Source organism: Microcoleus sp. FACHB-68 (genome assembly GCF_014695715.1).
GTDB lineage: Bacteria > Cyanobacteriota > Cyanobacteriia > Cyanobacteriales > Oscillatoriaceae > FACHB-68.
The window spans coordinates 230,687-288,357 of sequence record NZ_JACJOT010000009.1; the positions used below are offsets into that span (position 1 = coordinate 230,687).

Genomic DNA, 57,671 nt, shown 5'->3' on the forward strand with positions numbered 1-57,671 from the left:
AAGCAACCATCTGACGATAACTGACAACAGACTGCGCTATCATCTGCGTCTATCTGCGGTTAAAAAAATCACCCACTTCGGCAAAAACCACACTACAAGCCTAAAATCACATGACCCACTATCAACAACTCCTAAAAGTTCAAACAACCGGCAAATCCCTGTGTAAAATCACAAGCAAAGTGCAAGCCGTGGTTGCCGAGTCAGGCGTTAAAATTGGACTTTGTACAGTGTTTCTCCGCCATACCTCTGCTAGCCTGGTGATCCAAGAAAATGCCGATCCCGATGTCCTGCGGGATCTGGAAAACTTCTTAGCGACGTTAGTGCCAGAAGACAGCCGGCGGTATTATCATAATGCTGAAGGGCCTGATGATATGCCGGCTCATATCCGCACTGCGTTGACGCAAACATCAGAACAGATTCCGATTTCTCAAGGTAAACTGATGTTAGGCACTTGGCAGGGAATTTACATTTGGGAACACCGGCAGCGCAGTCACGTTCGAGAAGTTGTCGTTCACATTGCCGGTGAGTGAAATTCCTTCATTCTGAAGACAAAAACCTGAACCCTATTAACGGTAATGCTTCCGCATAGCCAAAGACTCAATTACTTATTTTCCAAAAATATTTATATTTTTTTAACTTTTAGCTTGAACCCGCCACATTGAGAAACTTGGCCATTCAAATTGGGCCTTTTCTTACGAGCACCCCAAAAAAATAAAAAAGAAAATCTGTGTGATAGTTTTTTTGATGAGCAGGGAAAAATATAACATCACTGGGATCTTTTGGTTGAAGGATGAGGCGGAAAATTAAGGGGTTGCACAAAGAATAAACTGTAGAGCCATTCACTTACGCTTGGGATTTGGGTTAGGGTTTTTCAAAAATTCTGAGCCAAACGCACTTGCCTAAAAGGTAAAAAACGGCATTTCAGGAAACAAATTTAATGAGTGTCAAATAACTTTTAAAAATGTTGCCAAATCCATTTTACACAAAATAGTTTTGTATAGATGGGCATAAATTGCTCGGAAACATTAAAAATTAGCAGACAAATCCCAATCAAAAGCTGAGGGCAAGCGATGATCGTGAATATTGCCGAAATAAATGGCGTTAGTAGCTACAAATGGGCAGAAGTAGACCAGTTTTTCAATTTTTCCCTGGATTTGCTTTGTGTTGCCGGCACAGATGGCTATTTCAAGCATCTTAACCCCACATGGGAAAAAACCCTTGGCTTCACGCAGCAAGAACTTTTGGCAACGCCATTTATCGAGTTGATTCACCCGGAAGACCGGCAAGCAACCCTTGCGGAAGCGCAAACACTCAGAGCCGGTGTCAACACGATCATCTTTGAAAACCGCTACCTATGCAAAGATGGCTCTTACAAGTGGCTGAAATGGACAGATGCTCAGCACACAGCAGACGGCTTGGTTTATGCCGTTGCTCATGACATCACCGAGTGCAAGCAGATGCAGAAGGCACTGCAAGAGAGCGAACAGCGCCATCAGAGCCTAGCAGAAATTGCGCCGGTGGGGATATTTCACACCGATGCTCAGGGAGATTGTTTGTATGTTAACAAGCGATGGTGTGCGCTCACCGGCTTGATGGTTCAAGAAGCAAAAGGAGCCGGTTGGCTAAAAGCCATCCATCCTGACGATCAAGCTCGCGTCTTTGCAGAATGGTATCACTGTGCAAAAGAGAACTTGCCCTTTAAATCAGAGTATCGTTTCCAACATCCCGACGGCACAACAACCTGGGTATTTGGTAAAGCAGTTGCTCAGAAAACTCTGAGCGGAGAAGTTGCCGGTTATGTTGGTTCAATCTCCGACATCAGCGAACGCAAGCGAACTGAACAAGCGCTACAAGAAAGTGAAGCGCGGCTGCAAGCGATTATTGATAATTCACCAACAGTCATCTTCGTCAAAGACGCTCAGGGCCGGTATATTCTAGTTAACCAACAGTACGAAAACCTCTTCCATATTCATAGAGAACAAATAAAAGGAAAGACAGATTTCGATATTTTCCCGCAGGAAATGGCTGAAGCATTCTCTGCGAATGATCAAACAGTGATCGAAGCGGAAACGTCCTTGCAGTGGGAAGAAATTGTCCCTCAAGACGACGGTTTACACACCTACATCTCCAGCAAATTTCCGATTTACGACGCTGCCGGTGTCCCGTATGCAACCTGTGGCATCGCAACGGACATCACCGAGCGCAAACGAACAGAACAAGAGCAGTTGCGACTCGTTAATCACATCCAATTATTGCTAGACTCAACCGGCGAAGGAATCTACGGAATCGATTTACAAGGAAACTGCACCTTCATCAACAAAACAGCCGCTCAAATGCTGGGATATCAGCCCAATGAATTAATGGGCAAAAATATGCACGAGTTAATTCATCACAGTCGTAGTGATGGCTCATCCTATCCCACTTGCGAGTGTCCCATCTTTTGCGCCTTTCACAAAGGAATGAGTTGTCATATAGACAGCGAAGTTTTTTGGCGGCGGGATAAAACGGCTTTTGCTGTGGAATATTCTTCTTATCCAATTATTGAGGGAGAAGAAATTAAAGGGGCGGTTATCACCTTCGTGGATATTACTGAACGGAAGCAGGCACAGGAAGCACTACAGACAGAGACATTACACGCCACCTCTCTACAAGAACGGTTGCAATATCTGCTCAATGCCGGCCCTGCCGTGATTTATAGTTGCAAGGCTGATGGCGATTTTGGCGTAACCTTCATCAGCGAAAATGTTAAGGCGCAGATGGGCTATGAAGCAAGAGAATTTCTAGAAGATTCAAACTTTTGGGCACGTCACATTCACCCCGAAGATGCTGCCGATGTCTTCGCGAAAAAGTCCCAGCTATTTGAGCGAGGAGATGACTCCCACGAATACCGTTTTCTTCACAAAGATGGCACCTACCGATGGATGCAAGATCGCATCAAGTTGGTTCGAGACAAAGCGGGAAATGTCTTAGAATTCATCGGTTGCTGGCAAGACATTAGCGACCGTAAGCAGACAGAATTAGCCCTACAGAAATCGATTAAACAATTAGCACAGTTCAAATGGGGCTTAGATCAGTCTGCCATTGTTGCCATCGCCGACTGCCAGGGAACGATTACTTATGTTAACAACAAATTTTGTAAGATTTCTCAACATTCCCGTCAAGAATTATTGGAAGAAAACCACAATTTTCTCAATTCCAATTATCAATCTGCGGAATCTTTAAAGCAATTGTGGTCAACTATTTCCGCCGGCAAAGTGTGGCAAGGCGAAATTAAGAATTGCGCTAAAGATGGCTCGCACTACTGGGAAGATACCACAATTGTGCCGCTTTTAAATAATGCCGGCGAACCCGAACAATATTTGTCTATCCGATATGACATTAGCGACCGGAAACGGGCGGAAGAAGCCCTTAAACAAGCCAATGAAACCCTAGAAATCCGGGTAGAAGATCGCACTGCGGAATTAAGGAATGCCATCGAGCGGCTGGAAGACGAAATGGCCGAGCGCCAACAGGCAGAGTTATCGCTCAAACAAGCGAAAGAAGAACTGGAAAAAAGCTATAGCCTCTTGCGAGGTGTGATTGAAGGAACCCCCGATCCCATTTTTGTTAAGGATATTCACGGTCGCTATGTGTTGGTTAACTCCGCGACTGCCCGCGTAATGGGAACAACCTGCGAGGAAATAATTGGCAAAGATGACAACGAGTTTGTTCCGCCTGAACTACTATCTCAAATTAAGGAAACTGACAACAGAATCCTGAGAACGGGCGTTTCTGAGACCTTAGAAGAAATTGTCCAAGCGCCAGACAGGAAGCGAACGTATTTAGCGACAAAAAGCGTCTACCGTGACAAAGAAGGAAATGTCATGGGTCTGATGGGAATTGCACGGGACATCACTGATCGCCAGAACACAGAAGCAGCTTTGCGCGAGAGCGAGTCACGGCTCAACAGCATTCTCAATTCCCTGAAAGATTTGGTGTGGTCGGTTTCAGCCACTACCTTTGATTTGCTTTTCATGAATCCATTGATCGAGAAACTTTACGGTCGCTCACGCTCTGAGTTTTTCGAGAACAGCAACCTCTGGCTTGAGGTGATTCATCCAGAAGATCGTGATCGCGCCCTTGAAAACAACCGCAGGGTGATGCAAGAGGGCAGCAGTGAAATAGAGTACCGAATTATTCGAGCAGATGGCCAAGTGCGCTGGGTTCACAGCCGAGCGTGGATGATTTATGACGAAAGCGGTGCTCCCCTCCGCATGGATGGTTTGAATTCAGATATCACCGAACGCAAACAAGCCGAGAAAACTCAGGCAAGACTAACGGCAATCTTAGAAGCAACGCCAGACTTTGTCGGCACCTCTGATGGCCAAGGCAATGTACTCTACGTCAACGGTGCCGGTCGGAAAATGTTAGGGATTGGTGAAGATGAGGACATCTCAAGCCTCCATATCTCTGAGTTCTGCGCCAAGAGTGCGGCAGAAATTATGCTGGCTGAAGGAGTGCCGGCAGCCATCAAGGACGGGGTGTGGAGCGGCGAAACGGCTTTGCAGTACCGCAACCGCACAGAGATTCCCGTCTCGCAAGTCATGATGGCGCACAAAGGGGAAAACGGAGTGCTGGAATTTATCTCCACCATCGCCCGTGATATCACTCCCGCCAAGCAGGCAGAGGAAGCGATCCGCCAAAGCGAAGCCAGACTTGCAGAAGCTCAAAAAGTCGCCCACGTCGGCAGTTGGGAATTCGATCTAGCAACGGGAGAAATTACTTGGTCGGAGGAAATGTTCCTTGTTTGGGGAATGGAACCGAGTCAACCCGTCCCGAATTATGAAGAGTTGTTGCAAAAAATTCATCCTGATGATCGAGAAGTTTTTGTATCAGCAGTTGGGCTGGCAATTACGGAACGCGTGCCTTATGAATTTGACCACCGATTCTTTCGCCCTGATGGTTCCATCGCATATATGCTCTCCAAAGGGCAGCCGGTTTTAAATTCAGAGGGTCAAGTCATTAAACTATTAGGCGCGGGGCTAGATATCAGTGCTCGCAAACAAACAGAGGAAGCGCTGCGCCAAAGCGAAGAACTGTACCGTGCCCTCGCCCGGAATTTCCCCAATGGTTCGGTGGCTTTATTCAACTCAGACTTGCGCTATATGCTGGCGGACGGAACCGAATTAGCGGCGGTTGGACTTTCTAAGGAATTAATGGAAGGGAAAACCCTTTGGGAGGTTTTTCCACCGGCAACCTGCGAATTTCTCGAGCCAATGTATCGAGCGGCACTCGCCGGCAACACGACGGTTTCGGAAATGCCTTATGGCGATAGAGTCTATTTAACGCAAATTTTGCCGGTTACCAACCAGCAGGGAGAAATCTTCGCCGGCATGACTTTAGTGCAAAACATCACTGAGCGCAAACTGGCAGAGGCAGCGTTGCAACAGCGCGAAGAACAACTGCGCCAGATCGTTGAGAATATGCCGGTGATGATGAATGCCTTGGATGCCAGTGGGATCACCGCCGTTTGGAACCGCGAGTCCGAAAGGGTTACCGGCTACAGTGCCCAAGAGATTGTAGGCAATGCTAAAGCAATGGAGTTGATATATCCAGATCCCGCGTATCGGGCCTCAATGCTGACCAAATGGGGTGAACTTGGCAATAACTACCGCAACTGGGAATGCGAAATCACGGCTAAAGATGGAAGTGCCAAAACAATTGCATGGTCGAATATATCTGAGGAATTCCCGATTCCCGGTTGGGCTAGCTGGGGCATTGGTGTGGACGTTACTGATCGCAAGCGGGCACAAGAAGCTTTAGCAGAGAAAGCCGGCTTAGCTGCATTTCGTGCGGATGTAGACACGGCTCTCACCCAGAGCGAGGGCTTGCCGGTGTTGCTGCAACGCTGTACTGAGGCTGTCGTTCAACATCTTGATGCTGCCTTCGCTCGCATTTGGACGCTCAACAACGAGGAGAACGTGCTGGAATTGCAAGCAAGTGCGGGAATGTATACCCACCTTGATGGCCCTCACAGCCGCGTGCCGGTTGGTCAATTCAAAATCGGTCTGATTGCCCAAGAGTGCCAACCTCACCTAACCAACTCGGTTCAGGACGATCCGCGTGTCGCTGATAAAGATTGGGCAAAAAGAGAGGGCTTGATCGCCTTCGCCGGCTATCCCTTGATCATCGACGGCCAAGTCTTAGGGGTTATGGCCATGTTTGCCCGTAAACGGCTCACCGATTCTACTCTCAAGGCACTGGAATTTGCAGCGGACGAAATTGCATTAGGCGTTAAGCGCAAGCAAGCGGAGGAAGCGTTGCGGCTGTCGGAAGCACGATTTAGACAACTCGCGGGGCGAGAGGCACTGCTCAACCGTTTGTCGAGCGATATCCGGAACTCCCTTGATGTCAATACCATATTGGGAACGGCTGTGGGTGAGATCCACAATTTGTTGCAGATTGACCGATGCCTCTTTACTTGGTATCGACCCTCAGAAGATCAAGCCGCCTGGGAAGTGGTGAAAGAAGCGAAGAACCCCGGCCTGCCCAGCTCCTTGGGCCAACACCCAGCCCCAGCAAATTCTATCACTCAAAAATTCCTTAACTTGGAAATGCTGCGGACTGAGGATCTGGCGGCGGCTATCGATCCACACGAACGAGAACTGTATACCACTGTCGGCTACACCGCGATACTGACGCTGCCGGTTCAGACGCCTTCTGGTGAGATTGGAGTGCTCAGTTGCTGCCATCATAGCGGTTCTCGACCTTGGGCTAACTCAGAAGTGGAACTGTTGCAAGCAGTTATGGATCAACTTGCAATCGCCCTGAGCCAAGCTGAACTCTACACGCAAGCCCAAGATTCTGCCAAGATTGCTCAAGAAAAAGCTCAACAGTTAGAGCAAACTTTGCACGAGTTAAAACGCACTCAAGCCCAACTCATTCAAACTGAAAAAATGTCTTCTCTCGGTCAAATGGTTGCCGGGGTTGCTCACGAAATTAACAATCCGGTTAACTTTATTCACGGCAATCTTTCTCACCTTAATGAGTACACGGCTGATTTAATGAATTTAATTGACCTTTATGGCCGGTGCTATCCTAACCCGATGCCTGAAGTGAAAGATTTACTTTCTGAACTTGACTTGGAATTTATGGCTGAGGATTTGCCGAAGGTTCTCTCATCTATGAAGATGGGAACGGAACGCATCCGCAATATTGTGCTTAGCTTGCGGAATTTCTCTCGCCTTGACGAAGCGGACATGAAAGAAGTCAATATTCATGAAGGGTTGGATAATACGCTGCTGATTTTGCAAAACCGGCTGAAAGCGAAATCTGACCAACCGGAGATTCAAATTGTGAAAGAGTATGGGGAGTTGCCCTTAGTTGATTGCTTTGCCGGCCAACTGAATCAAGTGTTTATGAATCTGCTGGCTAATGCCATTGATGCCTTGGAAACTGTGCCATCGTCGGGCACGATTACGATCCGCACTTATGTGGAGACGGGAAGTCGCGGTTTCGGAAACCGAGCGATCATTTGCATTGCTGATAATGGCAGCGGCATGAGCGAGGAAGTGCGGCAACGGTTATTTGACCCGTTTTTCACGACGAAGCCGATAGGTAAAGGCACGGGATTGGGATTATCTATCAGCTATCAAATTGTGGTAAAAAAACATGGCGGTGCTTTAACTTGCCTTTCTGAACCGGGCAAAGGCTCTGAGTTTTATATTGAGATTCCAGTTCATCAAGCTCAGTGAAAATAATGCAGAGGCGACTCTTTGATTGGGGGAGTTATCCAGAAAGCAGCGGCTTGGATGCTCCCTCAATTGATTCTAAAATTTAAAATCTGCCTATGAAAATAGATTTCTAGCTTAAGAAGAAGCGCGTCATAGTTTTACTAAACTTTAACGATATGAGCATAAGAATTTGCAGCTAAACTTCCCTTTAATTCAATTTTTCCATCAGTCTTATCCGGGAGTGGACAACGGGGCCGGCTCTAGAAAGCTCGTTTTTTGGTAGTTAAGATTAAATCCTAGAAACAATTGCTTTGCCATCTAATTTTATCTAAGATTTTAATAGCCCATTAATTCCAGAATGAGTAAAAATACGGAATTGTCATAAAACCTTGTGATTTTCAAGTTAAGTGCGTTAGGATATGGCAATTAGTTTTAAATCGGAATGTGTCTCATTCTTTTCTGAAAAGTTAAGATATTTTTGTATAGGTAAATATTGATATCGGTGAGTTGTAGGGAGACATTTTCTTGATGCATTACCCACCTTCAAACGACGATTTAAAATCAAAAAATTCCACTGTTTCTACAAAGTGGAATAACAGCTCCTATCAGCCTCCTCAAAATTGGTTAAATCGGCAAATCAGTCGCTTAGAAATTAGACAAAAAATTGGCTGGGGGTTTGCTTTGGCTTTGGGAGCAGCCATTGTGGGAGTAACGACAGGATTTCAGATCAGAAATCACTATGAACAACAGGCTGCGGAAATCGAACACCACACCCAAGAAGAAATCAGCCTGTTGCATCGCTTGCAAACGGCTGTATTGCAGTCACGAGGGCATCAACAGCAATTGGCTGCTTTGATAGATGAACCCGATTCTTTTCAAGAAGAATATAGCCATTTTCTTCAACACGCTGCTGAAGTGAATCGCCTCTGGGCTGAATTCAAATCTTTAGCCGGCACTGTCAGCTATGCCAACGAGATGCACACTGAAGAAATCCCCCACTTGCTGCAAACGTACGAGGGGGCACCAGAAGCTTATTTCGAGCAAATTGAAGCATTGGTTGGGCAAATAAAATTACCTTTATTAAACCCTGAAGACATCGAAGCTGTACAAAAACAGCTCTTAATTTTAAGCAGCAGCCCAACTGCGCTTAAATTTGATGGTATCTCAGACGATCTCACTGAACTGATTCAATCGTCTTATAAAGAACAAAAACAAGCAGAATCTGAGTTAAATGCAGCACGGAGAACCGGCATACAGCTCAGTGCCGGCAGCCTCATGCTATCAGTTGTAATCGCAGTCGCCTTAGCTTTGTATACGAGCCGGTTGATCGCTCGTCCCCTCGAAGCCACTACCAAAGTCGCTCAGCGAGTCACTGAGGAAGCGGATTTTAGCCTGCAAGCGCCAGTCACGACCCAGGATGAAGTGGGAAAGCTAACGCAGTCTCTCAACCTATTGATCCAGCGCGTCGCCACCTATACCCAGGAGCTGCAACAGGCACACGCAGAGCGTGATCGCTTCTTTAATTTATCCTTAGAAATGTTTTGCATCACCGGCTTTGATGGCTATTTTAAACAACTCAATCCTGCATGGGAAAAAATACTCGGCTTTACAAACGAAGAACTTTTAGCCAAACCATTAATTGAGTTTGTTCACCCTGAAGATCGAGAAGCAACCCTAGCCCAAACACAGAAGCTCGCCCAAGGGATAGACACTATCTCATTTGTGAATCGTTATTTGTGTAAAGATGGCTCCTATAAATGGCTGGAGTGGGCGTCGAATCCTTCGGCAGAAGAAAATTTAATTTATACAGTGGCGCGGGACATTACCGAACGCAAGCTCTCAGAAGCAGCCTTGCACGAAAGTGAAAAGCGATTTCGGAATCTGCTTTCCTATAGTCCCATTGTCATTTACAGTTGCAAAGCGTTTGGTGATTTTGGCGCAACCTTCATGAGTGAAAATGTGAAGGCGCACATGGGTTATGAGGCAAGAGAATTTTTGGAAGATACAAGCTTTTGGGCAAATCGAATTCACCCAGAAGACGCCGCCAAAACTTTCGCGGGAATGTCGAATCTGCTGGTAGCCGGCACCCAGTTTCTTGAATACCGTTTTCTTTACAAAGATGGGCTGTATCACTGGGTGCAAGACGAGCTGAAACTGGTACGAGACGAAGCCGGCAATCCATTGGAGATTGTGGGTTGCTGGCGAGATATTACAGAACGAAAACAGATGGAATCAGCGCTAAAGGAGGCGAATGAAACACTCGAAATTCGAGTGGAGGAGCGCACAGCCCAATTAACAGAAACGATTGAGCAGCGCGAACAAGAAATGGCTGAACGTCGCCGAGTAGAGGAAGCTTTATACAAAGAACAAGAATTCTTAAACGCATTGCTCAATAACTTAGCCGATGGCATTGTTGCGTGTGATGCGAATGGAATTTTAACGCTGTTTAATCGAGCAACCCAAGAGTTTCATGGGTTGCCGGCGCAACCGATCCTAGCAGAAGAATGGGCGCAACACTTTGACTTGTACTTGCCAGACGGGAAGACCCCAATGCAACGGGAAGACATTCCTCTGTTTCGCGCGTTGCAAGGAGAGAAGGTTCGTGATGTAGAGATGGTAATCGTCCCAAAGCAAGGAAAAACTCGCATTCTCCGGGCAAATGGTCAACTTATCGTTGATGCAGCCGGCAAAAAATTGGGTGCGGTGGTAGCGATGCAAGACATCACAGATCGCAAGGAAGCTGAGGCCGCTTTAAATAATAGTGAGTCGCGGCTAAATAGTATTCTTAATTCTCTGCAAGATGTGGTGTGGTCAATTGCTTTTGACACCTTCGAGGTGCTTTACATGAACCCAGCAACAGAAACGCTTTACGGACGTCCACGCTCTGAATTCTACAGCAAACCGTCTCTGTGGCAGGAGGCAACTCATCCTGAAGATCGGGATAGAGTTGCCAAGTCTACGACTCTATGGACAGAAGTTAACAGCCAAGAATTAGAATACCGAATTATTCGAGCTGACGGAGAAGTACGGTGGATTAGAAGCAAGAGTTGGCTGATTTATGATGAAGCCGGTGTTGTTGTCCGCATGGATGGTTTAACATCCGATATCACCGAGTATAAAGAAGCTGAGAAAGCTCAAGCAAGACTGACGGCAATTCTTGAGGCAACCACTGACTTTGTTGGCGTTGCAGATGCAAATGGCCGCGCTCTCTATATCAACAAGGCAGGTCGCCAAATATTGGGATTTGATGAGGATGAGGACGTTACATCCATGTTTATTCCGGAGTTCATGGCGGAGTCTGTCCTTGATCTTATTCTTAATGAAGCGTGGCAGACTGTTGTGCGCGATGGGGTGTGGAGTGGTGAGAGCGCTTTGCGACACCGCACCGGCAGGGATATTCCTGTCTCGCAGGTTTGGATGAGCCATAAATCAGAAAATGGAGAGGTGGAGTTTTTCTCGACCGTAATCCGCGATATCAGCGAACGCAAGCAAGCAGAAGAAGCCTTGCAGCAACGGGAAGAACAACTACGCCAAATTGTTCAGAATATGCCGGTGATGATGGATGCTTTTGATGCACAAGGGAGCATTACCGTCTGGAACCGAGAGTGCGAAAGGGTCACGGGTTACAGTGCCGATGAGATCATTGACAATTCCAAAGCAATCGAGTTGATGTATCCAGACCCAACCTATCGAGCCTCGATGATGACCTTATGGGCTACACTTGGCAATGATTACCGCAGCTGGGAATGGAACATTACGGCTAAGGATGGGACTGTTAAAACAATCGCCTGGTCTAATATTTCTGAGCAATTTCCAATTCCCGGATGGGCTAGTTGGGGGATTGGTGTGGATGTGACTGAGCGTAAGCAAGCAGAGGAGGCGTTGCGACAGTCTGAAATCCATTCCAGACAACTTGCCCAACAAGCGCAAGAAAAAGCTCACCAGCTAGAGCAAACTTTGCACGAGTTAAAACGCACTCAAGCCCAACTGATTCAAACTGAAAAGATGTCTTCTCTCGGTCAGATGGTTGCCGGTGTTGCTCACGAAATTAACAATCCTGTCAACTTTATTCACGGCAATCTTTCTCACCTGAATGACTATACGACTGATTTGGTGAATTTAATCAAGCTTTATGGTCAGTGCTATCCTAACCCGATGCCGGCTGTACAAGATTTACTTTCTCAACTTGATTTGGAATTTGTGACTGAGGATCTGCCGAAGGTTTTATCCTCTATGAAAATGGGAACTGAACGCATTCGCGATATTGTTCTGTCCCTGCGGAATTTCTCTCGGCTTGATGAAGCGGACATGAAAGAAGTCAATATTCATGAAGGTTTGGATAATACGCTGCTGATTTTGCAAAACCGGCTGAAAGCGAAATCTGACCAACCTGAGATTCAAATTATTAAAGAATATGGGGAGTTGCCTTTAGTTGATTGCTTTGCCGGCCAATTGAATCAAGTGTTTATGAATCTGCTGGCGAATGCCATTGATGCTTTGGATAATGTGCCATCTCCTCGCATCATTACAATTCGTACCTCACTCAATTCTGGTTTGTCTCGGTTGAGTTTAGACAACAAACAACTCACTCAAAGCTCACTCAAAACTCCCAAAACATTAGTAGGAGAGACTCAAAACTCAAATTCCTCTCAGGACTCAATCGTGATTTGCATTGCTGACAATGGCAGCGGCATGAGTACAGAAATCCAAGAACGGTTATTTGACCCGTTTTTCACAACAAAGCCGATAGGTAAAGGCACAGGATTGGGATTATCTATCAGCTATCAAATTGTGGTAAAAAAACATGGCGGTGCTTTAACTTGCATTTCTGAACCCGGTAAAGGTACTGAATTTTATATTGAGATTCCGGTTCATCAAGTCTAGTGAAAATAAAGTCGGGGGCATTATTAACAAACCGAATGATCGCTCACTTATTCCACGCTTAAATTGAGCCGGCTGAGAAAGCCACGCAAACGCTCACTTTGTGGGTTCGTCAAAACTTCCCGCGCAGAACCTGACTCTTCCACTTTACCCTGATGCAAAAATAACACGCGATGGGCGACTTCCCGCGCAAATAACATTTCATGGGTGACAACAACCATTGTCATTCCCTCTTCGGCAAGTTGTTGCATAACTCGCAGCACTTCTCCCACCAATTCCGGATCAAGGGCGCTAGTGGGTTCATCAAATAGCATGACTTTAGGATTTACACACAAGCTGCGGGCGATGGCAACTCGCTGTTTTTGTCCTCCAGAAAGTTGTTGGGGATAAGCTGTTGCTTTTTCTGAAAGTCCGACTTTTTCTAAATAAAATCTTGCTTGTTGAATACTTTCTTGACGCGATTTGCCTAAAACTTTTTGCGGGGCTAAAATTAGATTTTCTAATACACTTAAATGGGGAAAAAGATTGAATTGCTGAAAAACCATGCCCACCTCAGTTCGTAACTGTCGCAGTCGAGTGCGGCTGAGGTTTGGGGGAGACAAATCGATGCCGCTAACAACCAACTGCCCACCGTCAATTTTTTCGAGCCGGTTGAAACATCGTAGCAGGGTACTTTTGCCGCAGCCAGAGGAACCGATAACGGCAACTACTTCACCTTGATTAACCGTGCCGGTGATTCCTTGCAGCACTTGCAGAGAGCCAAAGTTTTTCTGAAGATTTTCAAACGTGATCGTGGGAGTGGCATTTTCCATAAATCACTCAGCTCTTTGACCTTTTTAAGGTTTACTGATTCGTTAAATGTTTTTAACAAAAAGTGGTTTTATCTAACATTTTAAAAATTGAGCTGATATTAGCATAAAATTACTAAATTATCAATGAGCCGACCGATGGCTAATCCCAACATTAAACATTAAAATGCCAAAAGAGAATTTATCGTTCCGACACCGGCACTTCCCCGGTTTGCCGGCAAAATCGCCGAAGTGGCTGCGCCGGCTCGCATTGGGTTTAACCTGTCTGCTGCTACTCGCCGGCTGCGTGTTAAACGCCAACCTTGCCGGCACCCCCAAAACCCTCAAAGTTGCCACCGGCGCAGATTACCCTCCTTTTGAGTTTCAAGCACAAAATGGCGAATTAACCGGCTTTGATATTGAGTTAATCCAAGCCATCGGCAAAGCCGAAAACTTTAAAATTGAATTTGAAAGTATGCCCTTTGATGGCATTATTCCGGCATTGCAGTCAAGAACTGTAGATGCTGCCATTTGCGCCATGACGATTACGGCTGAACGCAGTAAAACAATTTCTTTTTCCCGACCTTATTTTAAAGCCGGCATCGCCATCGCTATCAAAACGAACAACAAAAATATCACGTCCTTCGATAGCCTCAAAAATAAAACTATTGCTGTGCAAATCGGCACAATCGGCGCTAAAAAAGCCAAAGAAATTCCCGGTGCAAAACTGCGAACTTATGATTCTGCACCCCTAGCATTGCAAGCCTTGGTTAACGGGAATGTGGATGCTGCTATTAGTGATGCCCCCGTCACCCTTTACGCCATCAAACAAAGTAATCTCAAAGGCATCAAAATTATCGACCAATTGATCACAGAAGAATTCTTTGGCATTCCCACACCTAAAAATTCTCCCAACCTTGACACCATCAATAAAGGGTTAACAACGGTTTTGAACAATGGCACCTATGCCCAAATTTATCAAAAATGGTTTAATGTACAACCGCCCGAATTACCGGCAACCTCACCAGTTTTAAACTCTAATAATGTTCGTACCGGCATCTTGGGTTCTGCCGGCATGATCGCCACCGCCTTGCCTAACTTGCTGCGAGGCGCATTAATTACGTTGCAACTAACGGCTTTCTCCCTATTTTTAGGGGCGATTGCAGGTTCTTTGATAGCCCTCGCCCGTCTTTCTTCCACCCGCCCTTTGAGTGTGCTTGCGCGGGTATATATAGACTTTTTCCGGGGAACGCCCTTGTTGGTGCAGATTTTTATGATTTATTATGGCTTGCCGGCGCTGATCCAAGAGTTGGGACTGACCTTTACCCTAGATCGCCTGCCGGCAGCCGTGATGGCGCTGAGTCTCAATAGTGCTGCTTATATTGCAGAGATTGTCCGCGCCGGCATTCAATCGATAGAACCTGGACAAGCCGAGGCTGCACAATCTCTAGGATTAGGGCCGGTGCAAACGCTGCAATATATTATATTTCCTCAAGCGTTGCGGCGGATGATCCCACCTTTAGGCAATGAATTCATCACCTTGCTTAAAGATACCAGCTTAGTTGCTGTGATCGGTTTTGAAGATTTATTCCGTCGCGGACAGTTAATTGTGGCAGAAAATTATCGCACGTTTGAGATATACACGGCTGTCGCCTTAATTTACTTAGCCCTCACGCTTTTATCCTCTCAAGCCTTTAGCTGGTTAGAACGTTGGATGAACCCGGTAAAACGGCAATTTAAATGATATTCACCCTCTGGCTGATCGATTACTACCCTTTTGGATAGATGAACTGTGCTCGCGCAATCAGGCAAAGTGGTTGAGTAATTCTCGCAGAGAATAAGTTTATGGCCAGCAACGGAAATTCAGTGATCAGCAACCTTGAGTACGACTTGCTCACAGTGCTGCAAAACAAGTCCGAAGCTCTCAAAGCCTACGAAGTTTATATCAAAGATGCTCAGGACACCGGATCTGAGCCTTGTGTGCAACTCTTCCAAAAGTTACAGGAGACGGAGATGCAGCAGGCGCAGGAGATCCGCCAGCATCTTCAGGAAGTGATGCAGAAGGGCAAAATGTAGCACTTTGAGCAGGACACTTAAACCCTGTCTTTGCTAATTAGGTTGCTTTGCTTGTGACAGGACGAACCGGCCTATCTTCGCTTAAACAGGCGAGCGAGACGGTGAAATTGCCAGGACATCGGGAACTTCTAAAAGCAGGCATAGGCAAGATTGCTCTTAACAAAATTTGCTGCCAAACACTGAACTTTTCGATGCCACTAACCGCCGTTTTAAGTTGCCGGCTCAGCCTTCAAATAAACGAAGGCAAAACTAAACAGTAAAAAGGCAGAAGTAAAACTTAAACGTGTTTGCTTTTGCCTTTTTACATGACTTTTAATTATTATAATGTTATGCAAATAAAGTGCAGAACAGCTTCTCAAGTAACGGGAGATCGGGTAGTGCAGGCCAATCGGGTGCCGGCACGGATGCAATAAAGACGATCCAACGATAAAATCGTGGGGATCATTAGCCGATCTAACTCCCAAAATGAACGCGGTTGTCGAGACGGGTGCTCTACTCAACAAAATAGTTCCACCATCGAACAAGCTCTTGTATCGCTTATCCCTAGGCAAATGCAATCAAAATTGCTCGCACAATTCTAGTTGCATTGGCTCAGGGGCGGGAGTAGGGTGCATCACGACAAACGCCTTGGGGAAGCCGAAAGCAGAACCTAGGCGGGTTTTTGAAGAGGATTTCGCACCGGCAAATCCTCCCAATCGCAACCCCAATCTAATGGCTCACAAAAAAAGCCAGAGTCGCCTTTGGTTCGCTAACGCGCTAGAAAAAGGGGCCATCTAGAGGTAAGCGATGTACACAGATCGACAATCATTCAGACACTGGAACGTCAGTAGTTCTGACACTGAGTTGATTCAACAGTGGGTGGGGTGCCAATCTCCCCGCCGACGGCGGTCTTCCTGGCGCTTGGCCAAGCAGTTCCAAGCTTTTGCCGGCAAACCCTTCGCCCAAGTCACAAGAGCCGATATCCGGGCGTTTGGAACCGCTAAAGCTTCCGAGGGTGTTGCCCCCCAAAAAGTCGCGCAGATGCTGTTGGGGATCAAGTCCTTGTTCATCTTTGGATACGAACTCGGTGTGCTGCCGGTGAACATCCCCCCAGAACGGTGGCCAAAAATTCGACTCAAAAAGCGTTCTCGTCGTAAGAAACCTGCTCGGAAGTTGGGATTCGGTTTGGGGTTGAGTGTTTGTTGTTTGGCGCTGATAGTGCCAGGATTTCTCAACAAGGTAGAATCTACCCCACCGGCATCCAGTCTCACAGCGAAGGAGTGGGATGAACCCAAAGTATCGGGACAGTTGAGTGATTTATACGCCCAAACAGCAACGCCTCTCAAAAGTCCTAACACGAAAGCTTTTCTGGATTTGATTGCTGTAGCAGAAGGAACGGCGGGATCAGACGGCTACCGCACTCAATTCACCGGCGCTAAATTTGACAGTTTCCACACTCATCCCGATGAAGTGTACTGCGCCTATTCTAACGGGCGGCGCATTTGCTCAAGTGCGGCGGGGAGATATCAATTTTTAAAGCCAACTTTTGACCGGCTTAAACGAAAACTGGGATTGCCAGATTTTGGCCCCCGATCTCAAGATTTAGCAGCGATTGAATTAATTCGAGAACAAGGCGCTTTGGAAGATATTGAAGCCGGCAACATTAAAGCCGCTTTACGAAAAGTCTCAGCCATTTGGGCTCATGTTGAAGGTGCCGGTTACGGGCAACCCGAACACCCCTTAGATAAGCTAGAGGCGATCTACTGGCGGGAACGAAAAAAATATGAATTTCCCTCACAGGCGCAAAAATAGGGAAATGGGCAACCGATAAGCGAGCGTCCTTCTCATTCGTTCTTTTAGGGGATCACCTCAAAATCCCCCATTTCTCTCTACCCCTTAATCCAGCTTAATTGTCTTCCTTCCCTAGAAAAGTGGAAATTGAGAATAGAGGGCAACCCATCAAATTCTTGCCCTTAGCCGGCTTTTTCCGCTGACCAAAGCGCTGCTATTTTTTACTTTTACGTTTATATGGGTCGCCCGGGATTCGAACCCGGAACTATTCGGTTAAAAGCCGAGTACTCTACCGTTGAGTTAGCGACCCAGTAACTGTGTCTTTAAAACACCTTTACTAGAGTAACAGAGGTTTTTCTAAAAGACAAGTTATTTTTCTAAAAAACTTACCGTCATCCGAACGAGTGTCTCGCAACTGGCTCCTGGCTGTAAGCGAATCAAGGGCTTACCGACATTAAGGGCATTGCGGGGAGCGCTCCAAGGTTCAACACAGTAAAAATCTTTACCCTTTACCGTCCAGAAAACCACCGTGGAATAGGTGCTGTTGTAGCTGAGGGTGATCCGCATCTGCCGGCTGGCATCGGTGACACTTGTGGCTAAGCCCGTTAACTGGTTAAACGCCACATCAATTTCATCTTGCTCAAAATCAAAGGTGCCGGTGAACGGGTGTTTCGTTTGCGCTCTTTGATCTTGGTATTGGACAGCAGGAATATTAAAACGCAACTGAGTTTTGTCAAGCGCCAAAAAGTAGGGATGCAAGCCGGTGGAAAAAGGCATCGGCTCAGCCGAGCGATTTGTATAGCGCTGAAAAATTTCCAAGGCATTACCTTTGATCTGGTAAGTAAAAGCCAGTTCAAAGTCAAACGGGTAAACAGCGCGTGTTTGGTCATTGCTGGTCAAAACCAGCGTCATAGCGGCTCGCTCTTCAGTAATTTGCTCTCGCACTTCCCAGGGCAGATCGCGGGCAAACCCATGCTGTTTGAGGGTGTATGGCTGGTCGTTGTGAGTGTAGGTGTTGTCTGGCAAGTTGCCACAGATCGGAAATAAAATCGGAATTCCACCTCGCACACTCAAGTCTGGGTTGGCAAACCGGGCGGTATCTAAGTAAAGGATGTCTTGCCCTTTTACCCGCCAGCCGGTGATGATGCCACCCCGTTCTGGAACGACCTCTAGCCGAGATTCTGCGGCTTGGTCAGTGAGAATGTAGGTTTTATACTGCTGCTTTTTGACGGCGATCGCAAACACAGTGGTTATTTGTTAGTTATCAGTTGTCAGTCGGTACAAGTCAGTTGTCAAATATCAGTAGCGACTAACATTTAACAACTGACTGCGAGGCGATTTATCTCGCCTAGGCGAACACCGGCAGTTGAATTGTCTTGCGACGACGCATTTGCTCGGCTGCTAAGGTGAGAGTTTCCGCTTCTTTCTGCTTCCAATTCGACAGATTAAAAGAAGGCGGTGGAATTGCGGGCAGTTGACTTTGTTGATTTTCGGATGGCGGTGAGGGTAGGTTGGGAATGAACGGTTGTGTGATAAACGGCTGAGTGTTAATAAACTCATCCTTCGCAGCCGGTTCAGTTTCAGGAGAAGCCTCTAGCTGTTCCTCATTTTGAGGCACTTCAAGCTCTTTGGCATAGTTTCGCAGAATGATATCGCCAGGAAACACCGGCACTTTAATTGAAGAATTCGATTTCTGGGCCGGCGCTGGAGAAGGATTGGGTGTTTTTACAAGTGCCGGCGCAGAATTTTCGCCCCCTGTTGTAAATTGGGCATTCTCTAATGCCGGCGCAGAATTTGCACCTTCTGCTGCGGCAATGGATTCGGTTCGCCGAGTATTCAAGATCATCGGTGATGTCATTGGCCGCTCGAAAATATGAGAAATTTCCTCAATATAGTTGAGAATCTCGTCGCCTCGCTCATTCTTAACAACGGTTGGCTGATACTGCCTCACTTCCACCGGCAGAAACTCTACCTTCATTTTTTGCCCTTTCAGCGAGACTTTCAGCACGGCTGTATCGTAATCGCTGCGGGAATTTCCCCCGAAGATAAAATTTCCTAACGAGTAGGCAATGGGCCGGCCCTTATAAATCTCTGCACCCTGCAACACGTGGGGATGATGGCCAACTACCACATCGGCCCCCTGATCGATTGTGAAATGAGCCAATTGCCGCTGCCAATCAGCCGGATAATCGGCGAGTTCTGCACCCCAATGGTAGTTCACGATGATCCAGTCTACCTGGTTCCGGATCGCACTGATATCTTCAGCGATTTGAGCTTCGAGTAAAGGGTTGGTGCCGGCTACTTGCTCGGCGGCAGCATGAGATTCTGGATCGTAGTAACCCAGATAGGCAATCCGCTGACCTTTGACTTCAATAATTTCTGGGCGTCGTGCTTCTTTGATATCTCTGCCGGCACCCACATAGCGAATTCCTGCCCCATCTAATGTTTGCAGGGTTTCCTCTAGTCCGGGTGCCTCATAATCCATCGTGTGGTTATTGGCGAGATTGACAATATCTACACCCCCCTCTGTCAGGACTTGGACGGATTCGGGGTCGGCTTTAAAATTAAATTCTTTACCTGGTCTAATTGTCTCGGATCGCGTCAGCGGATTTTCCAAATTGACCATCGCCACATCAACTTGCCGGTATAAATCCATTTGAGCGAAGGCCCATTTGTAATCGTTGCCGGCCACATCTGCAAAGGAATCTGACAAAGTGACATCGCCGGCAAACATCAGCGTCACGATCGGATCAGTCGGATCGGTTACCTGATTGTGATACTTCACAGGGATGGTTTCTAAAGCCGCCCGCACCTCTTTGGGGCGAGTTTGTTGGCTCAGCGTCACCGCCTCAGTCGGGATAGGAGTAGAAGCAATTTTATTATTTAGAATGGCGCGGTAACCAAACCAGCAGCCAAAGGTAAAAGAAGCAACTGCTGTGCCTACCACTAGCAGGGCACGCAGCACCTTAAAATTAATTTTCTCACCGGGCAGCCAGCCAATCGCAGGCTTTCTAGACACCCCTTGCACGCGCCGCTGCTGGTTAGCTGGGGTGACAATGCGGACTGATTCTTTCCACAGAATATCGGGTTGGCCGGCACAACGCGCCACAATCCGCACACCATCTATTTCGTCTGAGTTTAGTTTCCAAATTTGGTGACAGATTGATTGGACAGTCCGCTGCTTGTCCACTGCTTGTCGGAACTCTACAAAGATTTGTAGACAGCCGGCCTGAGCGTTTTCTACACGGGCGTGAATGCCTTGAGGCAACAAGTACGTGTTTATCCAATACGTCAGCGCCCGGAAATTACCTGCTCGCGCTAAATCGATTACAGACGGTTGCCACACACTGTCTAGACTCGTCATCCTGTTCAATCCTCAACACACGCTACGCTGCTTAAAACTAACACCCTATTGAAAGTCAACTCAAGTGTTCTCCGGCAATCGGAGGCATTTGTTTAATGGCAGTTCAATCGTAGTTTACAACGGCACCTATGATTCTACGGGCAGGTTTCATTAACCTAGCTGGGAGAAAGTGTATCGATTTTTATAGACACTGCGTTCCCATCTTGAGCGCTCAGCTCCCCCGTTCTTGCCGGCGAAAGCGTTTTCAGAACCCCAGCACCGTACAACCTCGTTCCCAGACTGCAAAGAGTGATACAAATTGTCAGTGACTTCAATCACTGTGACACAAGCTTCACAATCACACCTATCGGGGATCGCTATCAACTGATCTCTCGCTAAAATCCAGGATATTTAAGGGTAAGGAATTCACAGATTCAGGATGCTCATACTGCCATGATTCGCACCCTTGTAGAATCCGCATTTCAAACAGGTTGCCTCAGCGTCGAATCGGAAGGTCTTATCCGCCAAGTTTTAGTCCTCAAGGGCTATCGCTCAGACGATTTAGACGCACTCGCTAACCTTTGTGACGCTGTCAAGGCTGGTTACATTCAACGTGAAAGTCGGGGGAGAGTCTCGCTCTTTTTAGAGGAATCCCGCAAACTCTCACAAAGTTTTCTTTTTGCGAACACTTAGCGAGAAATCTTCACTTTAACGATTTCTATGAGGCGCTGGGAAAGTGGTTTCTCGGCGTTTTGTGTCGGTGAACGGCCCTAATCCCGCCCGCGACTTTAAGTAAAAAAATTATATTAAGTATATAATTTTTGAAAAAAGCGGTTGTTTCAGTGCCTTTTTAAGCATTCAAACAGTGGTAGGATTGGCGAAGTCGTTCATTACTTGGCTGAAATATTGCGATGGCAACTGCCACTTCCTATCCCAACGCACCTGATGTGTCTACCGAAGACTACCTGGTAGTAGGCTTAGCCACTTGCTTTATCAAAGAAGATGGCGAAGTCCATGAAGTTAAAATAATTGAGCCTATCCCTTCGGCAGCTTTAGAAGCAATTCTCAAAGGAATTCCCACTTCTTACCAAATGGCTGTTAGCACAACCGTGGGGGCAGTGTTAGATGGTGAAACCCCTCAAAAACCGGCCCAGTTTCCAGCAGATGCTCAATTCTGCGATGAGTTTTCCTTCCGGACGATCGCGGCGACTCGCACCTACAAAAGCCGTACCTCCGCTCAATCACACCTTCCTTTAGGAACCGTGCGCGATGACTTTAATTATTCCTTGGAACGCAAGCGGGTGCTAAATTCCCACCGGATTATTAAAGCAGAAGACAATGTGAAGCAGCACGAGTACACCCACAAGGTACTGTGACAAAAATCAGAATTCAGAAGGTTGACAAGGTTCTGAATTCTGATTTTTTATTAAGATTTTAAGAGATTGCCGGCCCTGTCTCACCTCAAAGGTCAGCCGGCAGCTTCTGGAATGCTAAAAATACGCCGGCTTGAGTGACAGACGCCTGAAGGCTCGTTTCCCCTTGAAATACGGCTTCCATTCCCCTGCCGGTTGGGGAAAAAAGATAATTCACGATTAAATTAATTTAACCTTAAAGATAGAGGAAATTTTTCTCTCTCTCGGATTTTAAAACACTTCAATAAAATTGAATGGAGTTATTTTGTATTCCTGCTTACTTTCTAAATTCACAGATAACTCTTTCTTGAGATATAAGTAACCCACAAGAAAAGCTGTTAATTTAAAAATAGGTAATAATTAACTCCAAAAACAAGCAAAAGTTGGAAAGCTTTGGGTGTTTCGCTTTGGCTTCATTGAAACTTCAAACAGTAAGGTATTCTCACTCTTAATTGGATAATTATGCACTGACTCCATGAAGCAAAATTAGGCAGGCAGTATTAAGTAGAGTTAGCAATAACAATTCTGTTTAGGGGAAGGAGTTCTAACAATAAATATAAAAACGCGAGCAATAAAGCCTGTTATTTGTTGGAAATTATATCTTGACAGCCAATTAACTTAGTCTTTGTCAAAAGTAAAGATGAAAAAATTAGGTTTTTAGCAATATAAAATTGATTAACTATAAAATGAAATATTTAACTTTGCAATAATATTTTATTAGTAAGTTTGAGGTATAGAAACCTATTACTTAATCAAACATTGATTAAAACCGCATTTAATTTTTCATGAATCATAATCAGAGGTTTTCAAATTTTTATAAAAATGAATATATTTCTCGTTAAAAATCCAAGAATAGGGGAGAATAATGATTCAGTTATTAGTTAATATCTTAGAAGTTACTTTGGGAACATTTTATGGAAAACGTTTTTACGCACGCTGCTTTGTGCTGGAAACAATCGCTCGTGTTCCTTACTTTGCTTATCTGTCAGTGCTTCACCTTTATGAAAGTCTCGGATTTTGGGATAAATCTGATTGGCTGAAAATTCACTTCGCTGAAACTTGGAATGAATTGCATCACCTGCGAATTATTGAAGCGCTGGGGGGAAATGAGCGTGCCATTGACCGTTTTATCGCTCGCATAGGGGTTCTTTTTTACTACTGGGTTCTGGTTTTTATCTATATGATTTCACCCCGAGCTGCTTACTACTTTAACGAGTTAGTGGAAGAAAAAGCCCACCACACCTATGATAAGTATTTAAACGAGTGTGAGGCGGAACTTAAAAGCCAGCCGGCACCGGCAGTGGCAATTGCTTATTACCGAGATGGCGATCTCTATATGTTTGATGAGTTTCAAACGTCTCATCTGCCGGCACAGCGCCGGCCAAAAATCGAAAATCTCTATGATGTGTTTGTGGCTATCCGTAATGACGAAATGGAACACGTTAACACGATGAAGGCTTGTCAGAGATCGGATGCGAAGGAGATTATAAATAGCCCTCATAGTGCTGAGGTTAAAGCTCAATCTCAAGAAGATTCAGAGGTGTCCGATAAACATTTAGTTTAATGGTTAGAGGATTTGGATTTTTTAACCGCAGATTAACGCAGATTAACGCAGATGAAGGCGATAGTCGGTTGTTGGGTATCAGATAAGCGCAGATGAAGGCGATAGCCGGCTATTAGGTATCGCCTATAAGTTTGATGGTGGGTGGATGGGTTTTATCTGGGGTTTTTAAGATTTCACCGGCAGTCTTAGGTAAATGAGCCGTCTGATTACTTTTCTGCGTCTTCAATTAGTTTTTTGAAGCGGAGATAGGCTTGTTCGGGTGTGAGGGGGGGAGATTCGTTTTCGTTGGGGATGTAGTATTGCCGGCTGTCTGGAAAATGACGCACGAGAAAACTTGGAATTAGCCCTAATTGCATTGCTTTTTCCCCAAGCTGATCTGCGGTTTCTGCGAGGGTGTATTCATCGTGAAAAGGCGCTTTACTCATTGATGTTTGTCTCCTTAATTCATAGTGTGTGCAATGTGTTCGGTTATAACCGGCCCTCTGCAATTTGAGGTGCCGGCAATACTTCTGGATCGTCGTCCAGCGATAGCAAGAATTAAATTAACTGATCTTGATCTTGGCTGGTGAAACCGGCTTTCTCCTCGACCCAATAGGAGTGTCCCCTACCTTCTGCATTCATTATTGCCGGCCATTGCGATCAGCAGGCCGGTGTTGAGGTCTGTATTGGGTGCGCCTTCTAGGATGCGACCCGTATCTTCTTTAACGGCTGCGTGATATAGGGCGCAGGTTACACCGGCTTTCACGCCACCCAAAGCAATTTTGGTGCGAATTCCCAACGGAATCAGGGAACTTGCGGGCACATCTAAGCCGGTGTTGAGGAGGGTGCCGGCTTTAAAGGTTTTTCCGCCAACCGTAATATCTTTATCTAGGGGCACTTGCAGGTTTTGTGTCGGTTTTCCTTGGAGTGCCAAAATTGCTTTTGTTAGACTGCCTACATTAATCGGGCCATCGAGAATGGCACTGACATCGGTGAAGAAAACCTCATTACCAAAGGTTTGCGTGTAAAAACTCTTGCGACCGAGTGCTAGTAAATCTTCTGTAACCTCAACTGCACCATTTTGGGGTGATAGAAACTCACGCCCCTCGTCGGTTTGCAGCAGGTTTGTGGCCTCTTCTGGGCTGACAGTGTGGCCCAACACATCGTATGAACCGATTTCCTTGGGTGCCGGTTTTGTGGAAGGGGTGTAGGTGAGGTATCCACTGGGCGGTCTTGCCGGCAATGCCAGTTCAAGGCGGTAAGCCAGAAAGCCAATCACGAGGAGAATCAGCGACAGTAAAATAGCTGTGCGCCATGATTTCCTTGTGGACTGTGTCTCACCCATCAGATCCCTCACTCAACACTTTTTTGGTTGTTCAAAGCCGGTTTTTCACCCACTCCAAGTACACGGAAACTGAAGACAATTTGTTACAAACTGTTGGGGCAAATGTTGAGCGTTTAAATTTATCCTATTCCGCTCAAGGCAGAGACATTTCTGCCTCAAACTTTGCCCCACTAAGAACTGAGAACTCAAGAGTTAGGACTCATTCTTACCTGCTTGCCGGTGCCGTGCAATTTCGGATCAGGTAGTGGTGCATCAGGACCCGGATCTGGGCCTAGCGGCTGAGGATCTTCCACATACTTGAACTCGCCTTTGCCATCCATCGATTCGCCTTTCGCCCAGCGACCTTCTGCGCTGTCCGTACCGTCGGAGTGGTTCCAGAATTGATAAGAAAACTCTGTTTTTTCCAAGTCTTGCGGGAAAGAACTTGGCACCGGCGTTGTTTCCAGTCCGGAAGATTCCAAATCTTCAATCGCTGCTAACCACAGGTTTTGGTGCATGGTGTCGCGGGCGATCATAAAACTGAGGGTATCTTTCACCCCTGGATCGTTTGACATTTCATACATCCGCACAGCCTGTAGCCGGCCTTGTGATTCCGCATGAAGATTTGAGCGGAAGTCTGCCAGTAAATTGCCGCTAGCGACGATGAAACGACCGTTCCACGGATAACCGACGCTGTCAGCGGCTGTGGCACCCCCACCGGAGACAATGGCGTGTTGGGGGTTCATGCTTCCCAGGATCACATCGCGGGGGTTGCTGCCTCCCATCACCGCACCCACGACGGCATCTTTGAAGCCTTCCTCTTGCTGGGCAACCGGGGCTTTATCCAGCAAGTGGGCGATCATTGTAGCGAGCATTTCAATATGCCCGATTTCTTCTGTTCCCACATCAAGCAGCATATCGCGGTACTTAGCCGGCCCTCTGCAGTTCCATCCTTGGAAAAGGTACTGCATCATCACCGTCATTTCGCCAAAGGTGCCGCCGATCAATTCTTGAATTTTCTTGGCGTAGACTGGATCGGGACTCTCAGGCCGCTTGTAATACTGCAGTTGCTTTTTGTGATAAAACATCACGAACTCCTAAATTGGTGTTTGCTTGATTGATCGCACCGCACATTCTGCAACACAATCCTCAAAAGACAGCAACACATTCACAAGTAATTGCTGTGTTGCTATTTAACTTTTAACGTTTTTGCGCGGCTAGAGTAATCGACCAATAGAAAGACAAAAACCTCAACAGGTGGTTCTATTGCTATAACTTTGGATTAGGTTTATTCATCACGTCCGTGAATTTGTGCCGGCGGACTGGTCGCTTCAACTGCTGTGAATGCTTCCAAAATTTTGTAGCTATGGCTAGCTCCTTTTGGCACGATCCAAGAATTACCAGGCTCAAGTAAAAGTGTCTGACCTTCTATGTGTAGTTCAGCACGTCCTGCGATTACATAACCAACCGTTTCATACTCACGTTGCGCTTCTGGCTTGGCTTCGCCCGGTTGCTCATCTTCCCAAAGGCGCATGGAAACTGTTGTGCCTGATGCGAGATATTTTTGCCCCATTTCCCCTTTTGGAGAATGAGCCGAGTCTACTTTCTTCACACTGGTATCAGCCATCATCATCTCCATGTTTTTAAAATGTGCCGGTTAACACTAAAGTTTGAAACATTTAGAGCCGGCAGTAGTCTGGCCGTCGGGCAAAGCATTCGGATAACCTTTAGTTTGTTCGCTTACTTAGCGCCCCAAATACTTTGCCCCTAGAGTTTATGTGGTTGTATAATCTGCATCCATCCAGCAGCGCGGCAGGTCTTCTCCGGAGGGGAAAATCAATTGACTCTTCTTAAATGAAGCCGTGTTTTGTTCTTCTTGTCCATCTTGATCGCGTCCTTCTATCTCCTGTTGAGTCGGCTTAAACAGCGCTTCAACATTTTCAATTTTAATTAAGCTGCCCGTTTCTTTGTCTTTCAAAAACATGATTTCTCCTTATTTTGTGAGTGAAAAAGATAAAATAAAGGCAAGTCAACCTTTATTTTTTTTGTGAGCCGGCACCCCATCCCCCTATTAAGAGAAACGTTAAATCTCTCTTAACAAGGAGGTTTGTTTGGTGGCACATCCATAATCCCTGACAGTTTAATGAGTGCCGGCAGCCGGTAATTTTGGCATCAGCCATCCAAAATTGAAACGCTGCATCTCTTAAGGCTTCAAAACGATTTTGATGCAGTTGTCTTTTTTATTGCAGAAAATATCATAGCCGTGCGGGGCTTGGTCTATTGGCAGACGATGGGTAATCACAAACGTTGGATCGATGTCGCCATTTTGAACGTGATCGAGTAACTTCTCCAAATAGCGATGGACGTGGGTTTGCCCGGTTTTCATGGTTAAGCCTTTGTTCATGAAGGCACCCATCGGCATCTTGTCTACAAAGCCGGTGTACACACCCGGAACCGATACAGTCCCGCCTTTGCGACAAGCCACAATCGCTTGACGTAATACATTAGGTCGATCAGTTTCTAAACGGACTGCTTGCTTCGCTTTGTCATAGAAGCCTTCTAAACCCAGTCCGTGCGCTTCCATGCCGACCGCATCCATCACTGAATCTGGCCCGCGCCCTCCAGTCATTTCTTTGAGGGCTTCCCCTACCTCAATTTCCTCATAGTTCAAGACTTCTGCCCCGCCGTCTTTGGCCATCTGGAGGCGTTCCGGAACGCGATCAATCGCAATCACTCGTCCCGCGCCTAGCATCAGGGCACTTCTAATCGCAAACTGCCCAACCGGCCCGCAACCCCAAATTGCAACGGTATCTCCAGGTTCGATGTTGCAGTTTTCTGCGGCCATGTAGCCGGTGGGGAAAATATCTGTGAAAAATAGGACTTGGTCATCTGTCAGTCCATCGGGAATCTTGAACAACCCGACATCTGCAAAGGGAACGCGGGCATACTCTGCCTGACCGCCGGCATACCCGCCGGTTAGGTGGGAGTAGCCAAACAGACCGGATGGGGAATGACCCAGCATTTTTTCCGCCATCCAAGCATTGGGGTTGGAATTGTCACATAATGACGATAAACTGCGGTTGCAAAAGAAGCAGTTACCGCAAGAAATGGTGAAGGGGACAACAACGCGATCACCAACAGCGAGGTGTTTGCCTTTGTCATGGATATTTCCATTCTTAAAAGCACTACCCAACTCAACAATTTCCCCCATGAATTCATGACCCAGGATGTCGCCTGGTTGCATGGTGGGATTGTAGCCGTTATACAGGTGCAAATCAGACCCGCAGATTGCAGTTGATGTGATTTTGATAATCGCATCACGCGGATTAATGAGTTTGGGATCGGGAACTGTTTCAACTTTTATATTGTTTGTGCCTTCCCAGCAAACTGCTTTCATGGAATTATTTCTCCTAAATATAAATGAGGTTGGCAAATCGTAAGTTCGCAACAAGCAAGCACAAGCGCGTTTTGTCAGAAAAAAGTCGCAGCTTGCGCTTTTTGTTCAGTTGAGCTTTTTAAACTTGCACGAGCCGATTTTATAAACGGTGCTTCCGTTTATTTGCGGCCCGAAGTTTGGCCTTCTGTGGTTGCTAGTTCGCCGGCTTCCATGAGTTGTTTGAATCGGCCCAAATCATCGGAAATTTGCTGTTTGGGTTCTTCTCCAAAAAGTTTGGCAAATGCGGCAGCTAGTCCGCCTCCAGGCGGGTTATATTCCAGCACAACTTTTACTTCTGTGCCCTGATTTGCCGGTGCCGGTTTAAAGCGTATAAACCCAGAATTTTCGATATCAGCACCTTCGACAGACGCCCAAGCAATCAATTCATTTTCTCGCTCGTCGATAATTTCTGCATCCCATTCGACGCTGTTACCTAAAGGCGCGTTAGCAATCCAGTGTGAGCGCTTGTCATCGCTAATGGTTACAGATTTGAGATGCTTCATGAAACGCGGCAGATTTTCAAAGTTGCGCCAGTAGCGATACAGTTCATCTGCCGGCTTATTAATCGTGACGGTTCTTTCTACTTTGATGCTTTGGTTCATCCCAATTGCTTCCTGTGCTTGCTGTACGGTGCTTTGTTTCGTGGCACCTTGATAAATCAAACCGCTTCCAGCTACAGCCATCAAAGCGCCTCTCAAAGAGCGTTCTTTTAAGCCCATGAGGACTAAAGCACCACCGCCAATTAAGGACGCCCAGCGTTCGGTTTCGCCGGCTTCTGTTTTATTTTGTTGCTGGCTGCTTTCGTTTGATATATTTTCCATCGATCTACTCCTTTCGCTTAAGTTCATCTAGATAAGTTGATTTAGCTTAATTTTTATGAAAATTAATACTTTCAATAAATCATCTATCCTAATTCGATCAAAACTGGTTTGAAGAAGTCCGGGATAAATGTTTATTGTTGTCAGTAATTTTTGAGAAATGAAGCCAAGATTAGGAACTTAGGGAGCGAACGCGGCTTTATTTAAAAAATTGAGGAATTTAGATAACCGCATCAGACCTCGCAAGCTGTCAGTTACTAAAGACATACTTTAAAGGTATAAGTAACTAGGCGTCGTCTATCTGAAGAAGTAAACTGGCTAATTTTAAGCTGCTTGGGGAAATTTTTGGAAAAAATGACTGCCTGTGATGTTGTTACCGATACACTCATTCTGCAAAACGAGTTGCAATCGCTACATCGGTCAAGGAATGCGATTGCTTTGCACCCTTTTATAGCTTTTAGTCATCCTCATGGGGACACAATTTCTTTGCCAGAAGTCTCAGTCTTTTGTAAGATAATTTTCTGGATTAATTTCCCAAAGTAGCCGTTTGAGATTTATTCTTGACTAAAACAGATAATTTGAAGGCGGATTGATGTCGATTCGCCTTTACTTCCTGCTATTTTTGAGTTTTTCAGGTAGACTGACCTTCTATTTCTTTAGATAGAGAAGAGAGTTTCATCCGGCGACTTTCACGAGAAATCGGTATTAAGGCTGGAGGTTTATTGATAACATTGCTATTTTGATAATTCTCAATTAATTTTGAAAATTCTGCAATGGTTGGCGCTTCAAATACACTACGCAAAGGCAATTCTATTTCCAAGGCATCGCGCACTCTGGAAATTAGCTGCGTTGCTAATAAAGAATGACCCCCTAATTCAAAGAAATTATCGTGAGTACCTAAGCGTTTGAGTCCCAGAATTTCAGCCCAAATTTTTACCAGCATTTCCTCAACCGGCGTGCGAGGTGCGACATAAGATCCAGACAGTTCTGGTTTCATCGGTTCAGGTGCCGGCAGTGCACGGCGATCTACTTTTCCATTAGGTGTGATCGGCAGGTACTCTAACACGACAAATGCTGAGGGAACCATGTATTCAGGCAATTTTTCGGTTAAATAACTCTGTAATTGGGGTACTAATTTACGCGCAGCTTTTGCTTGCAGAGGATTGTTTGCATAAGAATGCAAATTACCCTTCTTTGCCATAAAACCGGCATCCTTTGTCCTTCCTTGGCTACTAAGAGGAATTCTTTGATTGTTTATAGCTTCTTTTCGGACAAAAATCGCGTCATAGCACCCATTACCGCCGGCATCTGACCAGGTAATATTAAGCGTATAGGATAATTCCTCACTCATCCCATACAAATCTTCTGGTTCAACTCCAGAATCTTGAAATTCTTGCAAAGCTTTCTGCAATTGACTCGCTGTTTTAAATTTTCCGCTTTCTGACAGCCATTCTGCGGTTTTAACGGCTGCCACGACTCGCGCATTCGGTATTCTATTAATGCCTATTGCTTCGGGTTTAGTGGCAGTTAATAACTGGTGAATTGTAGAGAGTGTCAAATTATCTTCAATCCAGTCTAGACACTTTACTTCATCGCTAGTTCTGTTAATCGTTGATTTTTTTGCCTTAATATGGAGTATGACATTATAACGAAACTGCGTTAATTCATTATGATGCCGGCCTCGTACTAGCTGAATCTCTACGTCGCTAATTTCTGGCAAATGTTGCTTTAATGCACTAAAGAAACCTGGATCGATGACTAACTCTGTTTCTTGGAAAACTTGCATTTGCACTCGTTGCTGCAAGTGTTCGCAGGGAAGAGAAGGTTCTGCTTGATAAAGTTGTACCGAGGCGTGAAAAGCTTCCAGTAAGGGAAGGCTACGCACATCTCCGATGAAGATAAGTCCACCCGGTGCAGTTGCTTGCACTGCGCCTTTTAAAACTTGCGCTAAATAGTCAATATTGGGAAAATATTGCACAACTGAATTGAGAATGACTGTATCAAATGCTTCGGCTTCAATTCCCTCAAAATCCGTTGCTATTTTCTGAAGTAGCGTTACTTGGGGCATTTCTTGCTTTGCCACTTGCTGCTGAATATAGTGGAGTGCCGGCGCAGAGAAATCTGTTCCGCAATATTGTGTGCAATGCGGCGCAACTCTAAACAAAACTAAACCTGTACCGCAACCAATTTCTAATACTCGTTTCGGTTGCAAAGCGAGAATTTGTGCGACTTGATTATTTACCCACTCCCGTACCTGTTCTGCTGGGATCGGTTGGTCAGTGTAACTGCTATTCCATCCAATAATATTGAAGGTTGGATCTGCCTCGGCTGCCGGTTGTTTATAAGTCTCGTCGTAAAGCATTTGCCACTGCAAAACCTGTTCATCTTGCAATTGCACCGGCTGTATAGATGCCGGCTGTTCCTTGCCTTCAGAATTCAGTGTAAGATAAGCAACTAAACGTTTTTCGCCGGCAGCGTCCTCTCGCTCAACTGCCACGGTTTGCAATACGGCTGGATGCTGATTTAATACTGACTCAATTTCTCCTAATTCAATGCGAAAACCGCGAATCTTTATTTGATCATCACTTCGCCCTAAAAATTCAAGGTTTCCATCACCTCGATAGCGAACTAAATCACCCGTTTTATAAAGTCTTGATCCCTTTTTATCACTAAAAGGATTCGGAATAAATCTCTCAGCGGTTAAATCAGGTCGGTTAAAATATCCTCGCGCTAATCCATCACCACTAATATATAATTCCCCAGAAACTCCAATAGCTGCCGGCTGTAAATTCGCATCCAGAACGTAAAGTTGAGTATTGGCAATCGGACGACCAATAGGCGGCGCTACATCTGGGTGATTTTTAACAGTAATCTGACCGGAAGTTGTAACCACGGTATTCTCAGCCGGCCCGTAATTATTCACCACCTGAAAAGGATATGAGTTTAAAGGATACTCATGAAGTTTATCGCCGCCGGTGAGTAATAATCTTAATTCAGTATTTGTCGGCCATTCTATTTGCAAAACCTTCTCTGCTAAAGGCGTTGGTAAAAAGCTAATCGTAATCGCTTTTAAAACTAACCAATCTCGCAATTTTTCCGGCGATAGACGAGTTTCATCTTCTGGGAAATAAATACTCGCGCCGGCAGTTAAATACGGCCAAATTTCCCACACGCAAGCATCAAACGCAACACCGGCAATTTGTGTCACTCGATCAAGCGGTGAAACGCCAAAGGCTTGCTGATGCCAAAAGACGAGATTTAATAAGCTGCTGTGTTGAATTTGAACGCCTTTTGGCTTGCCGGTTGAGCCAGAAGTGTAAATCACATAAGCCAGGTTGCCGGCGGTGACGTTGCTAATAAGATTGTCTTCACTTTCTTGGGCAATTTTCTCCCAATCTTGATCCAAGCAAATGACACGGGATAACTCTATAGATGCAAACTTTTCTTTTTCTACCCAATCAGAAGAAGTCAAGACCACCGGCACTTGAGCATCCTTGAGGATAAAATTCAACCGATCAGAAGGATAAGTGGGATCTAAAGGCAGATAAGCCGCACCGGCTTTGAGAATGCCTAATATTCCCACCACCATTTCTATCGATCGCTCAACGCAAATTCCAATTAAATCTTCGGCTCCAAAACCCTGTTTTTTCAAGTAATGTGCTAATTGGTTGCTGAGTGTGTTGAGCTGCCGGTAAGTGAGTTGTTTATCTTCCAAAACAAGCGCAATAGCATCCGGTGTGCGTTCTACTTGCGCTTCAAATAACTGCTGCACGCACAAATTTTTAGGATAATCTGTTTCAGTCTTATTCCACTCCACTAATAGCTGATGTAACTCAGATTCACTTAAAATTGGTAAATCGGCTATTTTCTGTTCGGGCTTAGCAACGATGCCTTCTAAAAGTGTCTGAAAATGCCCTAACATCCGTTCGATTGTCGCGTGATCGAATAAATCGGTACTGTACACAACTAACCCGCTGATTCCTTCTGAGGGATTCACCCACAAATCATTACCGGCAGATTGTTGCCACAGATGAAACTCTAAATCAAACCGAGTTGTGCCGCTATCAAATTGCTGCGGACTTAATATTAATCCAGGCAGTTCTAATGCTTCTACAGGTGCGTTTTGCAACGCAAAAACTACTTGAAATAAGGGATTTTGGTTCAAATTGCGCTCTGGATGCAACTCCTCTACCAGCTTCTCAAAAGGCAAGTCTTGATGGGCATAAGCTCCTAGGGCAACCTCTCGAACTCGGCTCAACAATTCCCGAAAGGTTGGGTTTCCCGAAAGGTCAGCACGCAGCACTAAACTATTAACAAAAAAACCAATTAACGGTTCTATATCACTGCGGTTACGATTAGCAATGGGTGAACCGATTGCAATATCTTCAGTGCCGGTGTAGCGGTAGAGCAAAGTCTGAAATGCCGCTAGCAAAGTCATGAATAAAGTTGCCCCTTCCTGCTGACTCAAGGCTTCTAGCGCTTCACTCAAAGGCTTGGGTAAGCTAAGGGTTTGCGTTGCACCTCGATAAGTTTGAATAGCAGGTCTTGGTCTGTCTGCCGGCAAATTTAATATAGAAATATCGGCTAATTGTTTCTGCCAATAAGTTAACTGAGTTTCTAACACTTTCCCTGGCAACCATTCACGCTGCCAGAGAGCAAAATCTGCATATTGAATGGGTAGCGCCGGCAGCGGAGAAGGCTTGCCGGTGACAAACGCAGCATAAAGCGCCCCCACTTCCCGAATTAACACGCCAATTGACCAACCATCGGAGACAATATGGTGTAGATTCAACAATAAAACGTGTTCTGTCTCATCAAATTGCAACAATTTCACGCGCAGCAAAGGGCCATTTGTCAGATTAAAAGGACAGTGAGCTTCCTCAGTGGCAATGCGACGCGCTTCGGTTTCCCGTTTCTGTGCCGGCACTTCTCGCAAATTTATAACAGGTATCGATACCGTTAAAATGGGTGCGATTTTTTGCACCGGCTGCCCATCTACTAACTGAAATGTAGTGCGTAAAGCTTCATGCCGGCGTACAATTTCGTTAAAAGTTTGCTGTAGCGCTGTTAAATTTAGCGTGCCGGTTAATCGAAATGCCGTGGGAACATTATAGAAAGCACTCCCCGGAACCAATTGGTCAAGAAACCACAACCGTTGCTGAGCAAAAGAAAGTGGAAAAGTTTTGTCATCCCCTCTAGAGACAGGGCTTATAGAAGTCGCATTTATATTAATATTAGCTTGACGTAAAAATAAAATAATTTCTGCTTTGCGTTCAGCTAGCTGTGCCCGAATTTCTGGCGTTAGAGTTCCTTCCGGAGCATTACAGCGCAAACGATCTCCATCCACAAAAACCTGAATATCCAAGCTCCGAAGCTCTGATAGAAACTCAACAATATTCAAAATTACACCTCTGTTAGCCTATTCGTAAAAGCCATCGCTCATATCCTAACCTACTCCAAAAAAAGAGATAAGTCATCTGTGGTTAAAAAAACACCCTCCAATTTTACAGTTTCATGCCCAAACACAATTACCCTTAAACACTCATTGCCAATTGACCCAAACCCTTCAACACACTCAGAACATTATACAAATCATTCCCAGGATTGAAAATGTCCAATATCTTAGACAAAGCGTACTGTGGAGCCGGCCCTTTGACTAATTTAATAAATCGAAAACTTGCACCATTTGTGATCAGCCCAAAGGTAGATTTATCCGAGTTAGGATTTGCCTGCATATAACCAAGTAACTGCGCTCTCCCTGTATCCAGAGAGAAAGCTGCTTGCGTGGACTCGATGACCAGAATCCAAATCTGTTCAAATAGAGTTAATACATCCATCTGTCCTTTGTAGATAATTCCTTCATCTTCAAGAGAAATCTCCACAGACTTTTCTGACGTGATATGAAAGGGAGGTAGATAGAAGCCGGCTAAATCCAATAGCGGAGAGAGTACCACCATTTTGACAGTATTTTCCAGCAGCGGAGGGTACTTTAGCAAATTTGAATAACTTGCCTTAACTCGGTCAAGTTGTTGCTTTTCTAACTCGCTAATTTCTGGCAAGTTATCTTGCCACTCCCGGAAAAATTGGTCATTCTCAACGAGCTGCAGTCCAAATTTTGTTTCTAAATCATGCAGGGTAATATTTTTGATTGCAATTGTTTGAACCATAACTTTTGTGGGTAAAGGTGGGGAAACAGGAATTGAGAAAAGAAGATAACCGCTGCCTCATCCTTTAGAAAGACTTGTGGCGGCTAACACTTGCTATTGATTTAACTGTGATCTAATCTCATTATGACGTTGAAAGACAACGCTGTGAACATCCTATCGTAAGGTTTAAGCTCATGATATTTATGCCTCTCAATATCCCGTTAATATGGCTAGTTGGACTACTGTCCACCGGCATACTTGGCGGTGGGATCTACATTCTCTATGAGTGGTATGAAGGTGAACTTGAGGGAATGTCCTACTTATTGGGCGGACTAGCGATGGTTTTGTGGTCTTTTGGCGGTCGTTTTATCAGTTTGCCACTGTTGCGCCGGCCTGGAAATGATGAACCCAAGCGAATGCGTTCTGAGACTGTAAAACGTGTGCCGCGACCCGATGGTAGTGTGCTTCAAGTAGAGTTTTATGGCCCTGAAGATGGTCAACCAATTATCCTGTCACATGGTTGGGGTCCTAACAGTAACGTGTGGTACTATGCCAAGCGACAATTGAGCAAACACTTCCGAGTCATTGTTTGGGATATGCCGGGTTTAGGAAAATCAACTAGACCGAACAACAAGGACTATTCGGTAGAAAAATTTGCTAGAGATTTGGAAGCTGTTCTTGCCATTGCAGGGGATAAGCCGGCGATTTTACTTGGACACAGCATGGGTGGCATGGTTGCCTTAACATTTTGCCGGCTGTTTCCTGAACTGTTGGGAAAAAGAGTTGCCGGTTTAATTTTGGTTGATACTACTTACACCAATCCCGTTAAAACTTCTATTTTGAGCCGGTTGTTACGCAAATTGCAAAAGCCAGTTTTAGAACCGTTGCTCTACCTTGCTATTTTGATCTCGCCCATTTTTTGGTTGATGACTTGGCTGAGTTATCTCAACGGTTCGCTTTATATTAGTGTAGAAATATCTGGGTTCACCGGCACTGAAACACGCGGCCAACTCGATTTTTCTGCCCTATTATCTGCCTTCGCTTCGCCCGCTGTTCTCGCTCGTGGTACGTTGGGAATGTTCAACTACGATGAAAGCCAAACGCTGCCAACCGTTAACGTGCCGGTGTTGCTTATTTGCGGCGCATCAGATATCGCTACGACTCCTCCAGCCAGCGTCCGCATGAATGCGGAATTACCTCAATCCGAACTCGTCATTTTAAAGCCGGCTGGACACATGAGTTTGATGGAGCAAAATGCTCAGTTTTCTGAAGCGGTTAGCACCTTTTGCCAGACGCGCTTGTAACTCATGTTTTAAAATTCGATTTCTTCTCGCTCGTTTATCGCAGATTGGGTGGTATCTAAACCTTTTGCCGCCCAACAAATTGTTTCAATATATTTAGCAAGATGCGCCACAGTTGGTGCTTCAAATAGGTTGCGTAACGGCAATTCTACCCCAAAAGAGTCACGCACGCGGGAGACTAACTGGGTTGCGAGTAGAGAATGACCTCCTAATTCAAAGAAATTGTCGTGAATACTTACTTGTTTTAATCCCAAAATTTCAGCCCAAATGCCGGCTAACACTTCTTCAGCAGCAGTGCTAGGTGCAACATAATTTTCGTTTATGTTTTGAACGATATCTATCACCGGCAGCCGACGACGATCTATTTTGCCGTTGGGTGTGAGGGGTAAAGACTCCAGCACCACAAAAGCTGAAGGCACCATATATTCTGGCAACTTTTCTGCTAAAAATTGACGCAAAGTTGAGAGGAGGGATGAGGGATGAGAAATGAAAGATGAGTTAGAAGGAACAATGTAAGCCACGATGCGCTTATTAGCAGAGATATCTTCAATCGCAATTACAACTGTTTGTTGAATTGCTGGATGTTGACTGAGGATTGCTTCAATTTCTCCCAATTCAACGCGAAAACCGCGAATTTTTACTTGTTCATCAATCCGACCTAAGAATTCAATATTTCCGTCAGGCAAATAACGCGCTAAATCACCAGTTTTATAAAGCCGGCTTGAAGCATTAAGCGATGATTTCCCTCTCTCTCCCTCTTCAAAAAAAGGGTTCGGAATAAATCGATCAGCCGTTAAATCTGGCCGGTTGAGATAGCCTCGTGCTAATCTTTCACCACTGATATACAGTTCGCCGGCAATACCGATGGGTGCCGGTTGTAGTTGTTGATCTAGCAGATAAATTTGTGTATCCGTAACAGGGCGACCGATGGGAATAGATGTAGTAGATTCTGGAATATCTTGGACGCAGTAAAAAGATGAAAATGTTGTATTTTCTGTTGGGCCGTAAAGATGAATTAGTTGTTCGGGCGCACCTTTTTTTAGCACCTCTTGCACCCACTTCGGATCGGCACTTTCACCGCCAAAGAGCAAATATCTTAACTTATTGAAGGCTTGCGGAATCACGCTTGCCATCTGATTCACTAAAGCGGTGGTTAAAAACAAAACGCTGATGTTATCGGTTCGCAGTTGGGCTGTAAAATCTTCAGGTGAAAGGATAACATTTCTGTTAATGATAACAAGCTGAGCGCCGTGAAGTAATGCACCCCAAATCTCAAAAGCTGCGGCATCAAAGGAAGTATTGGAGACTTGAGCAATTTTATCTGCCGGTTCTATCTTGATATAATTTGGGTTTAAAAACGTCCTGACAACAGCTTTGTGAGGAATTGCCACTCCCTTCGGTTTTCCTGTAGAACCAGAGGTGTAGATGACATAAGCTAAATTTTCTTCGTTTGTACTGTTCTTAAGATTTTTCTCGCTTTCTCGGTTAATCACCTCCTCATCTTTATCTAAGCAAACAACTTTTGTTTTTCCATAATCAATATCTAATAATGAATGAGTGATTACCAAGGATACTTGAGCATCTTCTAACATAAAGCTCAAGCGTTCACGAGGATAACTGGGATCTAAAGGCAGATAAGCCCCACCGGCTTTCAAAATTCCCAGCATTGCCACGATGAGGCCGGCAGAAGGTTCTAGACAGATGCCGGTGACAACTTCTGAACCAACGCCCAATTTTTTCAAGTAGTGGGCTAGTTTGTTGCTGCGAATGTTTAATTCACGGTAGGTGAGTTTTTCTTCTTCAAAACTGAGGGCTATTTTATCTAGATTTTGCTCAACTTGTGCTTCAAACAATTGAGGAATAGTTCCCTTTATTTTAGAGGTAAAATTATGAACACTTAGAAAATTCGAGTTGAACTCTACCAAAATTTGATGTTGTTCTACTTCGCTCAAAATTGATAAATCACCAATACGCTGTTCTGGATTAGCAATAATTTTTTTTAACAGGATTTTAAAATGCTCCAACATTCGGGTAATGGTTGCGTGATCAAATAAATCAGTGTTATATACTACTATGCCCCTAAATCCTTCAGAATTTTGCCACTGCTCCCCATAAATGCTTCTAAAATCTGATGAGGATTTCCACAGATGCAGTTCTAAATCAAATCGCGTTGTTTGCGTTTCTATATTAACCGAACTTACCGCTAATTCGGGTAATTGTAGTCCCTCCATCGGAGAATTTTGGAGAGCAAACACGACTTGAAAGAGGGGATGCCGGCTCAAATTCCGCTCTGGCTGTAGTTCCTCAACTAGCTTTTCAAAAGGCAAATCTTGGTGGGCATAAGCTCCTAGCGTTACCTCTCGCACTCTGGCTAGTAATTCTCGAAATGTGGGATTTCCAGATAAATCAGTCCGCAACACCAAAGTATTGATAAAAAAACCAATGAGTTTTTCAATTTCGCTGCGATTGCGATTAGCGATGGGTGAACCAATGGCAATATCTTCTTGGTATGTGTGGCGGTAAATTAGCGTCTGAAATGCTGCTAGCAAAGTCATAAATAGGGTGACTTCTTCGCGCTGTGAAAGCTTCTCTAGTGCCTCACTCAGCTCTTGTGAAATCTCCAAATATTGAGTAGAGCCTCGGTAAGTTTGGGTAGCAGGTCTCGGTCGATCAACCGGCAGGTTTAATACCTCAATCCCGGCTAATTGCTGCCGCCAGTAAGCCAACTGGGTTTCTAACACCTCTCCTTGCAACCATTCGCGCTGCCATTCTGCAAAGTCGGCATACTGAAGCGGTAACGCCGGCATCAATGCAGGCCGGTTTTCAGCAAAGGCTGTGTAAAATATCCCTAATTCCCGAATCAGCACACCGATAGACCAATCATCGGCAACAATATGGTGCATATTCAGTAATAAAATATGTTCGCTCTCGTCTAGCCGCAGCAGTGTCACTCGCAATAATGGCCCTTGAGACAGATTGAAAGGACGCTCACATTCTGCTTTAATTAATCGCTTTGCTTCCGCCTCTCGTTCTGTTGCCGGCAACTGTTGCAAATCTAACACCGGCACAGATACGCTCAAACTCGGTGCAATTGCTTGAAAAGGTTGCCCTTCTACGATCACAAATGCCGTGCGTAAGACTTCATGCCGGCGCACAATTTCGTTCAATGTCCGCTCTAAAGCCGTTAAATTTAGCGTGCCGGTTAAGCGAATCACGGTCGGCACATTATAGGCAGCAGTGCCGGGAATTAACTGGTCAAAGAACCAAAGTCGCTGCTGCGCGAAAGAGGCTGGAAAAATAAAAACTTCCTCTTCAGGAAGATTGACTTTTGTTTCTACATCTGTATTAGAATTTTTAGAAATATCCGGCATTATTTTTATTTCGTTTCACTGCTTTTCTTGTCAAAAATTGTAGTGGTATAACCATAATTTTTCAAACCAATTATATTTAAATTCTCAAACAAGTGAAACAACGCCAAGCACAGCAGTTGAGACAATTTAATGCAAAAGGCGGTCAGTGAATTGCACTAACCGCCAATGACAGAATATTCAAAGCCGAGTGATCTGCATTTGGTCTGGCGTCAGGCCGGCAAAATGTCCTTCCCACGCAAGATTGATTTTTTGGGTTGAGGGAGTGGGAGATAAGCGTTACTTTGAAAAGAAATTTCTCTCGCCGGCATTTGTCGTAACTCTGCTTTGCCGGCACTGCAGTCTATGCTCTATATGAACTACCCTAAAATTACCCGGATTAATTTCTCTCCCCATCCATGCCTCAATTCCCATTAAAAATCATCAGCGAAACTTGATATTAGTGCGGTTTCTTGCTCAAAGCGTGCCAAGTGCGAGAACCTACAATGCCATCAGCAATTAAACCACTGTACTTTTGGAAAGCGCGTACAGCTTCTTCAGTTTTCGGCCCAAAGTTACCGTCAAGGTTTCCACCATAAAAACCGGCAATTTGAAGAACCCGTTGCACTGTGAGAACTGACTGACCTAGGCTGCCTCTTTGCAACACCAGCATATTGACAGGCGCACCGCTATAAAGCGCTTGCCAAGTCACCTCCCCAACGATGCCATCTTCTTTCAGGAAAACACGGTGCTGGAAAGCTTTTACTGCTGTTTCCACCGGCAGATCGAAAATTCCATCTAGGGTATCCGTATAAATTTCCCAATGTCCTAAGAGTTTTTGTAATTCTACGACTGCTGTTCCTTTAGAACCGCGCTGAAGAACCGGCTTGGTAGTTTTAGCTTGAGTTGTAGCGGTAGAGGTTGCTTTCGGATTAATTGGAGTTTGCATTTGAGTCAACTTGAATGTGTGTTCTTACCTTTTCAAGATACTCTGGCTTTCCCAGCGCCGACTTCACCGCATCGGCTCATCCAATAGGGTGAACTTGAGCGTAAATGCGTAGATTATTGAAATAAATTTAGTTACCCAATTTCCAATAAATTCAAATTGCTGTAGCAATCACTCTAATGGGTGAATCCATAGGATGAAGTACGTTTACGCTTGCGTATTGTACTTTTGTTAAAAGCCGAGATGATGAATAAATCCTATGTATTTACTATTTTTGTACGCGCTAGTTTCAGATTCCCTCACCTGTGGATGTGAACTGATTTTTTCCAACCCTAACAGAAAATTAGACCCAGAAGAACCTGACCACAGCCATCAAACTAAAATAGATAATGATTTGCGCCGGCTTCAACAAAACTATTCCCTAGAACGCCGGTTCTTGTTATAAGTTTTTAGTTGATTAAACGCAGATAAATGCCGCTAAGGTTAATTCCGATGCGCTAGATTTTTGCCTTTTAATTGTAATAGGTTTTATGTAATGTGGAGCGTTCCCAAGCAGAAGCCTGGGAACAGAAAAAAGTTAACCCTGATTTCAAACAATGCCGGCACGAAGCGCTACTACAGCCGCTTGAACTCGATCATCGACCGCTAATTTATTCATAATGCCACGGACGTGAGTTTTGACTGTGTTGGGACTAAGGTAAAGGTGAGCGGCAATTTCTGGATTGCTCAATCCTTCTACCATCAATTTCAGCACTTCTAACTCCCGTTGCGATAGTTGAGCGAAGTTGCCGGTGGGTGTCGGTGGTTTAAGATGATCGATGACTTTGCGAGCAATTTGGGGATCTAAATAGGTGGCTCCTTCATAAGCTGCTTCAATTGCCGTAAGCAGCCGGTCAACACTGGCTCCTTTAATACAATAAGCGTCTGCACCACTAGAAAGCGCTGCAATAATTTCTGTTTCAGTGGTGTGGGAAGTCAGCATAACCACTCGTACATTAGGAAGTGCTTCCTTAATTTTTTGAGTGGCAGCAATGCCATCAAGACGTGGCAAACCAATATCCATCACCACCACATCCGGCTTGAGTTCGAGTGCGGCTGCTACGCCTAAATAACCGTCTTCAGCCTGTCCTACGATAGTGAGTTGGGGGTAAGCGGCTAAGGATTGCTCCAAACCCAGTTGCATCATGGGATCGTCTTCTACAATCAAAACTCTTAAAACTAGAGTTTCAAGGGGAAGTTTCAGGGGAATTACAGTTTCGGGGGCCATAAGAATCGACAACAATTAGGGGTAAGACCGATAGCCAGATAAAAATTAGGACTCGATGCTAACACAAGGAATGCAAAAAGCAATAGTGAGATCCAAGCTATAACCAATTCTTCCGGAACATAGAAGCTTAATGTAACAAAAGTTATTGTGTAATTGCCAACAACAGCCATCGTAGAGGCAAAGTATTCAGATGATAAGTTATGGCTCGAACTACAGATTTATTAACCCAATCCTATGCCCTCTGGGCACGCTGCGCTACCGTCCCTACACCCCAGCAAAAATCTAATCCCCGGTTATCCTATCGGGATTATGTTGTATGCTTCAGGGAATTCTGCTACAATTCCTTTCAAAATAAAATTTATAGCAGTATATGACTGTTCAGCCTGGACATCTTCAAGCAATCCGGACACAACCTGTTAATCTCTCCTCACAACAGCCGGCCCAGAGCGAGCCAATGTTTTACTACTTTGCCTACGGTTCTTGTATGTGTCCTGTGGATTTGAAGCGTTCACTGGGCGAACACACTCATCCCTATGTCATCGGGCCTGCCACGCTTCAAGGCTACCGGCTGGGTTTTTACTGCCGGTCGCACCGGCGCAACTGTGGCGTCCTAGACGTGGTAAAAGACGCAGCAGCCTCAGTGGAAGGCGTCCTCTACCAATTGCCGTGGCGCTTGAGTGAACTACTAGATGAGCGGGAAGACGTTCCCCGTGGCGGCTACCGGCATGAAATGGTAGAGATTAACTGCCGTAACCAGGTATACGCCAACGTGCGTACCTATGTCGTGGTCGATAAATTAGCCGAAGAACTCGCCCCCAACGACTGGTACTTTAACGTTGTCCTGCGAGGCGCATTAACCTGCGGACTCCCCGAACAGTATTGCTGGCGCTTGTTCAATCATATGCACCAGCTACAGCAACGCGAATGGCAAACCCCCGTCCGCCGATCCGCCTAAGCCGGTTTTCAAATCCCCTAATCCCCATTTAGAAACACTTCAGCTAAGCGCTGCTGTAACATTTGGGGAAATTTCGCGTAGTATTTCTGATTCAGCGGTGAAGGGTGCGGCAGCGGTTGCAGCGTCACTTCCCGTTGGCTATCCCCCGATTTCAGGTTAATTTGAATGCTGCCGGTGTAGCGATCGCTTTGCTCAAAAAACTCCTTCATCGCTCCTTTTTCGCCATAAGGCAAAAACCATTTTAAAGCTTCATTTCCTAATGTAATTATCCGATTTCCTTGCCAATGAAAAATAAGAAATTGTTCTAGGAACGGACGAAATCGCTTTTTGACGGCTTCTGAATAAGCTTTATTTCCAGGTGGTTTGTAAGGAACTGTGTTAGTAAATACAACCTTATCTAGTACAGAGTTCAAATCGGTTGTTTTGTCTGGTTCTTGATGATAGATCGCCCGATATAACCCTTTGCGAACATGAGTGCCGGCAGCCCCACGAAGCGGTTGTTTGGCGTGAACTTCATCGGTTCCTAAGTCACGGGCAAAGAAACATAAATTGCTATTAAGATTGCCGGCATATAAAATTGGCTGGGTTGGTTCGATGCTGGCAGCTTGATAAACCGGCTCATCGATGGGAAATGTTTCCCGTTGCGCTTCTTGCTGAATTTGGGCAATTAATTCTTGAATGTCTGACATAGTTGTTGATGTTTATTGCAATCGCTGACAGCCGGTGTGTCAAAAGCTAGAGTAGCTTTGTGCCAGAATAACGGCAAGAGTGCGGGAGGCATGAAAGATGGTTTTGAGTAGGTATTGGTGAAATCATTGAAGGCTAGGCTTAAATTCGATAACTCTTTCTTCTCGGAATCGGCTCAATGATTAGCTGCTTTTACCATTATTAGAGTTTCTTTTAATTAGGAAGTCAGAAGCCAGTAGTAAGCCTGTAAGACTAAGTGCTAGCTCCTGAACAAGATTTGCAAGAGAGTCAAGTCATCTGTTTTCTAGTAATTTGATAACTCACTTCAGTATTGTAGAAAAATTTATTATGTATTTGCTATCCTGTAACCATGCATACATATATACAGGCTTACACTTTTCCTTTTCGGTTAACACCTTCCTGATTAAGCAACGAGTCAGGAAATACAGTGTTAGCTACAAAAATTAGATGATATTCCAAAGCTGTCAAAGGAGTGGAACCACACTCTTGCAAGATTCCCAGTGCGCCACTTGCCCAAGCGTGAATCCAGAAGTATGTGGCGCGTCGTAATGTAGGATAGGGCGTGGGATAAGACTCAAATAAGCGATTTGCCCAATTTTTATATTTTGGATGCATCTTTAAAATTGAATGATTAGGACAGACTACAGCACTTAAATCACCAATATGGTAGGCATAATTATCTCCCCATCGACAAAAAAAGCATTTGTTTCTAGAAATATTTTGGATGTTTCTAGACAAATTGTCACCCTGCCTTCCATACTTCTCAGATTTTCCTATATACAAAGGAATAACCTGCTGCTCCTCAAGCCAATACATCATGTAAATTAATCCTTCATATACATTTTTCCCCTGTTTGAAATCTGTCAATACTTTGCTAACTTCTTCAATTACCAGAGCTTGCATTTGGTCAGAGCGTTTCAGTATAATGCGATTATCATTACCATAATTTATTGTATCAACAACTTTTCCATTTGTACTAAATAACGGTACAGCAAATTTATTTTGAAAATACTGCTTACAAAACTCATTCCAGCGATTGAGTGGTGGCTCCATATTTTTTTAGTGCTTAGCAGGCTGAGTGAGGGCTTTCTTTTAAAATTCCCTGAAATCCTCCAAAGGTAACTGTCCTGACTCAACGATCAAGAACACAATCAACCTGGAAAGCTGATGAGACGGAAGCTTGAGGCGTTTTCTCACTCAAGTAAATGCCTATGTTATCTTGGAGCAAGGCTTCATACTGCTTATAAAATACACATTATGGAAGCCAGGTCTACGATTGCGATCATTGTTTCCCGCTCTGATACACTAGCTTCCAGCAATCCCTTAAATTGATATTACTTCCCGCACTCATTTAAATAACTATGAAGCTTTGGGCGTGCCTGAATTGTGGCGATATAATGGAAGCCGGCTGCAAATCAATGTATTGCAAGCGGGAAAATATATTGAATCTGACATTAGTTTTAACTTCCCCGAAATCCCGCAGTTAAAATCAGTGATTCCCCAGTATGTTGAGCAAAGTAAAACGGCTGGAAGAAACGCGAGTGTAAAAGCATTCCGAACTTGGGTGCGGGAGCAATTATAATTATGTTGAATTAATTTTGTGAAACCGGCAAGAAAGATGCCGGCCCCATCATTTTTCCTACTTGCCGCCGTAATAAAAAGCGATTTCTTTCTCTTTAAGCGGTGCGAAATCGGCATCGGCGAGCATTTTGTTGAGTTCTTCCTGAGAAATGTGCTTTGCGCCAATCCGCACAATTCTCGAACGCATGGTATTTGACACACCACTGCGTTGCCGGCCGGCTTCCAGCCCCATGACTTTGTGATACAGTTCTAGTTTGGCAGCAGGAATCGGAGATCCATCAAAATCAGTTCCCTTTGCGATCGCTACATCAATCGCATCAGCGCCGGTGGTTGTTTGAGTTTCTGGATTGGTTTCGGGGGACATAGCAAAAAGGTAAACGGTAAAAGCAAATACATATTACCCGTTTACTTGCCCCTTTAAAAACTGCCGGCTATCTCGGCTTGACGACGAGAACCGAACAGGGTGCATCCGCAACAACCTGGCTGCTGACTGATCCTTGCAAAATCCGATTCATGCCGGTTAACCCCCGGCTACCGAGTACAATCAGGTCGGCTTGGTAAATATTTGCCAAACGGATAATTTCTTCGGCTGGATCGCCGGTAACAATTTCCAATTCACTCTGACAAGGTAAATCAGCTTGGTACGCTTGCAGCTGTTTTTCAATTTGTCGGTAGGGTTCCTCGACAAGTCCTGGCCGATCTGCCTCTATTTCCAGATCAGGACTTCGCGGAGGTATCACATTGCTGAGGATGATTTTGGTTGCCGGCTGGAGTTGGAGTTCGCGTAGCGTCTGAATAACTTCCTCTGATAAGTCTGAACTATCAAGGGCCACCAAAATTGTCTTGAGCACTGCTCAAATCTCCTGAAAAGTGAAATGATTGCAGCCTAAATTTTACCCAAACCTCGTTTCAGATCCAGCGCAGCCATGTTAGCTTTGCTCGTTCATCTGAGTAGAGGATATTGAGACACTTGTTACCACAATCAGTTTAGCGGCATTTTGGTGTTAAATTTTTTGCGCCGGCAGATCCAACATCTCCCCGCATTTTCTCACCCATGTGAGATTTTAACAATCAAAGTGAGAAAAGAAACCAGACATCTTGCACCCTTCTCACTCAGCCCCTCTCATCGCAAAAGCCAATTGTAATCGGCTAAATTTCCGATCCCTGAAGGATTGAGTCCTTTTAAGGAGGACTTTCGCTATTCGCCAAAGATTGGAATCCCTGACAGTTAGTGAGAGGGGTGCAAGATGTGAGGAGAAAAAGTGCTGATTGCTTTTCCCCTCTAATTTCCCATCCTACTCGTCATGCTTCATTCTTCATCCTGCGTCCGATCCCCGTCCCCTAACTCCCAGGTTCCATCCTTGTTTTGGGTTCTCAGTCGCACCGAGTCGGCGTGAGAGGGAAGCCCTTCAGCAGTGGCTAATAGCTGGATCGCACTCGCTACCTTTTGCAAGGCTGCCGGTGAATACTGAATCAGGCTGGAATGTTTCATAAACGTTTCCACCCCCAGCGCTGAGGCATAACGCGCCGTCCCGGAGGTCGGCAATGTATGGTTAGGGCCGGCCAGATAATCTCCCACCGCTTCCGGCGTGGAATTACCCAAGAAAATCGCCCCAGCATGGCGAATTGATTCTAGCAGTGCCCAAGGATCAGCAACTTCTAGCTCTAAGTGTTCGGGAGCAAACTCGTTAGAGAGTTCTGCCGCCACGGTTAGCGACTCCACAATCACCACCAAGCCGTAATGGGCGATCGCTTTTTCCGTCAGGGTGCGACGAGGGTGTTCTGCCAGTTGTCGCTCGACTTCCGCCACAACTTGCCTTGCCAGTTGAGAATCGGTTGTCAGTAAGATCGCCGCCGCCATTGGGTCATGTTCTGCTTGGGCCAATAAGTCTGCCGCGACGTGTACCGGATTTGCCGCCCCATCAGCAATGACCAGCACTTCTGATGGCCCAGCTAAGGAGTCAATTCCCACGGTGCCGTAAACCAGCTTTTTGGCCAAAGTCACGTAGATGTTACCAGGGCCGGTGATCACATCTACATTCGGAATAGTTTCGGTGCCATAAGCCAAGGCAGCAATTGCCTGAGCGCCGCCCACCCGATAAATTTCGTGGACGCCGGCTTCCTGGGCCGCGACTAGCACCGCTGAGTTGATCGTTTTCTCTGAACCTGGTGGCGTACACATAATAATGCGCGGCACACCGGCCACTTTTGCTGGGATGGCATTCATCAACACCGTACTGGGGTAGGCGGCCCTGCCCCCAGGAATATAAAGCCCAGCTTTATCGACGGGCGTATATCGCTTGCCGAGGACGATTTCATCGTCGCCAAACTTCACCCAAGATTTAGGGACGCGCTGCCGGTGAAACGCTTCGATCTGTCTTGCGGCTAACCGTATTGCTTGTAATAACTCTTTAGAGACTTGTTGATAGGCTGCATCTAATTCTGAGCCGCTGACACGCAGCTGCTCGGCATTGAGCGTTTGCCCATCAAATTCTTCTGTGTAATGCAGGATAGCTCGATCGCCTTGGCGCTTCACGGCTTGGAGCACCTCCCGAACCGTTGCCTCTTTATGAACGACAGCGTCGTCATGGGTGCGATCGCAGATCCGCCGCAGTTCAGCCTCTGCCTCAGCCCGCTGAGTAATGATTCGCAGCATGGAGTAGGAATGCCAATCTAGGACTTACCCGTGAGAACGATTGGTCTAACATCGTGAATGAACTTTCAGCTAGCTGCCAGATGTTCGGCGGTCAGTTGTTTGCCCAAAGACCGCTGTAGGGGTGGTTTGCGTCCCAATAAGTTAGTGAAGCTTACCGCCCTTACTGACCCCCGCCCGAAGTTGAGGGCCAAACATAACTGATGCCGGCTAAGTGTCCTTCCGATCCCAGACGAACCTTTGCTCGTTGTTTCTATAAGCTTAACTCGGATTTTCCGCCTGGTGCGCGATCTTGTCCGAGTTGATGTTATAGTAGTTTGTCCAGAGTTAAAATGTTCGTGCACTAATAGAGCTGTTTCAGGATCGACTGTGGCCAATATTAAGTCTGCCGTTAAACGCGTCAAAATTGCCGAACGCAATCGGCTACGCAACAAATCGTACACATCAGCGGTCAAAACGCTGATCAAGAAGTATTTTGCATCTGTGGATGAGTACGCTGCCAATCCGACTCCAGAGTTGATGCAACAAGTGCAAACTCGCATGGCAGATACTTACAGCAAAATTGACAAAGCGGTGAAAAAAGGTGTTTTGCATCCCAATAATGGGGCGCGGAAAAAATCCCGCTTGGCGAGAATACTCAAGCAACACACGCAAAGCCAGTCTGCCGGCACCTCGACAGAGGCAGCCCAAGCCTCCTAGGCTACCCCAAAATCATTGCTGAAAGTGAGAAGTGAGACGCGGGAAGTGAGAATTCTTCCCCGGTCTCTCGCTTCTCAATTTTGTCTTTTTCCCCATTTCGTCTTTTCGCTCATGCAGTTGATCGATACCCACGTCCATATCAACTTTGACCTCTTTCAACCCGATCTGGAGGCCGCAGCTGGACGGTGGCGGGAGGCAGGCGTTGTCCGCCTGATCCATTCCTGTGTCGAGCCGGCTGAGTTTGCCGGCATTCAAGAACTGGCCAACCGTTTCCCGGAACTGGCCTTTGCCGTTGGCCTTCATCCCCTCGACGCCCATAAGTGGACGCCGGCAACCCAAACCGAAATTCTGGAGTTGGCAAGTTCCGATCCCAGAGTCGTGGCCATTGGGGAAACCGGCTTAGACTTTTATAAAGCAGACAATCACGATCTGCAACAAACCGCGTTTGAGGCGCAGCTAACCATCGCCCAGCAGTTGCAGTTGCCGGTGATTATTCACTGTCGGGACGCGGCAGAAGCGATGGCGAAGTTGCTGCAAGATTTCACAGATCGTCAAGGTTCGGTACGTGGAGTGATGCACTGCTGGGGCGGAACCCCTGAAGAAACCCAATGGTTTCTCGATTTGGGCTTCTATATCAGTTTTAGCGGCATTGTCACCTTTAAAAATGCCACTCAAATCCACGCATCCGCTGCGATGGTTCCGGGCGATCGCCTGTTAATTGAAACCGATTGCCCGTTCCTCGCCCCAGTTCCCAAACGGGGCAAACGCAACGAACCGGCTTACGTGCGCTATGTCGCCGAACAAGTTGCCCAAATCAGGAATGTTTCCCTAGAAACCCTAGCGGCACAAACCACTGAGAATGCGTGCAATTTATTTGGGCTTTCAGTAGCATTGCCGGTGCCGGCATAAAAGGCAAAACGTCGGGCGGAAAAGTCCCGTATCCTTTCTCTGTTGCAACAGACGTAGATCGGTTATTTTGCCCCACCAATGCCGCAAGCTTGCGCCATAATGTATAGGAGGGAGAAATGGAATGAATAAATTGGTACGCTCAGTCTGCACGGTCAATACTTGGAAACGTCGAACTCCCCCACATCATAAAGCGTGAAAAGTGAGTCAGGGGGAGGCAGCGAGTCAACCCTATACAAAAGTGCCAAGCACATCTATTTCGGCTTGTGCGATTGATTTATCCTGGTTCGACTTTTCACCTTGAAGCTTTCTAATAAACGTCGTTAAAGCCAAATAATCAGCCTCCAGAGATTGAAAAATCCCAGAAATCCCTGCCAAAACCATCTCTGTCTAGACGCACTAGGGCGCGTCTGGAATCTGCTATTAGGCACTTTTCAACTCGGACTCCCATCTGGGAGTTAGTTGACATAATTGTGTAAATAATGTAAATTACGGGGTTCGCGATCTCGCTAACCCGATCCTAGGAGACGCATGACTACTCAGACTCCCACCGCACCAGCCTTTATCCTGCCAGACCTCGTAGAAATCCAGCGCTCTAGCTTTCGCTGGTTTCTGGAAGAGGGACTTATTGAAGAACTCAACAGCTTCTCGCCAATCACAGACTACACCGGCAAGCTAGAACTGCATTTCCTGGGCAAAGACTACAAACTCAAGCGCCCTAAATACGACGTTGACGAAGCCAAACGCAGGGACAGCACCTACGCCGTTCAGATGTATGTGCCCACCCGCCTGATCAACAAAGAAACCGGCGAAATCAAAGAACAAGAAGTCTTCATCGGCGACCTGCCCCTGATGACAGACCGAGGCACCTTCATCATCAACGGTGCCGAACGCGTCATCGTTAACCAGATCGTCCGCTCTCCCGGAGTCTACTACAAATCCGACACCGACAAAAACGGACGCCGTACCTACAACGCCAGCCTCATACCCAACCGGGGCGCGTGGCTGAAATTTGAAACCGACAAAAACGACCTCGTTTGGGTGCGGATTGACAAAACCCGCAAACTGAGCGCCCAAGTGCTGCTAAAAGCTTTGGGACTCAGCGACAACGAAATCTACGACGCCCTGCGCCACCCGGAATACTTCCAAAAAACCATCGAAAAAGAAGGGCAGTTCAGCGAAGAAGAAGCCCTGATGGAGCTTTACCGCAAACTGCGTCCGGGTGAACCTCCCACCGTTTCAGGGGGCCAGCAGTTGCTCGACTCTCGCTTCTTTGATCCCAAACGCTATGACCTCGGTCGCGTGGGCCGGTACAAGCTCAACAAAAAGCTGCGGCTCAACGTGCCAGATACCATGCGGGTGCTCACCCCCCAAGACATTTTGGCGGCGGTTGACTACCTGATTAACTTAGAATTCGACATCGGCCAAACAGACGACATCGATCACTTGGGCAACCGGCGCGTCCGCAGTGTGGGTGAGTTGCTGCAAAACCAAGTGCGGGTTGGATTAAACCGGCTCGAACGCATTATCCGGGAACGGATGACCGTATCAGACGCCGACGCCCTCACCCCAGCTTCCCTTGTCAACCCCAAACCCCTAGTCGCGGCGATCAAAGAATTCTTCGGGTCGTCCCAGTTGTCCCAGTTCATGGATCAAACCAATCCCCTGGCAGAACTGACCCACAAGCGCCGGCTATCCGCCCTTGGCCCAGGCGGTCTGACACGGGAACGCGCCGGCTTTGCGGTGCGCGACATTCACCCCTCCCACTACGGGCGCATCTGCCCTATCGAAACGCCTGAAGGCCCGAATGCCGGTTTAATCGGCTCCTTAGCCACTCACGCACGGGTGAACGCCTACGGGTTTATCGCCACGCCCTTCTACCCAGTCGAAAATGGCCGGGTGTTGCGAGATCGGCCTCCCCAGTTCATGACGGCAGATGAGGAAGATGACCTCAGAGTCGCACCGGGGGATATTACGGTCGATGAAAATGGCTACATCCAGGGTGAAACGGTGCCAGTGCGCTACCGGCAAGACTTTACCACCACCACACCCGACCAAGTAGACTACGTCGCCGTGTCGCCGGTGCAGATTATCTCAGTGGCGACCTCCCTGATTCCTTTCTTGGAACATGACGATGCTAACCGCGCCCTGATGGGTTCTAATATGCAGCGGCAAGCGGTGCCTTTGCTGCAACCAGAGCGGCCCCTAGTGGGAACCGGCCTGGAAGCGCAAGCAGCGCGGGACTCCGGGATGGTGATCGTGTCGCGCACGGATGGAGTAGTCACCTATGTGGATGCAGAGCGCATCCGGGTGAAACCAACGCCAGCGAACGGGCACAGCAATCAGTCAGACGGGGCGACAAGCCGGCCCTCCCCTGAGCCGAAAGAACTTGAATACCAGCTTCAGAAGTACCAGCGTTCCAACCAGGATACCTGTCTCAATCAGCGCCCGCTGGTGTTTGAAGGCGATGAGGTCGTTGCCGGCCAAGTGCTAGCAGATGGTTCGGCAACGGAAGGCGGAGAAATCGCCCTGGGCCAAAACATCCTAGTGGCTTATATGCCTTGGGAAGGCTACAACTATGAAGACGCGATCCTGATTAGCGAACGCCTCGTCATCGACGATGTCTACACCTCAATTCACATTGAAAAATATGAAATTGAGGCACGGCAAACCAAACTCGGTCCAGAGGAAATCACGCGGGAAATTCCCAACGTTGGGGAAGATGCACTGCGCCAACTAGATGAGGGCGGCATCATCCGGATCGGGGCGTGGGTCGAGTCGGGCGATATTCTGGTGGGTAAGGTGACGCCGAAGGGTGAATCTGACCAACCGCCTGAAGAGAAACTGCTGCGGGCGATTTTCGGGGAAAAAGCTCGCGACGTGCGCGACAATTCCCTGCGAGTGCCCAATGGAGAAAAAGGCCGCGTCGTTGATGTACGGGTGTTCACCCGCGAACAAGGCGATGAGCTGCCTCCCGGCGCAAATATGGTGGTGCGCGTATATGTGGCCCAAAAACGGAAGATTCAAGTGGGCGACAAGATGGCAGGCCGGCACGGCAATAAGGGGATTATTTCCCGAATTCTGCCGGCAGAGGATATGCCGTATCTGCCCGATGGCAGGCCGGTTGATATCGTCCTCAACCCCCTGGGTGTGCCGTCACGGATGAACGTGGGCCAGATTTTCGAGTGCCTGCTCGGTTGGGCCGGCGAAAATTTGAACGCGCGGTTTAAAATCGTGCCGTTTGATGAAATGCACGGATCGGAAAAATCGCGGGAAACCGTGCATTACAAGTTGCAGCAAGCGCGTGAGAAAACCGGCAAAGATTGGTTATTTAACCCGGACAATGCCGGTAAGATTACCGTCATGGACGGACGCACCGGCGAACCCTTTGACAGGCCGATCACGGTGGGCAAAGCCTATATGCTGAAGCTGGTTCACTTGGTGGATGACAAGATCCACGCCCGTTCCACCGGCCCTTATTCTCTGGTGACGCAACAGCCTCTTGGTGGCAAGGCGCAGCAAGGCGGCCAGCGTTTTGGAGAAATGGAAGTGTGGGCACTGGAGGCGTTTGGCGCAGCCTACACCTTGCAAGAATTGCTGACGGTGAAGTCAGACGATATGCAAGGTCGGAACGAAGCGCTCAATGCGATCGTTAAAGGCAAGGCTATCCCCCGTCCGGGAACGCCAGAATCTTTCAAAGTGCTGATGCGCGAGTTGCAATCGCTGTGCTTGGATATTGCAGTCCACAAGGTGGAAACCAAGGAAGACGGCACCTCACGCGATGTGGAAGTCGATCTGATGGCGGATGTGTCCACCCGCCGCGCCCCTTCAAGACCGACTTACGAGTCAGTTTCACGGGAAGCGTTTGACGAAGCAGACGAATAGTTGTCAGCAGCCATCTGTCAGCAGTCCGTTGTTTTTGACGGCTGACTGCTGACAGAAGAAGCGCTAACCAATGAGACAATGAATTATCTCGCCGGTGCGATTAACACCGCGAGATTCAAACCAACGTCATCTGTTTCAATCTCACGTTGATCATGTCTCATTTTGTTACAGTTCCCCCCGGACTTGCAGGTTTAATGACGGCAGCCGGTTGTATAGAATGGCAAGGTAATAAGCTGAGAAACGGTTACGGGCGCAAATGGATTAATGGCAAATCGGTATTCGTTCACCGATTAGTTCTCGAATCTAAAATCCCAGGATTCTTAGAATCGGGTTATTTAGCTTGCCACGCTTGGGATAACCAAAGCTGTATTAACCTAGACCATTTAGTACCGGGAACCGCCGCTGAAAATAGCCGGCAAATGATCCAGCGAGACCGCAAAACCTCTCGCAGTCAAATTATTGCCGGTAGCAGCAAATTGAGTATTGGCCAACTTCGAGAAATTGATCTCAAATATTCCAACAGGTTCAAGCTGTGCGGAGTCGCCGAATGAATGGCTGCATTCCCGATATTGCTCGCGATTTTGGAGTGTCTAGAAGTGTCATTTACGACATTAAAAACGGAGTCACCTATAAAGAAGTTTAACTTTATTAAGAATACCGTCAGCCCCCCTTTTGTTAGCAACCAGCTAAGAAAGCTGATAACTGAAGCGAGACTGATGATACCTGGTAAAACTTGGAAGCACATTGAAGGGAGATAAAGATAAATGGCAAAGCTTGAACAAAGATTTGACTACGTCAAAATTGGCTTAGCGTCCCCAGAAAGAATTCGGCAGTGGGGCGAAAGAACCCTACCGAATGGTCAAGTCGTGGGCGAAGTGACGAAGCCAGAGACCATCAATTACAGGACATTAAAGCCTGAAATGGATGGCTTATTTTGCGAGCGAATTTTCGGGCCGGCAAAAGATTGGGAATGCCATTGCGGGAAATACAAACGGGTTCGTCACAGAGGTATTGTTTGTGAGAGATGTGGCGTAGAAGTTACCGAATCAAGAGTGCGCCGGCATCGCATGGGCTATATCAAGTTAGCCGCACCCGTCGCCCACGTTTGGTATCTCAAAGGCATCCCCAGCTACATGGCCATCCTTTTGGATATGCCCCTGCGGGATGTCGAACAAATCGTCTACTTCAACGCCTACGTCGTTCTCTCCCCCGGCAACGCCGACAACCTCCAATACAAACAGCTACTGACAGAAGATCAGTGGATGGAAATTGAGGATCAGCTTTACAGCGAAGATTCTCAACTCGCCAACATCGAAGTCGGGATTGGCGCGGAAGCACTGCAACGCCTGCTGCAAGACATTGAGCTGGAAAAAGAAGCGGAACAACTGCGCGAAGAAATTGCCAACGCCAAAGGCCAAAAACGAGCCAAACTGATCAAGCGCCTGCGCGTGATTGACAACTTTATCGCCACCGGCTCCCAACCCGATTGGATGGTGCTGTCCGTAATTCCAGTAATTCCGCCGGATCTGCGCCCGATGGTGCAGCTTGATGGTGGACGTTTTGCCACCTCTGACCTTAACGACCTCTACCGGCGTGTCATCAACCGCAACAACCGGCTGGCCCGACTGCAAGAAATCCTCGCGCCAGAAATCATCATCCGTAACGAAAAACGGATGCTGCAAGAAGCCGTTGACGCCCTCATCGACAATGGACGCCGGGGACGGACAGTCGTAGGAGCTAACAACCGGCCCCTTAAATCCCTCTCAGACATCATTGAAGGTAAACAAGGCCGGTTCCGCCAAAACTTGTTAGGTAAGCGCGTTGACTACTCCGGACGTTCCGTTATCGTCGTCGGGCCAAAACTCAAAATCCACCAGTGCGGCTTACCGCGTGAAATGGCCATCGAGCTATTCCAACCCTTCGTAATTCACCGGCTGATTCGTCAGGGACTGGTCAACAACATTAAAGCCGCCAAAAAACTCATCCAGCGCAACGATCCCAGCGTATGGGACGTGCTAGAAGAAGTCATCGAAGGGCACCCAGTCATGCTAAACCGGGCACCCACCTTGCACCGGCTAGGGATTCAAGCCTTTGAACCGATCTTGGTGGAAGGACGCGCCATCCAGTTGCATCCCCTCGTTTGTCCCGCCTTCAACGCCGACTTTGACGGTGACCAAATGGCCGTTCACGTCCCCTTATCCTTAGAATCTCAGGCAGAAGCACGGTTACTGATGCTGGCATCCAACAATATCATGTCACCGGCAACCGGACGGCCCATCGTGACGCCCAGCCAAGACATGGTGTTAGGCTGCTACTACCTAACCGCCGAAAGCCACGATCAGCAAAAAGGAGCCGGTCGCTACTTTGCGAACTTAGACGACGCGATCATCGCCTACGAACAAAAACAAATCGACCTCCACGCCTATATTTGGGTGCGCTTTGATGGAACCGTAGAAACAGATGAGCCGGATAACAGCCCCAAGGTCGAAAAATCCCCAGACGGTATCGTAACGAAACTCTATAAATACCGTCGAACTCGGGAAGACGCAACCGGCAACATCGTCAGCCAATACATCAAAACAACCCCAGGACGAATCATCTTAAACAAGACGATTCAAGAAGCGCTCAAATAGTCATTTGTCATTTGTCACTTATCAATTGTTAATTGTCAGCCGGTAAAAACCCAAAACAAAAGACAAAAGATAAGTGACAAAGCATCAACAACCAAGGGCAAAAAACGACCGGACAAAGGACACAGGACAAAAAAACATGGCAGATCAAAAGTCAATGGTTTTTCGCAATCGAGTTGTTGACAAAGGTGTCTTAAAAAAACTCATTGCCTGGGCCTTCACCAACTACGGGACAGCGCGGACAGCCCAAGTCGCCGACCTTCTTAAAGATTTGGGATTCCGCTACGCTACAAAAGCCGGCGTCTCCATCTCGGTAGACGACCTCAAAATTCCCCCCGGCAAACGTCAGCTGCTCGCAAAAGCCGAAGACGAAATTCGTGATACAGAAGCCCGCTACACGCGTGGAGAAATCACCGAAGTCGAGCGCTTCCAGAAAGTTATCGACACCTGGAACGGCACCAGCGAAGAACTCAAAGACGAAGTCGTGCGTCACTTCAAAGCCGCCGATCCCCTGAACAGCGTCTACATGATGGCCTTCAGTGGAGCGCGGGGGAATATTTCCCAAGTCCGGCAGTTGGTGGGAATGCGGGGACTGATGGCAGATCCTCAAGGGGAAATTATCGACTTGCCCATCAAAACCAACTTCCGCGAAGGCTTAACCGTAACCGAATATATTATTTCCTCTTACGGCGCACGTAAGGGCTTAGTTGATACCGCCCTGAGAACAGCCGACTCTGGCTATCTCACCCGCCGGCTCGTAGACGTATCCCAAGACGTGATCGTGCGGGAAATTGACTGCGGCACTAACCGAGGAATTCCAGTACGGGCAATGACCGATGGGGATCGGGTGTTGATCCCGCTGAAAAACCGCTTGCTCGGTCGCGTATTAGCATTAGATGCGCCCCACCCCAAAACCGGCAAAATTATTGTCACCCGTAACCAACCGATATCGGAAGAACTCGCCCAAGAAATTGGCGATGCCAAAGTAGAAGAGGTGTTCGTCCGCTCTCCCCTTACCTGCGAAGCCACCCGCAGTTGCTGCCAGCATTGCTACGGCTGGAGCCTTGCCCACGCTCACTTAGTAGACATGGGTGAAGCCGTGGGGATCATCGCCGCCCAGTCCATCGGCGAACCGGGGACTCAGCTAACGATGCGTACCTTCCACACCGGGGGCGTCTTCACCGGCGAAATCGCCCGTCAAGTTCGCGCACCCTTTGAAGGCACGATTCGCTATATTGGCCAACTACGAACTCGGCCCTTCCGTACCCGCCACGGGGAAGAAGCACTGGTTGTAGAAAGTGCTAACGCCGAATTAGCCGTAGAGCGAGATGGACGGCGCGAAGTTTTTGCCATCACCCAAGGTTCCACCCTGTTGGTGCAAGATGGCGGCCAGGTCAAACCTGACGCGATTATCGCCGAAGTGCCGATTGCCGGTCGTACCGCCCGCAAAACCACGGAAAAAGCTACCAAAGACGTGGCTTCCGACTTGGCCGGCGAAGCGCTGTTTGCCGACCTGGTGCCCGAAGAAAAAACAGATCGGCAGG

Annotated in this window: 40 protein-coding genes and 1 tRNA gene (1 of these 41 cut by a window edge); 19 read left to right on the forward strand and 22 right to left on the reverse strand. The window is 46.6% G+C overall.

Going from position 1 to position 57,671, the window contains the following annotated elements; all coding sequences use genetic code 11:
- The first annotated feature begins 110 nt into the window (after positions 1-110).
- The 3 genes from H6F73_RS16490 (at position 111) to H6F73_RS16500 (ending at position 12,596) form a co-directional block, all read left to right on the forward strand.
- On the forward strand, positions 111-530 hold the full coding sequence (locus H6F73_RS16490) for a secondary thiamine-phosphate synthase enzyme YjbQ (RefSeq protein WP_190759848.1): 420 nt from the start codon (positions 111-113) through the stop codon (positions 528-530).
- A gap of 546 nt (positions 531-1,076) precedes the next feature.
- Positions 1,077-7,733 (forward strand): PAS domain S-box protein, encoded by a 6,657-nt coding sequence (locus tag H6F73_RS16495; RefSeq protein ID WP_190759849.1) that lies wholly within the window; start codon positions 1,077-1,079, stop codon positions 7,731-7,733.
- Positions 7,734-8,240: 507 nt separating this feature from the next.
- Positions 8,241-12,596, forward strand: coding sequence for a PAS domain S-box protein (locus H6F73_RS16500; protein ID WP_190759851.1), 4,356 nt, complete (start codon positions 8,241-8,243; stop codon positions 12,594-12,596).
- 47 nt (positions 12,597-12,643) lie between these two features.
- Here H6F73_RS16500 and H6F73_RS16505 read toward each other — a convergent pair whose 3' ends face one another.
- Positions 12,644-13,405, reverse strand: a complete 762-nt coding sequence (locus tag H6F73_RS16505; RefSeq protein ID WP_190759853.1) for an amino acid ABC transporter ATP-binding protein — start codon at positions 13,403-13,405, stop codon at positions 12,644-12,646.
- Positions 13,406-13,568: 163 nt separating this feature from the next.
- On the opposite strand from H6F73_RS16505, the gene H6F73_RS16510 reads away from it, so the two are divergent.
- The 3 genes from H6F73_RS16510 to H6F73_RS26065 all read left to right on the forward strand — a co-directional run bounded on the left by H6F73_RS16510 (position 13,569) and on the right by H6F73_RS26065 (position 17,248).
- A complete protein-coding gene (locus tag H6F73_RS16510) occupies positions 13,569-15,125 on the forward strand; it encodes an ABC transporter permease subunit (protein WP_190759854.1) in 1,557 nt (518 codons plus the stop codon).
- 101 nt (positions 15,126-15,226) lie between these two features.
- Positions 15,227-15,457 carry a hypothetical protein gene (locus tag H6F73_RS16515; protein ID WP_190759856.1) on the forward strand — a complete coding sequence of 77 codons (231 nt, stop codon included), beginning with the start codon at positions 15,227-15,229 and terminating at the stop codon, positions 15,455-15,457.
- A gap of 786 nt (positions 15,458-16,243) precedes the next feature.
- Complete coding sequence (locus H6F73_RS26065; protein ID WP_199330630.1) at positions 16,244-17,248, forward strand: glycoside hydrolase family 104 protein; 1,005 nt, start codon at positions 16,244-16,246, stop codon at positions 17,246-17,248.
- 217 nt (positions 17,249-17,465) lie between these two features.
- Here the strand turns inward: H6F73_RS26065 and H6F73_RS16525 are convergent.
- The 3 genes from H6F73_RS16525 to H6F73_RS16535 all read right to left on the reverse strand — a co-directional run bounded on the left by H6F73_RS16525 (position 17,466) and on the right by H6F73_RS16535 (position 20,591).
- Positions 17,466-17,537: transfer RNA gene (locus H6F73_RS16525), tRNA-Lys, on the reverse strand.
- A gap of 59 nt (positions 17,538-17,596) precedes the next feature.
- Positions 17,597-18,472: an aldose epimerase gene (locus H6F73_RS16530; RefSeq protein WP_190759857.1), complete on the reverse strand. Its 876-nt coding sequence runs from the start codon at positions 18,470-18,472 to the stop codon at positions 17,597-17,599.
- Positions 18,473-18,575: 103 nt separating this feature from the next.
- Positions 18,576-20,591, reverse strand: coding sequence for a CapA family protein (locus tag H6F73_RS16535; protein ID WP_190759860.1), 2,016 nt, complete (start codon positions 20,589-20,591; stop codon positions 18,576-18,578).
- Between the two features lie 432 nt (positions 20,592-21,023).
- Between H6F73_RS16535 and H6F73_RS16540 the strand changes: the two genes are divergently transcribed.
- Together H6F73_RS16540 and H6F73_RS16545 are read left to right on the forward strand one after the other, a co-directional pair.
- Entirely contained in the window at positions 21,024-21,263 is a 240-nt protein-coding gene (locus tag H6F73_RS16540; protein WP_190759861.1) for a hypothetical protein, read from the forward strand.
- Positions 21,264-21,481: 218 nt separating this feature from the next.
- The gene (locus H6F73_RS16545; protein WP_190759863.1) at positions 21,482-21,946 is read left to right on the forward strand and encodes a hypothetical protein; all 465 of its coding nucleotides are present in this window, start codon (positions 21,482-21,484) and stop codon (positions 21,944-21,946) included.
- Positions 21,947-22,031: 85 nt separating this feature from the next.
- On the opposite strand, the gene H6F73_RS27050 is transcribed toward H6F73_RS16545, so the two are convergent.
- On the reverse strand, positions 22,032-22,160 hold the full coding sequence (locus H6F73_RS27050; protein ID WP_277882619.1) for a hypothetical protein: 129 nt from the start codon (positions 22,158-22,160) through the stop codon (positions 22,032-22,034).
- Between the two features lie 687 nt (positions 22,161-22,847).
- Here H6F73_RS27050 and H6F73_RS16550 point away from each other — a divergent pair.
- Positions 22,848-23,546, forward strand: a complete 699-nt coding sequence (locus H6F73_RS16550) for an alternative oxidase (RefSeq protein WP_190759864.1) — start codon at positions 22,848-22,850, stop codon at positions 23,544-23,546.
- A 206-nt stretch (positions 23,547-23,752) separates the two neighbouring features.
- On the opposite strand, the gene H6F73_RS16555 is transcribed toward H6F73_RS16550, so the two are convergent.
- The 9 genes from H6F73_RS16555 to H6F73_RS16595 all read right to left on the reverse strand — a co-directional run bounded on the left by H6F73_RS16555 (position 23,753) and on the right by H6F73_RS16595 (position 35,270).
- On the reverse strand, positions 23,753-23,971 hold the full coding sequence (locus tag H6F73_RS16555) for a hypothetical protein (protein WP_190759866.1): 219 nt from the start codon (positions 23,969-23,971) through the stop codon (positions 23,753-23,755).
- Positions 23,972-24,150: 179 nt separating this feature from the next.
- The gene (locus tag H6F73_RS16560; protein WP_190759868.1) at positions 24,151-24,870 is read right to left on the reverse strand and encodes a hypothetical protein; all 720 of its coding nucleotides are present in this window, start codon (positions 24,868-24,870) and stop codon (positions 24,151-24,153) included.
- A 185-nt stretch (positions 24,871-25,055) separates the two neighbouring features.
- On the reverse strand, positions 25,056-25,937 hold the full coding sequence (locus H6F73_RS16565; protein WP_190759869.1) for a manganese catalase family protein: 882 nt from the start codon (positions 25,935-25,937) through the stop codon (positions 25,056-25,058).
- A gap of 200 nt (positions 25,938-26,137) precedes the next feature.
- Positions 26,138-26,476 (reverse strand): cupin domain-containing protein, encoded by a 339-nt coding sequence (locus H6F73_RS16570; protein WP_190759871.1) that lies wholly within the window; start codon positions 26,474-26,476, stop codon positions 26,138-26,140.
- 147 nt (positions 26,477-26,623) lie between these two features.
- Complete coding sequence (locus tag H6F73_RS16575) at positions 26,624-26,833, reverse strand: acetyltransferase (RefSeq protein ID WP_190759873.1); 210 nt, start codon at positions 26,831-26,833, stop codon at positions 26,624-26,626.
- Between the two features lie 219 nt (positions 26,834-27,052).
- The gene (locus H6F73_RS16580) at positions 27,053-28,246 is read right to left on the reverse strand and encodes a zinc-dependent alcohol dehydrogenase (RefSeq protein ID WP_190759875.1); all 1,194 of its coding nucleotides are present in this window, start codon (positions 28,244-28,246) and stop codon (positions 27,053-27,055) included.
- Between the two features lie 158 nt (positions 28,247-28,404).
- Positions 28,405-29,106, reverse strand: a complete 702-nt coding sequence (locus H6F73_RS16585) for an SRPBCC family protein (protein WP_190759877.1) — start codon at positions 29,104-29,106, stop codon at positions 28,405-28,407.
- 628 nt (positions 29,107-29,734) lie between these two features.
- Positions 29,735-34,504, reverse strand: a complete 4,770-nt coding sequence (locus H6F73_RS16590) for a non-ribosomal peptide synthetase (protein WP_190759878.1) — start codon at positions 34,502-34,504, stop codon at positions 29,735-29,737.
- A gap of 133 nt (positions 34,505-34,637) precedes the next feature.
- Positions 34,638-35,270 (reverse strand): restriction endonuclease subunit R, encoded by a 633-nt coding sequence (locus H6F73_RS16595; protein ID WP_147685469.1) that lies wholly within the window; start codon positions 35,268-35,270, stop codon positions 34,638-34,640.
- A gap of 173 nt (positions 35,271-35,443) precedes the next feature.
- Here H6F73_RS16595 and H6F73_RS16600 point away from each other — a divergent pair, with 173 nt between their 5' ends.
- Positions 35,444-36,553 carry an alpha/beta hydrolase gene (locus H6F73_RS16600; RefSeq protein WP_190759879.1) on the forward strand — a complete coding sequence of 370 codons (1,110 nt, stop codon included), beginning with the start codon at positions 35,444-35,446 and terminating at the stop codon, positions 36,551-36,553.
- A gap of 8 nt (positions 36,554-36,561) precedes the next feature.
- On the opposite strand, the gene H6F73_RS16605 is transcribed toward H6F73_RS16600, so the two are convergent.
- On the reverse strand, positions 36,562-39,921 hold the full coding sequence (locus H6F73_RS16605; RefSeq protein WP_190759880.1) for a non-ribosomal peptide synthetase: 3,360 nt from the start codon (positions 39,919-39,921) through the stop codon (positions 36,562-36,564).
- 436 nt (positions 39,922-40,357) lie between these two features.
- Positions 40,358-40,846 carry a peptidoglycan-binding protein gene (locus H6F73_RS16610; RefSeq protein WP_190759881.1) on the reverse strand — a complete coding sequence of 163 codons (489 nt, stop codon included), beginning with the start codon at positions 40,844-40,846 and terminating at the stop codon, positions 40,358-40,360.
- A 256-nt stretch (positions 40,847-41,102) separates the two neighbouring features.
- Between H6F73_RS16610 and H6F73_RS16615 the strand changes: the two genes are divergently transcribed.
- Entirely contained in the window at positions 41,103-41,288 is a 186-nt protein-coding gene (locus H6F73_RS16615) for a hypothetical protein (protein WP_190759883.1), read from the forward strand.
- 144 nt (positions 41,289-41,432) lie between these two features.
- On the opposite strand, the gene H6F73_RS16620 is transcribed toward H6F73_RS16615, so the two are convergent.
- Complete coding sequence (locus H6F73_RS16620; RefSeq protein ID WP_190759885.1) at positions 41,433-42,110, reverse strand: response regulator transcription factor; 678 nt, start codon at positions 42,108-42,110, stop codon at positions 41,433-41,435.
- A 370-nt stretch (positions 42,111-42,480) separates the two neighbouring features.
- Between H6F73_RS16620 and H6F73_RS16625 the strand changes: the two genes are divergently transcribed.
- Complete coding sequence (locus H6F73_RS16625) at positions 42,481-43,065, forward strand: gamma-glutamylcyclotransferase (RefSeq protein WP_190759887.1); 585 nt, start codon at positions 42,481-42,483, stop codon at positions 43,063-43,065.
- 17 nt (positions 43,066-43,082) lie between these two features.
- Here the strand turns inward: H6F73_RS16625 and H6F73_RS16630 are convergent, their stop codons facing one another.
- Positions 43,083-43,754 carry a uracil-DNA glycosylase family protein gene (locus H6F73_RS16630; RefSeq protein WP_190759888.1) on the reverse strand — a complete coding sequence of 224 codons (672 nt, stop codon included), beginning with the start codon at positions 43,752-43,754 and terminating at the stop codon, positions 43,083-43,085.
- 388 nt (positions 43,755-44,142) lie between these two features.
- Complete coding sequence (locus H6F73_RS16635; protein ID WP_190759889.1) at positions 44,143-44,826, reverse strand: hypothetical protein; 684 nt, start codon at positions 44,824-44,826, stop codon at positions 44,143-44,145.
- A gap of 322 nt (positions 44,827-45,148) precedes the next feature.
- Between H6F73_RS16635 and H6F73_RS16640 the strand changes: the two genes are divergently transcribed.
- Entirely contained in the window at positions 45,149-45,355 is a 207-nt protein-coding gene (locus H6F73_RS16640; RefSeq protein WP_190759890.1) for a hypothetical protein, read from the forward strand.
- Positions 45,356-45,412: 57 nt separating this feature from the next.
- Here the strand turns inward: H6F73_RS16640 and H6F73_RS16645 are convergent, their stop codons facing one another.
- The 3 genes from H6F73_RS16645 to hisD form a co-directional block, all read right to left on the reverse strand.
- Positions 45,413-45,718: a DUF4090 family protein gene (locus H6F73_RS16645; protein WP_190673408.1), complete on the reverse strand. Its 306-nt coding sequence runs from the start codon at positions 45,716-45,718 to the stop codon at positions 45,413-45,415.
- 67 nt (positions 45,719-45,785) lie between these two features.
- A complete protein-coding gene (locus H6F73_RS16650) occupies positions 45,786-46,205 on the reverse strand; it encodes a universal stress protein (protein WP_190759891.1) in 420 nt (139 codons plus the stop codon).
- 458 nt (positions 46,206-46,663) lie between these two features.
- A complete protein-coding gene (hisD, locus tag H6F73_RS16655; RefSeq protein ID WP_190759892.1) occupies positions 46,664-48,010 on the reverse strand; it encodes a histidinol dehydrogenase in 1,347 nt (448 codons plus the stop codon).
- Between the two features lie 366 nt (positions 48,011-48,376).
- Here hisD and rpsT point away from each other — a divergent pair, with 366 nt between their 5' ends.
- The 6 genes from rpsT to H6F73_RS16685 all read left to right on the forward strand — a co-directional run.
- Positions 48,377-48,706, forward strand: coding sequence for a 30S ribosomal protein S20 (gene rpsT, locus H6F73_RS16660; RefSeq protein WP_190759893.1), 330 nt, complete (start codon positions 48,377-48,379; stop codon positions 48,704-48,706).
- Between the two features lie 111 nt (positions 48,707-48,817).
- Positions 48,818-49,615 carry a TatD family hydrolase gene (locus H6F73_RS16665; protein WP_190760055.1) on the forward strand — a complete coding sequence of 266 codons (798 nt, stop codon included), beginning with the start codon at positions 48,818-48,820 and terminating at the stop codon, positions 49,613-49,615.
- A gap of 528 nt (positions 49,616-50,143) precedes the next feature.
- Positions 50,144-53,497, forward strand: coding sequence for a DNA-directed RNA polymerase subunit beta (gene rpoB, locus H6F73_RS16670; protein ID WP_190759894.1), 3,354 nt, complete (start codon positions 50,144-50,146; stop codon positions 53,495-53,497).
- 152 nt (positions 53,498-53,649) lie between these two features.
- Positions 53,650-54,048, forward strand: a complete 399-nt coding sequence (locus H6F73_RS16675; protein WP_190759895.1) for a hypothetical protein — start codon at positions 53,650-53,652, stop codon at positions 54,046-54,048.
- A gap of 213 nt (positions 54,049-54,261) precedes the next feature.
- Entirely contained in the window at positions 54,262-56,130 is a 1,869-nt protein-coding gene (locus H6F73_RS16680; protein WP_190759896.1) for a DNA-directed RNA polymerase subunit gamma, read from the forward strand.
- A 136-nt stretch (positions 56,131-56,266) separates the two neighbouring features.
- A protein-coding gene (locus H6F73_RS16685; protein ID WP_190759897.1) for a DNA-directed RNA polymerase subunit beta' crosses the window boundary here: on the forward strand, positions 56,267-57,671 show its 5' portion. Its footprint extends 2,654 nt past the window's final position; 1,405 of the gene's 4,059 nt are visible here — the first part of the coding sequence; it begins with the start codon at positions 56,267-56,269; its stop codon lies beyond the right edge, outside the window.

Coding starts and splice junctions, on each gene's coding strand:
- H6F73_RS16490 (WP_190759848.1), top strand. CDS start 111: ATGACCCACTATCAACAACTCCTAAAAGTTCAAACAACCGGCAAATCC.
- H6F73_RS16500 (WP_190759851.1), top strand. CDS start 8,241: ATGCATTACCCACCTTCAAACGACGATTTAAAATCAAAAAATTCCACT.
- H6F73_RS16505 (WP_190759853.1), bottom strand. CDS start 13,405: ATGGAAAATGCCACTCCCACGATCACGTTTGAAAATCTTCAGAAAAAC.
- H6F73_RS16510 (WP_190759854.1), top strand. CDS start 13,569: ATGCCAAAAGAGAATTTATCGTTCCGACACCGGCACTTCCCCGGTTTG.
- H6F73_RS16515 (WP_190759856.1), top strand. CDS start 15,227: ATGGCCAGCAACGGAAATTCAGTGATCAGCAACCTTGAGTACGACTTG.
- H6F73_RS26065 (WP_199330630.1), top strand. CDS start 16,244: ATGTACACAGATCGACAATCATTCAGACACTGGAACGTCAGTAGTTCT.
- H6F73_RS16535 (WP_190759860.1), bottom strand. CDS start 20,591: ATGACGAGTCTAGACAGTGTGTGGCAACCGTCTGTAATCGATTTAGCG.
- H6F73_RS16540 (WP_190759861.1), top strand. CDS start 21,024: ATGATTCGCACCCTTGTAGAATCCGCATTTCAAACAGGTTGCCTCAGC.
- H6F73_RS16545 (WP_190759863.1), top strand. CDS start 21,482: ATGGCAACTGCCACTTCCTATCCCAACGCACCTGATGTGTCTACCGAA.
- H6F73_RS16550 (WP_190759864.1), top strand. CDS start 22,848: ATGATTCAGTTATTAGTTAATATCTTAGAAGTTACTTTGGGAACATTT.
- H6F73_RS16555 (WP_190759866.1), bottom strand. CDS start 23,971: ATGAGTAAAGCGCCTTTTCACGATGAATACACCCTCGCAGAAACCGCA.
- H6F73_RS16560 (WP_190759868.1), bottom strand. CDS start 24,870: ATGGGTGAGACACAGTCCACAAGGAAATCATGGCGCACAGCTATTTTA.
- H6F73_RS16565 (WP_190759869.1), bottom strand. CDS start 25,937: ATGTTTTATCACAAAAAGCAACTGCAGTATTACAAGCGGCCTGAGAGT.
- H6F73_RS16570 (WP_190759871.1), bottom strand. CDS start 26,476: ATGGCTGATACCAGTGTGAAGAAAGTAGACTCGGCTCATTCTCCAAAA.
- H6F73_RS16575 (WP_190759873.1), bottom strand. CDS start 26,833: ATGTTTTTGAAAGACAAAGAAACGGGCAGCTTAATTAAAATTGAAAAT.
- H6F73_RS16580 (WP_190759875.1), bottom strand. CDS start 28,246: ATGAAAGCAGTTTGCTGGGAAGGCACAAACAATATAAAAGTTGAAACA.
- H6F73_RS16585 (WP_190759877.1), bottom strand. CDS start 29,106: ATGGAAAATATATCAAACGAAAGCAGCCAGCAACAAAATAAAACAGAA.
- H6F73_RS16595 (WP_147685469.1), bottom strand. CDS start 35,270: ATGGTTCAAACAATTGCAATCAAAAATATTACCCTGCATGATTTAGAA.
- H6F73_RS16600 (WP_190759879.1), top strand. CDS start 35,444: ATGATATTTATGCCTCTCAATATCCCGTTAATATGGCTAGTTGGACTA.
- H6F73_RS16605 (WP_190759880.1), bottom strand. CDS start 39,921: ATGCCGGATATTTCTAAAAATTCTAATACAGATGTAGAAACAAAAGTC.
- H6F73_RS16610 (WP_190759881.1), bottom strand. CDS start 40,846: ATGCAAACTCCAATTAATCCGAAAGCAACCTCTACCGCTACAACTCAA.
- H6F73_RS16615 (WP_190759883.1), top strand. CDS start 41,103: ATGTATTTACTATTTTTGTACGCGCTAGTTTCAGATTCCCTCACCTGT.
- H6F73_RS16620 (WP_190759885.1), bottom strand. CDS start 42,110: ATGGCCCCCGAAACTGTAATTCCCCTGAAACTTCCCCTTGAAACTCTA.
- H6F73_RS16625 (WP_190759887.1), top strand. CDS start 42,481: ATGACTGTTCAGCCTGGACATCTTCAAGCAATCCGGACACAACCTGTT.
- H6F73_RS16630 (WP_190759888.1), bottom strand. CDS start 43,754: ATGTCAGACATTCAAGAATTAATTGCCCAAATTCAGCAAGAAGCGCAA.
- H6F73_RS16635 (WP_190759889.1), bottom strand. CDS start 44,826: ATGGAGCCACCACTCAATCGCTGGAATGAGTTTTGTAAGCAGTATTTT.
- H6F73_RS16645 (WP_190673408.1), bottom strand. CDS start 45,718: ATGTCCCCCGAAACCAATCCAGAAACTCAAACAACCACCGGCGCTGAT.
- hisD (WP_190759892.1), bottom strand. CDS start 48,010: ATGCTGCGAATCATTACTCAGCGGGCTGAGGCAGAGGCTGAACTGCGG.
- H6F73_RS16665 (WP_190760055.1), top strand. CDS start 48,818: ATGCAGTTGATCGATACCCACGTCCATATCAACTTTGACCTCTTTCAA.
- rpoB (WP_190759894.1), top strand. CDS start 50,144: ATGACTACTCAGACTCCCACCGCACCAGCCTTTATCCTGCCAGACCTC.
- H6F73_RS16675 (WP_190759895.1), top strand. CDS start 53,650: ATGTCTCATTTTGTTACAGTTCCCCCCGGACTTGCAGGTTTAATGACG.
- H6F73_RS16680 (WP_190759896.1), top strand. CDS start 54,262: ATGGCAAAGCTTGAACAAAGATTTGACTACGTCAAAATTGGCTTAGCG.